The following is a 41,626-nucleotide window of genomic DNA, read 5'->3' on the forward strand; positions in this document are numbered from 1 at the left end:
CGGGAATGAGTGGGAGTTCGATCACAGCGGTTCAGGCAGGGACTTGTCGGGGTCAGGATGAGAGTGTCTGGTCGCCATGGTAACGCAGCAGCGACTCCCGGTTGCCATGACTTATTGAGAAGTTACTCATTGGGATTGCTTGTCTGCCAAAGGTATTTCGTAGCGCCTCCATTTTTGGGCTTGAATCCCAAGAACAGATCGTCGAGCCTCGATCAGCGCTTCGACTGATTGCAAATCCCGAATAGGTTGCTAACGCATCCCCATAAGCTGTCGCACCCTTTCCAAGTTGATCAATCCCCAAGCCATCATCCGCCATGCCAGCCGCTTCGGCATCGGAAATTGCTTTCTCGCGCGCCTCTTGCACGAGATCGGAGAAGGTCGTCAGGGCGACAAGCTGGCGTGGGGTGAAAAGATCGCCGTAGGTTGTTAGCCCATAGTCGACGGTCCAGAAATTTCGCGGATCATCCGGCAGAGCGGTCTCTGGCTTCCAGATTGGGTCTGGCAAGTCCGCGCAACCTTCCATGTCTTGCGTTGGCGAGAGATAAACCCTCCCTCTCTTCCCTTCAGCGACAACGGCCATCAACCGAGCCTGCATGCGACCCGCCTTACCTTCGGCCTTAATGTATTTACCCTCAAGCGGCGTACCTGAGAGCACGCAGCGAAAGTTCGCTCCGCGGGAGAGCTTCGTCCCGCTCTTCGCCCCATCCGGCGGCGTCCCAACCCGCACCTCAAACCGATAGCGATCCCCATCAACCACAGGCTCCACCCAAGCCTCTTTGCCCTTCTTGCTCGACAGCACAAAGCTCGAGGCCAACGGCACATCGACATGACTAAACGCCGGATTCGGGCTCTTCACCGTCCGCGCCCAGAGCCAGGCGATTACCGTCAACTCCTGCCCCTCGTAAGCCTTCAGGTCAGGCCGCTCGGCGACCATCTCCGGCGTGATCTCGACCTTGGGATAGAGATGCCCGATGCGCTTGAAGGCCTCCTCACGCATCCAGTGCCCATAGCGGCGCACGTCCTCGGCCAGCCCCGTTGCTCCAGGCCACTCGCGCGGAAAGCTCTGTTGCTTCTCGCCTTCGGGGATCGGCCCCACCGGCGCACGCCCGGCAAACTTGGGCGGGATCTCGATCATCGCCTTGTTGATCATCACCGCGACCGGGTTCAGGTCGCTGGCGTAGGCCTCCAGGCCGAGCCGCTGCGCCTCCAGCGGCAGCGCACCACCGCCGGCGAACGGATCATGGAAGGCGGGGAGCTTGTCTGGATTGAACAGCTCGGCGGCCTGCGGATGGTCGCGCGGGCGCGCTCGAGCACCGCCTCGTTGTTGGTGTTCTCCCACTTGACCAGGTCGCGGATGATGGCAAAGAGCTTCTCGCGCTTGATCTCCGCCTCTTGCTTGTTGACGCCGTATTTGAAGCCGCCGTCCTGCTGATAGCCGGGGTCGTTGACCATCTGCGCGAAGATCACCGCCCGTGCTGCTGCCAGCGGTCGCCTTGCCCACCATAGATGCAGGGTGCTCGGATGCCCGTGGCGGATCGACTTCTCGCGCGCCGAGGCGACGTTGATGTCGTCGAGCGGCAGGGCGACCTCGATCAGCTTTTTTGGCGATTTGATGGGCATGGATTGTGACGCTTGGGTTTCTAATGCGAGTGGTCAGTACGGGAGGGATTCATGGGCGCGGGAGATCGCGGTAGACCTCGCGCCGGTGGCCGATCTTGACCACCAGCACCAGCAGCGTTTGGTCCTGGATCTGTGCGATCAGGCGATAATCGCCGACGCGGTACCGATAGAGTTGACGCGGACCTTGCAGCACCCGGCCCAACTCGCGTGGGTCATCATGCTCGGTCAGTCGCGCCATGAATGACACCAACCGCTGTTGCACTGGGCGATCAAGCTTTGCCAGCTCACGCTTGGCGCGCGGCTTTAGGGCAATCTGCCAGGGCATCTCAAAGCTCCAGTTCGCGCTTCACCTGCTCCAGCGGAATCGGTGCTTCATCATCTGCCAGCGCCTCTAACGCATCGGCAAGATCCTCGGCGTCTTCCAAATAATGTTCCACGAGGGCTGCAATCAGTTGTTCTGGAGTCTGGCCACTCGATCTGGCTAATCCAGCCAGTGCAGTTGCAGCCTGATCAGGAATGTGCACGCTAAGATTTGTCATCAGTCTTGCGCGAGAAACCCCGCCCTTCAGGGCGGGGAGGGAAAGCGCACCGCGCGCAGCGCGGTTAGGCAACCCGTCTCGCTTCCTCCGTTAACGTTGGGTGAATAGCATAGCCATAACCGTCGGCGCGTTGCACCACGCGGCAATGGCGGTGTGAAATCCCTTGGACCACGCCGCGCGCGGTCTGGATGTTGAAGGAGCCTGTCTTGCGCACCGCGACCCGTCCCACATGGTTTCCGGCGTGCTTGCCACTCGGCACCTCGGCAACGACCCGATCCCCGGTCTGGACGCCGTGGATGCGCTTGCGCCGGGTGAGGTAGCCGCGCGGGAAGCCGAAGCGATCGAGTCGGGTACGCTGATAGCTTCCCCGCCACGTGGCCTTGATGGCCAGCGTCGGTCTGTTCCATCCATGCAGCGCCTCAAGCGGCCCGACACAGACGGCATCGAGCGCATGGGTCTTGGGAATCCCGAGGCGCTGGCGGTTGTACTTGGTCTGAGCGCCGGAGCTGCTTGCCACGGGTAAACCTGTGGCCTTGAGTCGCTCAAACAGCGCCCAGCGGGTGGCATTCACAGCAGCGGCATCCCTGAGTGGCGTCTTGGCCTGCGCCTGGATGCGGTGCAGCACCGTTGGTTTGTCCTTGAGAAAATGCTCGATTGGCTGGCTGCCCTTCCGTTCGTTACAGGGGGCACAAGCCAGGGTCAGGTTGCTGACCCGATTCGAGCCGCCCCGGCTCTTGGGCTGGATGTGTTCGATCTGGAGGGGGACGCCCTGGGCGCCGCAATAGGCGCAGGTGCGGTGCCATTTCTCCAACAGGTATTCGCGCACTTCGTAGCCAGCGAGTTCGCCTTGTTGGTAGTCGATGCCGCTGATTTCGGGATTCTGCATCGCTTGGGTGTCGAAGCGCACTAACTCTTGATGGAGGCTGGTGATCGGTGCGAGACGCTGTAAGCGCGCCACCCAGCTCAGGGTGGTGTCCAGGCGATGGCGCAGACTCGGCGCGAGCCAGCCTTGGGGCTTGGTGCGATTGAGGAAGCGCGGGGCGCGATGCCGCAAGTTCTGTGTGCGGCGGCGACGCCGAGAGGCGCGGCGCGATGCCAGCCTGTCACGAATCTGAGCGCCGCGATGGGTGAGTTCACCCAGCCACACCACATGCGCCTCACGGCGCACCTCGCCCGTGTCGGGGTCGAGGGTCTCGTCTTCGCGCACCAATGCTATGCCTGTGGTCCGGCTGCCCGGATCAAGCTGCAAGCGCAGCGGTTGGGTCTCGCCGCCGAGGCGGTCTTTCAGCCGGATGGTGAAGGGGTGCAGCCGCACCACCACAGCCCGCCCGCGTTCCAACAACAGCCGCGCCCGCTTCTCTGAGCAGGGCATCAGTGGGTGCTTTTTCTTGTCCAAAACAAAGACGGCCATACGGTTCTCCAAAATCAGCGCCCTTACGGGCCTGGTGACAGAGCCTTGCGACTCGCTCCCCTCGGGCATGTGCACCACCGGCTCCCGCCTCGCGGCAGCGATCAGCACATTCGGCGTTTTACCTTGCGCCAGCATGATCCTGATCTTCCAGGGTCCGGGACTGAGGAAGCATCCCGGAGTGGGTCTTCACGACCTGTGATGCACGGAGCGGGTTTTCACCGCTTGCCCTGGTCAACCGAGCTTGCTTTCACAAGCTCCGGCCTTTAGGCCGGGGTAGTTGACTTGCTCAAAAAGATTGGTGTTGTCCCGTCTCAAGGGTATTGAACGAGTCGCCAAGCTCAAAGCCCAAGCTGAGATCCTCGCGCGCGGTGTCGTCCTCAATTCGAAATCCGTAGCCGAAGTGCTCCTTGAGTCTGTAGTGGAATTCCTCATAGCCCAGACCGGACAAGGCCGCGGCTGTCCCAAAGCTCACCTTGCCGGCGTGATATAGGCTGGCGGCCAGGAAGAAGTCTTCCGCGCCATCGCCGAAAGGCTCCAAGATCGTTGCAAAATCAGGATGTGTCATCGGTGCAGACATCGGGCGTTGCTGACTGATTGGCGATCTGGTCATGCTAGCGCATCTGCGGCAACTGCCCGCGCCAGTAGCTCATCCAAACGGTAGTTGATACTGGCGACCCCAAAGTCAGGCTCACTACTGAACGGATTGCGCAGGTAGAACGGCCCCTCGGTCTGCTCGCCATCGACGATGACGATCGCAAGGATGAACTGCTCGGCCTGGTTCAGCCCGTAGAGGATCTCGTTGCGGCTGACGGTGATGGTGCTCTGGCCCTTGGCGCGACCCTTGACCTCGATGTGGCGATCGGGCGGTAACGAGCCATCCGGCTTTGGCGGCGGGCGGGCAGTGAGATCCCAACCGCATTTCTCGGCGCTGACGTCCTTGACCTGATGGCCGAGCGCGGTCTCCGCGGCGCTGACCGCTTGCATGGCGATCCGCTCGATGCGGGCGCGCGCCTCGGCATCGGCCTGGGCATCCGCTGCGGGCGGGGTCTCGCCTTTGCGCGCGGCGAGCAGCCCTTGCGGGATCACCAGCGCGCCAGCCATCACCACCGGGGTGCTGGAGACGACCGTCTTCATCGCGGTCAGCTCGGCGGCGCGCTGCTGCAGCCGCGCGCTCAGCTCATCGACCCGGCGCTTGGCCATCTCCGGCTGCATCCGCGGCTGCTTGCCGGCTTTGACGTCGTCGGTCAGCTTCATGTAGCGGTCGGACCAGTGGCTGATCTCCTTGATCAGGCGTTCATGCACCGCCTTCAGTTGCTTGTCGGCTTGGCGCTCGCGGCGGGCTTTGACCTCGGCGTAGTGTTTGGGCACCAGGTGCTGAGAGGCATGGCTGAGCGCAAGGGCCTCAAGGTTGGCGTTGAGCCAAGGGGCTTGCAGAATATCGCTGATCAGCGCCTGATCTGCCGGGTCGAGCGGCACGAGATCCAGATGCGGTGCCCAGCCGGCGCGGGTCGCTTGGCCTTGCGCGTCGAGTTGCACGAACTGCAAGCGGCGCGAGGCGAGGCGCTGCTGGCCCTGAGCATCGGCGCTGCTCTCGCGCAGGCCGTGCTCGATCATGAACAGCACCTTGGGCTCTAAGCTCTCATCGGTCGGATCGACCAGCACCGCGCCCTGCTTGAGCTTGGGCCGGTGGGCCTGCAGGATCAGGTCGATGCAGGCGTGCATCAGCGGGTGCGCGGGGTGGATCAGGTCCGCCATGGGTTTGCCCGGTTGGCGAACCTGCTGCTTCTCGAAGCCGATGCGCTCGTACTTCTTCAGCACCGGGGTGCGGGTCTCGCCGATGACGCGGTCCCGCTCGCGGATCAGCGCCGGCACATGCTTGACCTCGTAGCGGCCGGCCTCGCGGGGTCGTAGCTCACCACCGAGCTGGGCGAAGGCCTCGGTGAAGAAGGCGCGGATGAAGTAGGGCTGTAGCTTGCGCGCCTCGGCCTTTTCCATCTCCTCCTTGACCGCATAGAGGTCTTCCAGGCCCATCTGCTGCTCGACCAGGGCGTTGCGGCGCAGGATCGCCTTCAGATGCTCGGCGTCGAGTGCGCCCTCGATCACCTGATCCATACGCGCCTTGACCTCGGGGTCATCGCCGTAGCGGATGGCTTCGACCAGCAGGTCTTTCAGCGAGACGTTGTCGAAGGCCTCGCCGAGCACGTCGAAGACCTTGCCGCCGAGGGCGGCGCGCTCGACCTCGATCTTGTCGAACAGCTTCTGGAACACCTCGCCCTCGCGGGTGCCCTGGGCGACGATGTTCCACAGGTGGCAGACCTCGGTCTGACCGATGCGGTGGATGCGCCCGAAGCGCTGCTCGAGGCGGTTGGGGTTCCAGGGCAGGTCGTAGTTGACCATCAGGTTGGCGTTCTGCAGGTTGACGCCTTCGCCAGCGGCGTCGGTGGCGACCAGGACCGTCACCTCGGGGTCGTTGCGGAACTCCTCTTGGATCTTCCGGCGCTCATCGCGGTTGGTCGCGCCGGAGATGCTGCGCACCGCTTGCGGGTTGCCGAGCAGGTCTTGGATGCGGGCGATGGGGTAATTGAGCGTGTCCTTGTGCTCGGTGAACAGGATCAGCTTGCGGCGGCGGCCGTCGGCGGTGAACAGCTCCGGCTGGTCTTGCAGCAGGCTGGAGAGTTGTCCCCACTTCTTGTCGTTGCCGCAGTGCCCCATGCGTTGACGCCACTACACCCTGACCTTGCGCGTCTTGAGTCGTCAGAGCCACTGATACTACGCCGCGGCGCGACCGAGGCGATTTGATCTAGGGCAAGCGAAACCAGGGGCCTTGCGTCTGGCTTTTCATACGCTGGCTTTCCTGTCGCGAGCTTCTCAGTTGCGAGCTTATCAGTCGTCTTGGGCTAGAATGCAGCGTCATCCGCAACCAGACGCCGGCCGCCCCGTTCCGTGGCAAGAGCGCGGCAACAGCGCGGCAAGCCCCCAACGAGAACCGAATCCGCATGCAATGGGAACCCGTGATCGGGCTGGAGATCCATACCCAGCTCGCGACTGAATCGAAGATCTTTTCCGGCGCCTCGACCGCCTTTGGTGCGGAGCCGAATACCCAGGCCTGCGCGATCGATCTCGGCCTGCCGGGGGTGCTGCCGGTGCTGAACCTAGGCGCGGTGCAGCGGGCGGTGCAGTTCGGGCGCGCGATCGGGGCTGAGATCGCGCCGCGCTCGGTGTTTGCGCGCAAGAACTACTTCTACCCGGATCTGCCCAAGGGCTACCAGATCAGCCAGTACGAGCTGCCGATCGTCGGCAAAGGCAAACTCGAGATCGTTCTCGACGATGGTACGCAGCGGACCATCGGTGTCACCCGCGCGCATCTTGAAGAAGATGCCGGTAAGTCACTGCATGAAACCTTCTCGGGCGCCGGCGGCGGGCTCACGGGGATCGACCTCAACCGCGCCGGCACGCCGCTCTTGGAGATCGTCTCCGAACCCGATCTACGCTCGGCCGAAGAGGCCGTGGCCTACGCGCGCAAGATCCATCAGCTAGTGCGCTGGATCGGCATCAGCGACGGCAACATGCAGGAGGGCTCGTTTCGGGTCGATGCCAATGTCTCGGTGCATCGCCCCGGTGCCCCCTTCGGCACCCGTGCCGAGATCAAGAACATCAACTCGTTCCGCTTCCTACAGAAGGCGATCGAATTCGAGATCGAGCGTCAGATCGAGCTGCTCGAGGACGGCGGCAGCGTGGTACAAGAGACCCGGCTCTATGATGCCGACAAGGACGAGACGCGCTCGATGCGCAGCAAGGAGGAGGCCAACGACTACCGCTACTTCCCCGATCCAGACCTGTTGCCGGTCGAACTCGACGAGTCCTTTGTCGAGGCGGCCACCGCCGAGCTCCCCGAGCTGCCCGATGCGATGCGGCAACGCTTCCGCGACGCCTACGGCATCGGCGACGCGGATGCCGTGCAGCTCACCAGCAGCCGCGCCACGGCGGCCTACTTCGAGACGGTGGTCGCGCTCACCGGCGATGCCAAACTCACCGCGAACTGGATCAACGGCAGCCTCGCCGCGGCGCTGAACAAGGCCGGGCTCGAGATCAGCGACAGCCCAGTCAGCAGCGAGCAGCTCGCCGGGCTACTCAAACGCATTCAAGACAACACCCTCTCCGGCAAGATCGCCAAGCAGGTGTTCGAGGCGATCTGGGCCGGTGAAGGCGACGCCGACCAGGTGATCGAGGCCAAGGGCCTGAAGCAGATCACCGACAGTGGTGCCATCGAGCAGATGATCGATGCGATCATCGCCGCCAATCCCGCGCAGGTGGAGCAATATCGGGCTGGCAAGGAAAAGGTCTTCGGCTTCTTCGTCGGCCAGGTGATGAAGCAGAGCCAGGGCAAGGCGAATCCGCAGCAGGTCAACGACCTGCTCAAGGCCAAGCTCAAGGGCTGAGCCAGATCCCGCGCGGCGATGGACAGCGATTCGCTGAGCTTCAACGGGATGGAGCCCGGAGAACCGCCTTTGTAAGGCAGCCCCCGGTCTCCGGCTTAAGCCCAGTCAGCTCAGTGCCCGCCGCCCTTCAGCGCCGAGACAATGCCTTCGATCGTATCCTTGGCATCGCCAAAGATCAGCGAGGTGTTGTCTTGATAGAACAGCAGGTTATCAACACCTGAGTAGCCCGGACGCATGGAGCGCTTGAGGAAATAGACCTGCCGCGCCTTACCGGCATCAAGGATCGGCATGCCGTAGATCGGGCTGGTCTTGTCTTCCTTCGCGGCTGGGTTGACGACATCGTTCGCGCCCACCACCAGCACCACATCAGTGCTCGGGAAGTCCGGGTTGATCTCGTCCATCTCCAGGACCTGATCGTAGGGGATGTCGGCCTCGGCCAGCAGCACGTTCATGTGGCCCGGCATGCGCCCGGCGACCGGATGGATCGCGAACTTGACCTCCACATCACGCGCCTGTAGCAGCTCCATCATCTCCTTCAGCGCATGCTGCGCCTGGGCCACCGCCATGCCGTAACCGGGCACCACGATGACGCGGTTGGCATCCTCCATCCAATAGACCGCATCCTCGACCGAGGCCGACTTGACGCCCTTCTCGGCGGCCACTGAGCCTGCGCTCTCACCACCACTGCTGTCGGTGCCGAAGCCGCCGAAGATCACGTTGATGATGCTGCGGTTCATCGCCCGGCACATGATGAACGAGAGGATGGCACCGGAGAAGCCAACCAGCGCGCCGACGATGATCAGCAGGTTGTTATGCAGCGTGAAGCCGGTCGCCGCCGCCGCCCAGCCCGAGTAGCTGTTCAGCATCGAGATGATCACCGGCATGTCGGCGCCGCCGATCGGGATGATCAGGGTGCCGCCGAGGGCAAACGCCAGCAGCGTCATCAACACCAGCGAAACCCAGCTACCGGTATGGGCGAAATGCACCGCCAGGGCGATGGTGGTGATGGCGATCAGGGCATTCAGCGCATGCTGTCCGAAGAACTTGATCGGCGCCCCGGACATGATCCCCTGCAACTTGGCAAAGGCGATCACCGAGCCGGTGAAGGTGATCGCACCAATGACGATGCCGGCCGAGAGTTCGCCCATGAGCAGGGCATTCAGCGTGTCGGCCTGGGCGCGGTTGATGAAGGTGCCGATGGCGACCAGGACCGCGGCCATGCCGACAAAGCTATGCAACGCGGCGACCAATTGCGGCATCGCCGTCATCTGGATGCGCATGGCCACGACAATGCCGATCACCGCGCCAATGGCGCCAGCAAAACCGATCAACCAGTAGCCTTGCACCTCGGCACCCGCCAGGGTCGCGCCGATCGCGATCGCCATGCCGAGCATGCCGAACAGGTTGCCGCGACGCGCGGTGGACGGATGCGTCAGCCCCTTGAGGGCGAAGATGAAGAGGATCGCCGAGACCAGATAGGCCAGCGCTTGAGTGGTTGGAGAGAGTGGCAGTTCCATCGCTGATTAGCCCCGTTTCTTCTTCTTGAACATCGACAACATGCGATGCGTGACCAGAAACCCACCGAAGACGTTGATGCTAGCGAGCAGCACCGCGAGAAAGCCGAAGAAAGAGGCGGCGATACCGGCTTCTTCCAGCCCGGTGACCAGCAAGGCGCCGACCAGTACGATACCGGAGATAGCATTAGTCAGCGCCACCAGCGGCGTGTGCAGCGATGGCGTCACGCCCCAGACCACGTAGTAGCCGATGAAGCAGGCGAGCACGAAGACATAGAGCGCGAGGATGGATTCAGGCATCCGGTAGACTCCGATGTGAAAGGTGAATGGCAGCGGCGCGGTCCAGCAGCCGAGCACGTTTGGGCAACCTCGACGCCGAGGTCCGCGGCCTCGGTGATGCGGTGATGCGAACAGCGCTCAGCGCGCGATGAGCATTGCCGCGGTGATCTCGTCTTGGGTCAGATCCTTGAGCACCAGGCCCTTGTCGGTCGCGTCGACCATGATCTCAAGGAGGTTTGAGAGGTTCTTGGCATAAAAGGCGCTCGCGTCGGCCGGAACCATCGACGGATAGTTGGTATGACCAACGATGATCACGCCTTGATGGTCAATGACCTGATCAGGCTCCGAGAGCTTGCAGTTGCCACCATTGGCCGCCGCAAGGTCGACGATAACCGAGCCGGTTCGCATCCGCTCGACCACCTCGGTGGTGATCAGCTCTGGTGCCGGCCGGCAGGGGATCAGAGCGGTGGTGATGATGACATGCGCTTTGGCCAACTCCTCCCCGAGCAATTGCTGCTGGCGGGCCTTGGCCTCGTCTGACAACTCCTTCGCGTAGCCGCCCTCGCCCGCGCCACTCTCGCCAAGATCCAGCTCAATCGGCTTGGCACCCAGCGAGGCGATCTGCTCCTTGGTCTCTGGGCGCACGTCGTAGGCGAGCACGTCAGCGCCGAGCCGGCGTGCCGTCGCGATCGCCTGCAAGCCAGCCACACCAGCCCCGAGCACCACCAAGCGCGCCGGTTTGGCCGACCCGGCCGAGGTCATCATCATCGGGAAGAAGCGCCCGTAGTGAGACGCCGCTTCGATCACCGCGCGATAGCCGGCGATATTGCTCTGCGACGAGAGGGCGTCCATCGACTGCGCGCGTGAGATCCGCGGCATCCGCTCCATCGCCAGCACCTGCACGCCATGCTCAACCATGCGCGAGAGTAGCGGATCATCGCCGCAGCCCTCAACCAGGCTGATGTAGACAGCGCCAGAACCCACCGCTCGCGCCTCATCGTCACTCGGCCGTCGCACCTTGAGCACAATGTCAGCTGAGAAACAGGCATCGCGCTCGACGACCTGGGCCCCGGCCTCGGTGTAGGCCGCATCCGTGTAATGTGCAGCCACACCAGCGCCAGCCTCAACCAGCACTTCGAAGCCCTTGGCGACGAGTTTCTTCGCCACCTCGGGCGTGGTCGCGACGCGCCGTTCGCCGGCGAGCGTCTCTCTTGGAATACCGAGCTTCATACAGTCGCTTCCGGGTAATGTCGATTCAGGGGGCTCAGTGCAGGGCTTCTGCCAGTGCCCACTTATGCGCGCCGCTTAAGACCTGTCACGGACCCGCGCAAGTCGGCCAACCTGCCTCAGCTCCACATGCGCGTCTACGTCTCGGCGCCAGCGGTCAGCTGCTGAGCAAGGCTTCGATGAAAGCGCGGCATTATCGACGCTCGGCAGTCTGATCTCAATGGCCGCGTCAGTGCTGGCCAGCATTTCGCAGACCCCGCAGCACCTGCGCCGAGATCTCCTCGATCGACTGGCTAGTGGTATCCAGCACCGGCACCCCGAGCCGGCCCAGCATCTCATGCGCCAGACGGATATCGTTGCGACAGCGTGCCAGTGACGCATACTCGCTGCCCGGCCGGCGTTCCTCACGGATCAGATGTAACCGCCGCGCCTCGATAGTGAGGCCGAACACCTTGTCTTTCACGGCACAGACCTCGGGCGGTAGGGCCTCACGCTCGAAATCGTCCTCGGTGAGGGGATGATTGGCCGCGCGCAGACCGTAGTGGATCGCCAGATAGAGACAGGTCGGCGTCTTGCCAGAGCGCGAGACCCCGACCAAGACCACGTCCGCGTGGCGGAAGTTGTCCGGACGCATGCCGTCGTCGTTGCTCATGGCAAAGTTGATCGCCTCGATGCGCTTGGTATACATGCTGGGCTTGGTGATCGCATGGCTGCGCCCAGACTCGCGGCTGGGCGAAACACCCAGTTCCTGACTGAGCGGCTCGACAAACTGCTCGAATAGCTCCAAGTGAAAGCAATCTCCTTCTTTTAGGATCGCGGCGATCTTGGCATCGAGCATGGTCGAGAACACCAAAGGGCGGGCACCGTCGCGCTCCGCAGCCTCATGCAGTCGCTGCGTTAGGGCACGCGCGCGCGCCTCGGTGTTGATATACGGCATGTAGACCTGCTCGAAATCGACGTTGTCGAATTGCGAGAGGAGACTATGACCGAGGGTCTCGGCGGTGATGCCGGTGCTCTCGGAGACGAAGAAGACGGTTCGCTTCATGGGCTTGTGATTCACGTCAATGCGGTGTAGTTAGTCGAGGCAAGATAGTAGGCGATGGCAAGAACATTAGGAGACTGACCTCTCATGGCGACCATCAGTAACGACAAAGCGCTTCGTGATCTGCTCGAGCAGCTCTCCGTCGAGCAACAACGCCTGCTCGGCTTACGGTTTGCGCAGAGCCTTATCCACCTGAGCCGCGATGAACGGGTGAAGCGGGCTATCGAGATCGGACTGCGTACCGATGCCTCTGAGTCGGAACTCGAAGACGCCTATCGCGGCGCCAAGGCCTGGTCGACCAAGACCTATACCGACTGCGGCAAAGACACCGACTGGCTCGCTCAAGGCGATCATTTCGTTGCCGCTGCTGTTGCCGCTGCGCTGACACCAGACAGCATGCTCCCGGACAACAAGACCAACCGGGCCTGGAAGGCGGCCATGCATGCACGGATGGCCAACAACTGCGAGTTGGTCGAAGGCGAAGGCAACGCCCACCTCGATGAGGTCAAACGGCAGTACGAGATTGCCAGCGAGTTCGTCAGCGCGGATTGATCTCGCTAGCGGCTCTCACTGCCGTCACCGCTGCTCAGCCCCGGCGGCAGTGGCCTCGGCCGCAAGCATCTCGTCATACACCGACCAGGCGTCAGCGGCACGCTCCGCTGAGATCTTCTCGATCGCATGGCCAAGGTGGATGACGACGAAATCCCCGACCTCCAGCTCCTCCGGGTCGAGCATCAACAGGCTCACCTCGCGCTCGATCCCCTTGGCCTCACAGCGCGCGCCGAATCCATTGATCTCGAGAATCTGCATCGGAATACCCATGCACATGGAACCGCTCCCATCATCATGTCGCAATGCGTTGAGGCTAAGCCGCGGGCAGGGACCATCGCAAGCGGCTTACATCAATGCCCGAGCCGATCCCCGAGCCGATACGCCCATTTCACGCACTCGCTGACGACCGGAGTGCCCAACAGACCAACGACAGGAGCCGCCAACATGCCCGCCACAGGTACCTTGATCCTCGGACTTGGCAACATCCTGCTCACCGATGAAGCCGTCGGCGCGGTTGTCTTGCAGGCCTTGCAGCCGATCGCCGCAACCGACCCCGATCTCAACCTCTATGACGGCGGCACGCTCAGCTTCACCTTGGCAGGCCCGATTGGCGACGCGGCGCGGTTGATCGTGGTCGATGCCGCCGCGATGGGCGATCCAGCGGGCACCGTGCGCCTGTTCGAAGGCGAGGCCATGGACCGCCAGCTCAGCACACACGCAAAGAGCGTGCACGAGGTCAGCCTTGCCGATCTCTTCGATATCGCGCGACTCACGGACACGCTGCCCAGCCAACGCGCCTTGATCGGCATTGAGCCGCAAGAGGTCGATTGGGGGGATCAACTCACCCCGCCGGTGGCCGCAGCCGTGCCTCAGGCCATCGCCCTGATCCAGGATCTACTGCGACGCTGGCGCGAATCTGAAGATGAGGAGTGAGTCATGCTGGATTCCAGCCTCCCTCTTCACTCTCTCCTCACTCCTCTCCACTCACTTCTCTCCTCAAGGCCATGAGATTTCGCAGGAAACAACAGGGTTATTAGCCCTGTTGCGACAAAGGATGCCATAGGTCAAACACGGCCGAATAAGCTCTGCCTAACATAAGCATCAACCGATGGAGGAGCCTGATGGCGCAGCTCGCCAACATTCCCATACGCATCGAGCAGCCCGAAGCCGAGCCGCAGCAATTCGGCAACGCGCTGCCGATCCTCAATGAGATCCGTCATGCGCTGGCTCGGTTCGCTGAGAGCGCTGAGCCGACCCGCATTGATCTCGCCGCCATGCCCTTCGGCCCCGGCGACGAAGAGCACTTGATGGCACTGCTCGGCCGTGGCGAGGTCGAGGCCACCATCGACGCCCTCGGTCCCACCCGCGTCTGGGAGACTCGCTTCCCTGGGGTCTGGGTGCTCGACTACGCCAATGTCGAGGGCGAGCGCATCGCGCTGCAGATCGAGGTCGACGAGATCCCGCAGATGCTGCGCACCCAGCGCGCCGACATCACCGACTCATTGACCGCACTCGACGCCGCACTGGCGTCGGCAACCGCGGCCGATCCGGCGGCTGAGTCCCGCCACTGACCGCCGATCTTCCAGCAATGGCAGGAGCAACGATGGCCACATCGAAGACCTTAGGCGAGAGCCTGCGCCAGCACGGGGTGTCACGCCGTGGATTCCTCAAATTCTGCGCCGCAACAGCGTCGATGATGGCGTTGCCACCCAGCATGGCGCCAGCAATAGCACAGGCGCTCGAGAAAGCGCGCCGGCCGTCCGTCATCTGGCTCTCCTTTCAAGAATGCACCGGCTGCACGGAATCCCTGACCCGCAGCTTCTCACCCACGGTCGAGAACCTGATCTTCGATGTGATCTCGCTCGACTATCATCACACTCTGCAAGCAGCCGCTGGCGATGCCGCCGAGCACGCCCGCGAGCAGGCGATGAACAGCAACGCCGGCGAGTATCTGGTGGTGGTCGACGGCTCCCTGCCCGGCCCCAAGGCCAACCCTGGCTATTCGACCATCGCCGGCATCAGCAACTACGACATGCTGATGGATACCATCGATGGCGCCGCTGCGGTGGTTGCGGTCGGTACCTGTGCGGCCTTCGGCGGTCTGCCGAAGGCCGACCCCAACCCGACCGGCGCCGTCTCGGTGCAGGACCTGGTCAAGGACAAGCCAGTGATCAACGTCTCCGGCTGCCCGCCCGTGCCCATGGTCATCACCGGCGTGCTAGCGCAGTTCCTCACCTTCGGCACCATTCCCGAACTCGACGAATATGGCCGCCCGCGCGCCTTCTTCGGCCAGTCGATCCACGATCGCTGCTATCGTCGGCCGTTCTACGACAAGGGCAAGTTTGCCGAATCCTTCGACGACGAGGGAGCCAAGGCCGGCTGGTGCCTGTACCGGCTCGGCTGCAAGGGACCCATGACCTACAACGCCTGCGCGACCATGAAGTGGAACGGCGGCGCCAGCTGGCCGGTCGAGGCGGGCTATCCCTGCCTCGGCTGCTCCGAGCCAGATTTCTGGGATGCTGGCGGCTTCTACAAGGCGCTCTCGGTGCCGACCGGCTCACCCGGTGATGTCTTGCTCACCGCGGGCGCTGTCGGCGCCGCGGTCGGCGTCGGCGCGGGCCTGATGAGTCGTAACCAGGGTAAGCAGGCCGCCAAGCATCACGACAAGGTCACCGCCGATCAATTAGAGGAGAAACTCTGATGACGCCGATGGATTTCCTCCTCCTGACCAAGGGGCCGCTGTTCAGTCTTGCGATCGCAATCTTCGCGCTCGGCATCCTGATCCGGCTGTTCGAGATCTTCGCACTCGGCCGCGCCCATAACTATGCCGCGGCGCGCGGCAACGAGGTCATTCCGGGCCTGAAGACCATGTACCGGCGCTTCAACCCGGACCCGGGCACCTTCCAGCGCTCGACCTTCGATGTGGTGGTCGGTACCCTCTGGCACGTCGGCTTCGTCATCGCCTTGCTGCTGTTCATCCCACACATCGAGCTGATCAAGAGCACGCTCGGGGTCAGCTGGCCAGGGCTGCCGAACCCGGTGGTTGACGCGGTCACCGCCATCACGCTGCTCGGCCTGGTCGCCGTCCTCATTCATCGGCTGACCCATCCGGTGAAGCGCTTTCTGAGCACGCCGCAGGACTATCTGATCTGGGCGGTCACCTTCCTACCGGTGCTGACCGGCTATCTCGCCTATCACCGGCTGATCAATCCGTATCCACTGGCGTTGGGCATGCATATCCTGAGTGCTGAGATCTTTCTCATCGTGCTGCCCTTCACCAAGCTCACGCACATCTTCACCGCCTTTGTCGCGCGTTACTACAACGGCGCCATCTTCGGCCGCAAGGGGATTCAATCATGACCCATGGTGCCCACTCATTTTCCGTCGAGCGCGGACTCAATGCCTGGCGCGAGGAGATCGACGCACCGGTGGCGGCCTTCTTCTCGAGCTGCGTGCACTGCGGCCTCTGCGCCCAAGCCTGCCCATTCTTCGTCGAGACCGGCGACCCGAAGTACACGCCGATCCACAAACTGGAGCCGATGCGGCTGCTCTGGGAGCAGGAATTCACCCTCTGGGGCAAGCTGAAGAAGACCGTCAAAGATCGCCTCGACGCCAAGCTTGGGCGCGAGCCGAAGCCGCTGATCACCGACGCGATGCTTGAGGAATGGGAGCCGCTGCTCTATGACTCCTGCAGCATGTGCGGACGCTGCTCGATGGTCTGCCCGGTCGGCAACGATATCCATTACATGATCCGCAAGGCGCGCGAGGGCATGGTTGCCTCCGGCCATTCACCCGAGGGCCTGGTCGCTGCCTCAGTGCGCGCGGTGAACACCGGCAGCCCGATGGGCCTGCAGTGGAAGACACTGGATGTGCAGATCAAGCATGTCGAGACCTCCAGCGGACTCGAGGTGCCGATCGACAAGCAGGGCGCCGATTATCTGGTGCTGCTGTCGTCGATGGAGATCATCAACTTCCCCGAGTATCTCGAAGCCATCACCAAGATCTTCGACCACGCCGGCGTCAGCTGGACCCTGAGCCAGACCTGCTTCGAGGCCACCAACGCCGGTATCCAGATCGGCTCCAAGGACATCGCCGCCACCCTGGTGCAGCGCGTCGTCGATGCCGCTGAGCAGTTGCAGGTCAAGAACGTCATCAGCCCCGAGTGCGGCCATGCCTACACGGCGATCCGCTGGGAAGGCCCGAACGCGATCAAGCGCGCCTATCCGTTCAAGGTCTACCACATCATCGAGGTGCTCGATCAGCTGCGCGCCGACGGCCGCATCAAGACCGAGGGCAAGGAGATGGACCGCCTGTCGATGCACGACCCTTGCAACCTGGCCCGCAAGAGCGGCGTCGTCCAGCAGCAACGTAGCCTGATGGATCTGGTCGCAAGCAACTTCGTCGACCTCAAAGAGCACGGCGAATTCCAGTGGTGCTGTGGCGCCGGCGGTGGCGTCAGCTCCAACGAGCGTGCCGAGCCGCTGAAGCTGGCCGCGTTCAAGCGCAAGAAGGCACAGATCGAGGAGGTCGAGCCCGAGCGCATGGTGACCATGTGCGCCACCTGCCGCACCCAGCTCGAAGAGGGCCTAGAGGAGTTCAACATGGACATCCCCGTGGTCGGGCTGACCGAGATCATCGCCGATCATCTGGTCGAGAAAGAGGTCGAGAATAAGAAGGCTGAAGAATCATGAGCGAGCGCGTCGTCGTCGACCCCATTACCCGCATCGAGGGTCATCTGCGCATCGAGGCGGAGATGAACGGGCAGGATATTGCCAAGGCCTACTCGTCCGGCACCATGGTGCGCGGACTCGAGATCATCCTGCGCGGGCGCGACCCGCGGGACGCCTGGGCCTACGCACAGCGCATCTGTGGCGTCTGCACACTGGTGCACGGCATTGCCTCGGTACGCTCAGTCGAGGATGCGCTGAACTATCCGATCCCGCCGAACGCGCAGCTGATCCGCAACCTGATGATCGGCGCCCAGTACATCCATGACCATGTGATGCACTTCTATCATCTGCATGCGCTGGATTGGGTGGACGTGGTCTCGGCGCTCAGCGCCGACCCAGCCGCAACCTCGCAGCTGGCGCAGCAGATCAGCGCCAAGACCGCGGCGGATCTCGGCACCAGCAGTTGGGCAAAGTCCTCACCCGGCTACTTCAGCGACATCCAGAAGCGGCTCAAGACCTTCGTCGACGGTGGCCAGCTCGGCATCTTCGCCAACGGCTACTGGGGCCATCCGGCCTACAAGCTGCCGCCCGAGGCCAATCTGATGGCGGTCGCGCACTATCTGGAAGCGCTGGCCTGGCAGCGCGACGTGGCTCGTCTGCATGCCATCTTCGGCGGCAAGAACCCGCATCCGAACTTCATCGTCGGCGGCGTCGGCTCGCCGATCGATCTGAATTCAGACTCGGCGATCAACTCGAAGAAGCTGTCTCAGGTGCAGGACATCATCAAGTCCATGCAGGCCTTCGTCGAGCAGGTCTATATTCCGGATACCCTGGCCATCGCCGGCTTCTACAAGGATTGGGCGCAGAAGGGCGAGGGCCTCGGTAACTTCCTCTGCTACGGCGATCTGCCCTACAGCGGTTCCAGTGTCGACAGCAGCGACCTGTCGGACCTCCTATTCCCACGCGGCGCCATCCTCAACCGCGACCTCAGCAGCATCCATCCGGTCGATCTGCATGCCGAGGGCGAGATCCAAGAGTTCGTGGCCCACGCCTGGTACGACTACAAGGACGGCAAGCAGGCCGGCCTGCATCCCTACCAGGGCGAGACCAAGCTGGACTATGACGACCGTGGCGGCCCCAAGCCGCCGTACAAGCAGCTCAATGTCGACGACGGCTATTCTTGGCTCAAATCGCCGCGCTGGAATAACCACTCGGTCGAGGTCGGGCCGCTCGCGCGTATGTTGCTGCTCTATGCTGACAGCAGCGCACCCGCACACCCCCAGGCCAAGGAGCTGGTCGACTATTCACTCACCACCTTGGGCCTACCCGTCGAGGGGCTGTTCTCGACACTCGGGCGCACCGCCGCCCGCACGCTGGAATCGAAGATCGTCGCCGATGCGATGCAGACCTGGTATGACGCCTTAACCGTCAACATCCGCGCGGGCGACACCCAGACCTTCAATGACGCACTCTGGGAGCCTTCCAGCTGGCCGAAGCGGGCGCGCGGTGCCGGCTACATGGAGGCCCCACGCGGCGCGCTTGGGCACTGGATCGTGATCGAGAACGAGAAGATCGCCAACTATCAGGCCGTGGTGCCCTCGACCTGGAACGCCGGACCGCGCGATCCCGCTGGCATTCCGGGGGCTTATGAGGCCGCGCTGGCCGACAACACCCAGCTGCATGATGCGCATCAGCCACTCGAGATCTTGCGTACCATCCACTCGTTCGACCCCTGCATTGCCTGCGCCGTGCATCTCGCCGACCCGAAGACGGGCGAGCAGATCGAGATCAAAGTGAGCTGAGCCCGTTAACCTGAATCTCACGCGATTCATGTTCCATGGGTGGCGCCGCGCCATGAGTGTTAGGCCGAGCCCACTCCCCACGGGGAGTGGGTTCGGGCGACCCTCTCCACCTCAGCGTGATATTAAACACATCTCCTTCGGCTCAACTATAGAGGGCTAGCTTGCGACATCTTTCCTACCCTTGAAGCCGACGAAAAAGGGTTATCATGGTCCACCGCGGGCAGTGCTTCTATGCACTCCGGCGCTCATCTCACTCAGTAGTACACACCGTTCGGGCAGTTGACCTAAGAGGCTAACACATGGACTTGGCGACCATTATCGGGATGCTCGGCGCCACGATCATGATCGTAGCGGCAATATCGCTTGGAAGTTCGCCGCTGGTCTTCGTCAATCCAGTGAGCCTGCTCATCGTTATTGGCGGCAGCATCCTGATCGTGCTCTCGCAGATGAGCTTTTCGGAGGCACGCAATGCATTGAAAGCGGCCATCAAGGCGTTTAAGTCCAGCTTACCGGACGTTGAATCGACCATCGACGAGATGCTCGATATCGCCAAGGTCGCACGCAAGAGCGGCCTCCTTGCGCTCGAGGACCATGAAACCGACTCGACATTCCTCGCCCAAGGGCTGCAGATGCTGGCCGATGGATACGCACCGGACATGCTCAGGGAAGTGCTCGACAAAGAGCGCTTGCTGACCCTGGAGCGCAATCGCTCAGGTGCCCGTGCGTTCACGCTGCTTGCCGAGGTTGCACCCGCAATGGGCATGATCGGAACCCTGATCGGCCTGGTCGATATGCTCTCCAATATGGAGGACCCGTCATCGATCGGGCCAGCGATGGCAGTCGCCCTGCTGACCACCCTCTACGGCGTGCTGATTGCCAACGTGATTGCGACCCCGATTGCCGAGAAGCTAGAACTCCGAACCCTGCAGCAAGAACAATTGCAATCGCTCTGGACCGACGCCCTGCTCGCCATCCAACAGGGCCGCAACCCCCGGATTGTCGAGCAGATGCTGATGACCTACCTGTCCCAAGAGCGCAGGGAGAAGCGTGACGACGCCGATGCGTCTCAGGCGGCGGAGACAAGCGACGAGGCCGGTAATGCCTAAGAAGCGCGTCAAATGCACCAAGATACCACCCTGGATGGTGACCTATGCCGACCTGATGACGCTGCTGCTTTGCTTCTTCGTGCTCATGCTCACCTTCGCCGAGATCGATGCCATCCGCTTCAAACGTCTCGCCGGCGAACTCGCCAAGGCCTTTGGTGTGCAACGGGACGTCCCAGTAGAGGCGATCCCGATGGGCACCAGCCCAATCATGCGGGAGTTTACACCGGGTCGCGTTGAGCCGATCCCGTTCGAGGAGATTCGCCAAAAAACCAGTGTTGAAAAACCCACGCTCGCCTCAGGCGAGATCGACTCCCGTGTCGCTGAGCGGCTCGCCGAGCTTCAGGAACGACTCAACAGCACGATTCGCGAGGTGGAGACGGGCGGCAATGTGGCCGTCGAGCGCGATGGGCTGGATATCATCATCCGCATCGATGAGAAAGGGAGTTTTCCGTCGGGATCGGCCGAGATCAGCGGTTCCTTTGAGAGCTTGCTTGAGGCGCTCTCGAGCGAATTGAGTGAGATGCCGGGCTATATCGCAGTCGACGGCCATACCGATAATGTCCCGATCAACAGCCAGCGATTCGAAAGCAACTGGGATCTCTCGGCGATGCGCGCTGCCGCGGTGACGAATGTTCTCCTGAGGAACCCAAACCTTGAGCCGTGGCGCCTGATCGTCCTCGGGCATGCCGAAACCCGCCCTCTGGAGCCGAACGACACGGCCGAGCAACGGGCCCGCAACCGACGCGTCGAACTCAGTCTCCGTGCTGGTGAGGAGATCGAGCGCGAACTCGGCATCAGGGAGTGATCCCGGGGCCCGACCCAGCAACGGATTAGACCAGCGGATTAGCCCAGCGGGTTAGACCAACAAGCCAGATCATTGCCGCTGTATCCTTGTGCGCTGTTATGTAAGTGGCTGCCCATGTTCTACTTCCCGATGCTTACCTGACCCTGGCCCTCAAATCTGGCCCTCAAATCGGGAAGAAATTGATGGACAGTTGCTAAGGTTGTGCACGCTTTGCATCAACCAGGCTCCTCGACTTGCACAAGCCGCTGCACGCACAACCCAGCCAGGGTCAAGCCGAAGAGTCCAGGTAGATAGCTGATAGTGCCGTTGACAGCCCGCGCTCGACCTCGCGACATAGGCTCAGGCGCAAGTGGAGGACGCGGCGGCTCATCTGACCAGACTGCGGCGATGCCTCGGCCGTAACCGCGTCTACGCAGTTGCTGGCGCAGCTTACGCGCTAGCGGGCAGCCGTTGCTATCCATCAGGTCGCCGATGCGAATTCGGGCCGGGTCAAGTCGGCCGCCTGCCCCCATGCTGCTGACGACTGACGTGCTCGAATCAAGCGCGGCTCCAAGCAGCGCTAGCTTACTACTCAGACTGTCGATCGCATCGACGACCTGATCGTAGCCACCATCAGCAATCAGCGATGGCAGTTCATCGGCAGCGAGAAACGCTTGCATCAACGTCACCTTGCAGAGCGGATTGATATCGAGGATGCGCCCATGCATCACCTCGGTCTTGTGTGCCCCTAGCGTGCTGTGCAGCGCACAAAGCTGGCGGTTGATATTGGATGCAGCCACCGTATCGCAGTCGGCCAGGATCAGCTCGCCAACGCCGGCACGCGCCAGCGCCTCAGCCGCATAGGAGCCGACACCACCGAGCCCGGCGACCAACACCCGCGCGGCGCGCAGGCGCTCGACCCCCTGATCGCCGATCAGGATGCGCGTGCGCTCGGAGAGCCCTGCCGGTGCGCCAGTCGTCGCCAGCGTCTCATCCTCTGACATCAAATCAGCCGACTAGGAGTCGGCGCGCGTTGGCGGTCGTTTGCGCAGCAACCCGAATAGGCTCCTCAGCGCGCACCGCCGCCAAGGTCTGCGCGACCTCGGGCAGATAAGCCGGACTGTTACGTTGATATTGGTGCGAGGCGACCGTCAGATCAGGCGCATCGGTCTCGAGTACGATCGCCTCGAGCGGTAGCTCGGTGGCCAAACGGCGCAGGCGGCGCGAGCGCTCGAAGGTGAGCATGCCGCCGAAACCAATACAGAAGCCGAGGTCGATATAGCGCTGCGCCTGCTGCAGGCTGCCATTGAACGCATGCGCCGTGCCTCCAATCACCGGCGTCTCAGTCAGCAGCCGCAGCATCTCCTCATGCGCCTTGCGCACATGCAGGAGCACCGGCAGTCGTGCCTCACGAGCGATCCTGAGCTGGGCACGACAGAGCGCCAACTGCCGATCGCGATCGGCATCCTTAGCATGAAAATCGAGCCCGATCTCGCCGATCGCGACCGGCTTAGCGGTAGCCAGACGCTGCTCGAGTGCGGCGAGATCGCCCTCTGCGTGCCGCTCCAGATAGACCGGATGCAGCCCAAGCGCCGGATAGAGTTCAGCGTCGCTCGCGCAAAGCCCCAGCAGCTTATCCCAGCCCGCGGCATCGATCCCCGGGACGATGATCGACTTCACCCCAACCGCTCGCGCGGCGGCCAAGACCTCGGCACGATCGGCATCGAATGCGTCGACATCGAGATGGCAGTGGGTATCGATCAATATCATCAGCACGGAACCAAGAAACGGTCCATCAACTTCTTCCCGATTTGAGGACCACGCCAAAGCAATCATCGGCGAGTAGAAAGTGGACAGCCGCGAAGGGCAGCCAAGCCGGGCTGTCGCCTGCTCGAGTTATCGACCTTGGCCGATAACTGCTCAGGATGTCGATTGCTCGGATTTTCGACTGCTCGCGCCGACTCAATCGCCCTCGGCCGCGCGCGCGTCGCGGATATAGTAGTGCTTGCTCGGCCCGTCGCCGATCAGCCGCGCCTGCACCTCGAACAGCTTGGTTGCCTTGATCAGCTCGCTGAGCTTGGCGTAGCCGTAACTGCGCTGATCGAACTGCGGCGCGCGCTTGTTGATGGTATTGCCGACGCTCGAGAGTTCGGCCCAGCCATCATCGTCGGCCGTATCCTCAACCGCGCGCCGCATCAGCGTCACCAGCCGCGCATCGGCGCGCAGCTCCTTGGTACCGAGTCGCTTCGGCGACTTGGTCGCAGCACCCTCACCCTTGAGCAGTTCGGTGAAGATGAACTTATCGCAGGCAGCAACGAAGGCGTCTGGCGTCTTCTGCTCGCCAAACCCATAGACGCGCAGTCCTGACTCACGAATTCGGGCCGCCAGCGGCGTGAAGTCGCTGTCGCTCGAGACCAGACAAAAGCCGTCGAAACCGCCGCTATGCAACAGGTCCATCGCATCGATGACCATCGCCGCATCGGTCGCGTTCTTGCCCTTGGTGTAGGCGAACTGCTGGCGCGGCTGGATGCTGTGCCGCAACAGCACGTCTTTCCAGCCGCCGAGATTCGGGCGGGTCCAATCGCCGTAGATACGCTTGACCTGCGCGGTGCCGTAGTTCGCAACCTCCTCAAGCAGGCCATCGATGACCGATGCCTGCGCGTTGTCGGCATCGATCAGCAACGCGAGACGCTTCTCAGTCGTTTCCGCCATCGGGCTTTAGCTCCAGAAGGTGATGGGACCACCAAGACGGGATCAGCAAGATGCGATCACCACATCAAGTCATCAGGCACCTTGTAGTCGGCGTACTCGTCATCGCCGTCCTCGGACTCTGGCTGATTATGCACCAGCACCAATGCCGGCTCGGCGCTCGCGAGACGTTCGGCGACGGCCGCCGGAACCAGCTCGTAGAAATCGTCATGGCGCACGATGGCCAGGCCTCCGGCAACCAGATCGCGATGTTGAGCAGCGCTGACGTAGAGCCGCTTCAAGGCCTTGCCATCGGTGAAATTGTAGGCGGTATCGGCCCCCGAGCGTGCGATCCGATTGTCGCGCACCAGCTGCCACAGCGCGATCTGCTCAGCCTTGCGCTTCGCCTCCTCGTCGCGCTGGCGATTCAGCTCCTGGTCGCGCTTGCGCTTCTCAGCGGCTGCCTCAGCCGCCTGCTGGCGCTGAACGGCATCGGGAGGCTGGACTCCAGAGCGCTTCTGCTTACGCTTCTTCGACTTGGTGCTCCGGGCCTGCTGCTCGGTCGCCAGCCCGGCCTTGACCAGTTGATCCTGTAGGGAGCCCGCCATGCGTTCTAACCTCCGGCACCGCGAGCCCGGGGCCCGTCAGCAGCAAGATATCAAGTAACCTCGGATTGTAACGCCTACGACCGGTTTCCGCGCCATCCGGTCGCCGCTCGGCCAAATCCGGGCCGGATGGCTGCGCTGAGCGCGAGCGCCAGACTCATCCCTGAACGCAGGTCGAACGCAGGGCGAACGCAATGCAAAGCGTCGAAACACTCGTTGCGCGACAAGCGGTATACAATCACGCGCCACAGCCAGGGCTTCCAACATGCTACCAACATGATAGGAGGCCCAATCAGTCCAGCCCTGAGGAACTCAGCCATGAATCATCGTTTTGCCTTCTTCGCCCTGTTGATCGCACTGCCATTGGCGATATCCACCTCAACCTTGGCCAGCGAGATCGGCTATGTCGATATGCAGCGGGTCTTGGAAGAGAGCCAGCTCGGTAAGACGGCCCAGGCCAATCTGCAAGAGCGGTTCGGTGACGAGCAACGGGCCTTCGCCGAAGAAGAGGCGGCCATCCGTCAGCTGCAACAGAAGCTCGAGCGCGACAAACCCCTGATGAGCACCACTCAAGTGGAAAAGACCGAGGAAGAGATCATGTCGCGAATCAAGCAGTTCGAACAGGACTTCGCAAAGATCCAGCAGCAGCTTGCGCAGGCCCAGCAGCAGGAGGGCCAGAAGATCCTCAAGCCCGCCCGCGATGCGGTCATTAGCGTCGCCAAGAAACGCAAGATCGACGCGGTCTTCGAGGCGAACCAAGCCGGCATCGTCTATCTCGACGAAGATGGCGACCTCACCGACGCGGTAATCAAGGCGATGGATGCTGGCACAAACTAGCCTAGCAACCGATAACCTAGCGAAAGTCTCGCAAAACTTGACCAAAATTCCTGCTATTTTGCTAACTCAGATCAGGTTTTTCCGCCCCAGCCTAGGGCAGTTCATGACCGCTGGTTTACAATTCCACGGAGGGTCTTCAACGCGCAGGCAAACGCCGCGCGCTGGACCGTCCATCACCCATTTAATAAAGACATCCGCGCCGCTATCGAAGCGGTGCCGTTCCGGAGGTTCACAAGCCGATGCTTGGAGAAATTCACGATGTGATGCATGAGTTTCCGGAGCTCGAAGGCAAGATTGACGAGATGCGCGCCAGCAATTCTGCCTTTGCCGAGCTCATGGATTCTTATGACACCCTGGATGCGAAGGTTCGCAAGCTCGAGGAACTCGGCACGCCCGTTGCCGACGAGACCATCGAGGAGCTTAAGAAAGAACGTTTGCTGCTCAAGGATAGGCTCTACGATCTTCTCCGAACCTAATTCCGGGTCAGCGTTAGCGCAGGGGCCACGATTGCACGCTTAGCTCCCGCACCTCCGCAGTCTGACCTCGCCCGCCGCGTCCGATAATCAGCGCTAGCTAGAGGCCGCGGCGGCCTCCCTTGATCCGAGTGCATGGCTCGCGCCGACAGCGCAGGGCACTGCCTCGAGCCATAGATAGCACCTCATGCGATCCTCCTCATCGTCAGCCGACGCTCTCGATCGGCCGCGGAGTCGGCGTTTGCGACCACTCGTCCGCTTGCTTGGCTTCGGGCGTCCCTATCTCGGCCGTTTGCTGCTGGCCGTTGCCGCCCTGCTGTTCGCCGCTGGCGCGCTGTTGGCCTTTGGGCAGGTGATTCGCCATGTGGTCGATAGCGGCCTGGCCAATGGCTCACCGGCCTCACTGAACCGAGCCTTGCTGCTGTTCTTGCTGGTCGTGGTGCTGTTGAGCGGCGCCGTCGGGCTGCGTAGCTGGCTGCTGAATTGGCTCGGCGAGCGGATCGTCGCCGATGTGCGCCGAGCCGTGTTCGAGCGTGCCTTGGCGCTCAACGTCGGCTTCTTCGAGACCACCCGCACCGGCGAGGTCATCTCACGGCTGACGAGTGATACCGCGCTATTGCAGACCGTGGTCGGCTCGACCTTTGCCATGGGTCTGCGCAGTGCGCTGCTCACGGTCGGCAGCCTGATCATGCTCGCGATCACCAGCCCACAACTCACCAAGCTGGTCCTGCTCGGCGTTCCGCTGGTACTGATCCCAGCCTGGGTACTTGGCCATCGGGTGCGCCGGTTGTCGCGGCTCAGTCAGGATCGGATCGGCGATGTCGGCGCCTATGTCGACGAAAGCCTGCACGGGATTCGCACGGTACAGGCCTTCTGTCACGAGCCGATCGATCGCGCCCGCTACGCAGAGCGGGTCGAGGAGGCCTTCGGTACGGCGATGCAGCGCTCGCTGGCCAGCGCGCTGTTGAGCACCCTGGTGACCCTGCTGACCTTCGGCGCCATCGGCGTCGTGCTCTGGTTTGGCGGCCGCGAGGTGCTGGCTGGGCGGCTCACCGGCGGCGAACTCTCGGCCTTCCTGTTCTACGCCATCCTGGTCGCCGGCAACGTTGGCGCCTTATCGGATATCGCAGGCCAGCTGCTGCGTGGCGCGGGCGCCGCTGAGCGCTTGATGGAACTCCTCGAGACCGAGCCAGCGATCACCCCGCCCGCTCACCCGCAACCGCTGCCAATGCCGGTTCGGGGTCAGGTCAGCGCCGAGCGCCTGAGCTTTACCTATCCATCACGCCCCGAGCATCCCGCCCTCGCCGAGATTGATCTCGAGATCGCACCTGGCGAACAGGTCGCGCTGGTCGGTCCGTCCGGGGCCGGCAAGTCGACGCTGTTCCACCTCTTGCTGCGCTTTTATGATCCGCAGCAGGGGGTACTGCGGCTCGACGGTATCGATCTGCGCGCGATGGAGCCGGCCGACTTTCGCCGCCAGATCGTCATCGTCCCGCAAGACCCGGTGATCTTCGGCGCTGATGCCATCGAGAACATCCGCTATGGACTGGACGCCGATGAAGCGGCCGTTGAGGCCGCGGCCCGAGCCGCGCACGCGCATGAGTTCATCCAGCGGTTACCAGACGGCTATCGAACCTTCCTCGGTGAACGCGGCGTGCGCCTCTCCGGCGGCGAGCGCCAGCGCATCGCCATCACGCGGGCGATCCTTCGCGACCCCGCCGTGCTGCTGCTCGACGAGGCCACCAGCGCGCTCGACGCCGAGAGCGAGCGCCTGGTCCAGGACGCCCTTGAGCACTTGATGCAAGGACGCACCAGTATCGTCATCGCGCACCGATTGGCGACGGTCCGCAATGCCGACCGCATCCTGGTCTTGGATCAAGGCCGCATCGTCGCCAGCGGCCGACATGAGCAGCTCCTTGCCGACGGCGGCCTATACGCTCGGTTGGCAGCCTTACAGTTTCAGAATGCACACTGATCCTGCCGTAACTCAATCCCGCGATCGCCTCTAACGCAGGGCGCCTTGCCAATCCACCTTGCCTGGACTAGCCTCCAGCTTGCCCGGATGCTTTTCTACAATAAGCAGATAAGTATCTGCTAATTACAGGAAAAGCGACTGAAAACAGCAGGCGAGCTAAGTCATGCGCTCAGATGGGAACTGTCATTCGTCGCGGCTTCGAGTCCTCCTCGTTATCGGTCTCCTGTGTTGGCTGCTGCCGCTGATGGCTGCAGCACAACCGCTGCGCTTCGCGCCGCTTCCGCTCGAAGACCCAAAGATCATCCACGAGCAGATCGGCGGACTGATTGACTTCCTGACCGAACAGGCCGAGGTGTCGATTCAGTGGACCCATTTCCGTGACTATGGCGATTTGCTCACCGCCTTCCATGAAGGTGAGATCGACCTGGCCTACCTTGGCCCCTTGCCGCTCGCCATCCTGCAGCGCGATCACAGCCATGCCCAGCCCTTGGGCTGCTTCCGTGAAGCCGATGGCGCCCCACATTACACCTGCTCCTTGGTGGCCTACGCTGATGACAGTCTGTTTCCATCTGAAATCCAGGGCAAGCGCATCGGGCTCACGCAGCCCTACTCGACCTGCGGCTGGCTGGCGGTCTCGGAGATGCTGCGCGCTGCTGGCCGGCGCCTCGATGGCGATACCAATCAGTTCACCTATGCCGGAAACCACGCCAAAGCAGCGCTAGGCGTCGTTCGAGGCCGTTTTGATGTGGCGGGCGTCAAGACGGCAATCGCCCAGCGCTATGCACATCTGAATCTGGAACCGATCGCCGAGAGTCAACACTGGCCAGGTTTCTCGTTGGTCGCCAACACCGCCACCTTGTCGGCCGCGATGGTTGCGCGACTACAACAAGTGCTGGCAAGCCTAGAGGACTTGGAGCACAAGCCAGCCCTAGCGCAACTGACAGCCGCATGGGGGCCGCAGATCCGGCACGGGATTGTCGCGCCCAGAGAGTGTGACTACGCGGCGGTTACGGATGCGTTGAGCTACCTGCCTTGGCCGATTCCAGGTGCGCCAATTACAGGCGCACCAATTCCAGATGCGCCAATTTCAGGTGCACCGCTTCCGGAAACGCCCATGACACCTGAGAAGCGTATCACTTCGCTGCAGCAAGCATCGGGAAGACCAGCGGAAGTAGTGGCACCCATGCCGCCACGGGCAGAAGCGCAATCACAGGCTATTCAACGGCCATGAAGCTGTGGTCTCTGCGACGGATCAAGCGGGCGAGCGTCATCGCGCTGCTGGTCTTCTTGCTCGCGGAGTCCCTCCTTGCCTGGACGCTGTGGATGGTCTTTCGCAATGAGACGACCCACCTGCTGACGCTGTATCGGAGCGAGCTCCAACGCAGCTATGAGGATATCGTCAAAGATTATGCGCGGCTGATCAGGCTCCTGAACCTGCAGTCCGTCGACGTTCCGGCCGTGCGCACACTGCTTGCGCAAGCCGCCTCGGCCTCGGTTGAGGAGCGGCGCGCGCTACGTGGAAGCCTGTATCGCGCTCTAGCGCCGACCTATGACCTGCTGCGCTCACAGGACCTGCGGGTGCTGCAATTCGTCGAGCCAGACGGGCGCTCGTTCCTGCGCTTCAACCGTCCCGATCTCTATGATGATCGCATTGCCGCGCAACGCCCGATCCTGGCCGAAGTCATTGCCAATCAGCAGGCCGCACAAGGATTCGAGAACGGCCGCGTCTATCCCGGCTACCGGTATGCCTATCCATTATTCCAGGATGATCAGTTCATCGGCGTCGTCGACTACAGCCTCTCGTTCGATGCGCTGCGCAGGGCCGCTCAACGCTTGAGCGACACTGCGTCCGGCAGCGATCAGACCAGCCGGCAATCCGCCAACCGACTCCTGCTGAGGCGCGACCTCATGCAGAAAATCGCTCATCCCAGCGCGCTCGCACTGTTCGAGACGGTCCCGCTCCACCCGGATTACCTCGTCGAGGACGATACCAGCTCGCTCCGCGATGCAACCTTGGTCGAACCGAAGCAGCCATGGGTGGCCGACCTTGATCTCAAGCTGGCCTCAGATCAGGCTATCCAGCTGGCGATGGAACGCGGTGAGCCTTTCGCACGCAATACCTGCATTGGACTCAGCCCATGTTGGGCCGTGCTCGTACTCCCGGTCCGTGACAGCCAAGGCCAGATCGCGGCCTCATTCGTGTCCTATCTCGAAACGCCGGAATACGTCGGACAACGCGACTGGTTTATCGGTCTGTTCCTCATCGTCACGCTGGTGCTCGGCTTCTTGGTGCTGACATTAAGGCGCTGGATCAACTCGCGCCAGAGCCTTCGCACCATCGGCGATCACATGGCCGAGGGACTCTATGTGATGGATCGTGATGGCCGCATCCTGTATTCGAATCAGGCCGCATCCGAGCTACTCGGCTATTCGCAAGACCAGCTCAGCCGACAAAGCGCACATGAGTTGTTCCACCAGCACGGCGGGTCCGACGATATCTCAGCCTCAGAATGCCCAGTGCAGCAGACACCCTTGCGCGGCGAGGTATACCGCAGCGATAACGAGGTCTTTCGCCGTCGCGATGGGCAGCGACTGCCGGTGAGTGTCGTGGCTTCGCCGCTGCACGTCGAAGGTGAGCTCAGCGGCTCGGTGGTGCTATTCCGAGATCTGCGCGAAGAAAAAGCGGCGAAGGAAAAGCTGCAGACCGCCGACGTCGCCTTCCGTCATCTCGCCGAGGCGGTCTGCGTCACCGATCAGCGAGCCAGCATCCAGGCCGTCAACGCGGCCCTGACACGCATTACCGGTTATCGCGAAGAGGAGGTTCTCGGCAAGAATCCGAGCATCTTCGCCTCAGGCCGTCAGGACAAGGCGTTCTATCAAAGGCTGTGGCACGAGCTACTCACTCAGGGACATTGGGAGGGCGAACTCTGGAATCGGCGCAAAAACGGCAAGGAATTTCCTGAATGGCTCAAGATCAATGCAGTACGAGACCCGTCAGGAGAGATTGTCGGCTTTGTTGGCGTCTTCAACGACATCTCCGAGTTCCGCGCCAAAGAAGCGCGGCTGCATGAGCTGGCTTACTTCGACCAAATCACCGGTCTCTATAACCGCAATGCCTTTTTGGAGACACTCGAAGAAGAGCTCAGTCAAGCGCAGGCGTCTGCGAGCCAGTTTGCCTTGTTGCTCTGCAACATTGACCGTTTTAAGCGGATCAATGACTCACTCGGGCATGCCGCTGGCGACCAAGCGTTGAAGAAGATTGCTGTTCGTATACAACAGCTCCTCGGGCCAACCGACTGTGCAGCGCGCTGCGGAGGCGATGAATTTGGACTCATGATGCGCAGCTTGGAGCACCCGGCAGCCCCATCACACACAGCACATGCGCTGCTCGCCGCCTTTCGTCACCCCATCAAGATTGCGGGTAAGCGGATTAACGTCAGCGCCAGCATCGGCATTTCGCTGTTTCCCAAGGATGGGCAGGACAGCGCCACCTTGATCAAACGTGCGAATGCCGCCTTATTGCAGGCCAAAGAACAGGGGCGCAATGGCTATCGGTATTTCACCGCTGCCCTCGATGATGATGCCAATAGCCGCTTCGAACTGGAGTTAGCGTTGCGCAATGCGCTCAGGAAGCGCCAGTTCCGCGTGCATTATCAGCCCAAGGTCTCGTTGATTGACGGACGTGTTGTTGGCCTTGAGGCGCTGGTACGTTGGCAGCACCCCACCGACGGACTGCTCAGCCCTGGTCGCTTCTTGGCTGTTGCGCAAGAGACGGGGCTGATGCAGCCGATCACCGAATGGGTGCTCCAGGAGGCCTGCCGCCAGTGCAAGCAGTGGCAAGCCGAGGGGCTGAATATCGGGCGGATATCGATCAATCTTGATGTCGGCTTCTTCCAACCGTCATTGCTCGAGAAGATGTTGCTACAAACCGTGCGCGAGTCGGGAATCGACCCACACGACCTAGAGTTCGAGATCCTTGAGGCCGCGATGCGCGACGAGCCGGAGATCACCGAGTTTTGGCAACATCTGGTCGGTGCGGGCTTCGAACTCTCGATCGATGACTTCGGCACTGGTGAGTCTTCACTCTCGCGCCTCAAGCATCTGCCCTTCAGCACGCTGAAGATCGATCGCAAATTCGTACTCGACATCGTCGAGCACGAGCGTGATTGGGCGATGGTCCGCACCATCATCGGGATGGCCAAGAGCATGGGCAAAGAGGCCGTCGCCGAGGGCGTAGAGACCGAGCAGCAGGTGCTTTATCTGATCAACGCCGGCTGTGACATCGTACAGGGCTATTACTTCTGCAAGCCTTGTCCGGCAGCGGAGATCGTCGCGTTCGTCAAAGCGGGATCGAGCGTTGAGCGGGTGCAGAAGCTGCGCAATCAGCTGCGGCCCACCGATCAGGTCGTGCGATACCTGGAGGCGGCTCAGTACAAAGCCGCTGAGCTGAGGCTGAGCTGAATCGCTGCGCCCCAGCTAACGCTCATGGCCCGCTCATGGCCCGCTCATGGCCCGCTCATGGCCCGCTCATGGCCCGCTCATGGCCCGCTCATGGCGCGGCGCCATCCGGGCAATGAATCGCTCAAGATTCACGTCAATCAACGGCCCGTGGTCACATGCGAAACGGCTCAGGATCAGTCGCCAAACCCATAGATGAAATAGATGGTTTCGAGCAGTTGCGTCGGCGCCGAGTCCTCGCCAAACCAACGCTGGAAAATCTGATCGATCTCACCGCTGCGATAGACTTCAGCAAGCCCGCGGTTGACCTCCAGCCGGAAATCGGCATCGTTGCGCGGCAACGCAAACGCATAGGGCTCGACCGAAAAATTCGCATCCACGAACGCGAAGTCCTCGGCCTTGCCGGTATCCGCAACCTGGCCGATCAACAACAAGCGATCGCCGGCAACCGCGTCCAGCTCATCCGCCATCAGCCGATCACGCCCATCCTTAACATCGCGGATCGGCAGCAGTTCAAGCTCGATACCCTGCTCGCTCAGCGCTGGGCGCAAGCGGCGCTCAGTCGTCGTCTCCGGCACCACACCGACCTTACGACCGGCGAGGTCGGCAAGTCCGCGCAAACCGCGATCGCTCTTCACCAAGATCCCGCCAGACTCGACGAAGACGACATTGGAGAAATCGACCTGACGCTGCCGAGCCAGGCTCATGGTGGTCGTACCGCATTCAATGTCGGCCTCGCCATTGGCAACGGCGGCTACTCGGCGCGGCGTATTACCCTCGATCCAGGCGATCTCGAGTGCGTCGAGACCGAGCGCCTGCTGCACGCTGGTCACGATGTGCCGACAGAGATCCACTGAATAGCCGCGCGGAACCCCTTCGGTATCCTTGAACGAGATCGGATAGGCCGTTGGCGAGTAGGCAATGCGGATGGTCTGCGCGGCCTTGATCCGATCCAGCGCGCCGGTGTCAGCAAAGGCCGTGCCGAAGCTCAACAAGGCCAGGACAGCAGCGATGAGTCGCCACATTGGCCAGTCAGGTGGCAAGCCTAATCGGCAGCCATCGGCCGCGGGATGATGAGCGAGCCTCAGAAAAGCAATCGGCGCCATCACCAGGGCCATGAGAGCGTCTGAGTCTATCATGAGCGGCATCGTGGGGGCCGTAAGCAAAGCGCAAGGGGACTGCGACAGGCTATTCATCACCAGCGCTGTATCCCTTGATGTGCTGACGAATCTCCTGCGGCCGCGGCAGCCCGCGGATGGTCAGCTCTGGCTCATCACCAGCGGTAAAGATCTGCAGGTCGCCAGCACCAACGATACGCTGGAACAACGACTGCCCAATGCGCACCGTGCGCACCGAGCCCATGTTGATCTCGGTGTACTCCTTGCTCAGCAGACCATGAGTCCAGACCAGCTCGCGCTCATAGATCTCGAGCTGATCCATCAGCGTGGCCAGCCACCAGCGCAGCAGTTGGAAGCAGCCAATCGCCAGCAGACCATAACCCACCCAGCGCAGGTCGAAGCCCTCTGGCAATTGAATCGGCTGCGTCGGCTCAGGCAGGAAAGGGATCGCCCCGGTGAAGGCGATGACTGCCCCCAAGAGTATCAGCATCCAGGCAACGAGGGCGCCAAAGGGGTGCGAGCGCCAGATCGAAGGGTTTGCCTTATAGAGCAGCTCAGACATGATGATTGACCACTATGCTTGGTTGATCCTAGGGCTTGGCTGATCCTAGAAACTGCAGATGACAGAGATAAACTTAGATTGAAGCCATCAATAAACGCGGCCTTCGCAAGCAGACCAAGGACCAAGACCGAAGTCGCCACTCAATGCGCAGCCATGATGAGCCCCCAGGAATGAGCACTCGGCGCCGCCATGACAGCAAGGCTCGCAATCAGACTTGCGCGCTATCCATCTGCTGAAAAAAGAGTCGCGAATTGATATCGTCCAGATCAAGCTCATCGGGATCGAAATCGCCACCAATCCACTCCTTCAATTCATCGTGCTCGGGATGCTCGGGATTGGCCAAGGCATCGAGAAATGCGTAATAACCCCAGACCCCGCCAACATCCTCGGGCGGACAAGCCCCCTTGCCTTTGAGGCACTGCGGCAATCGTTGCGCCTGGTCGAAAGGCAGGATCTTCTCCAACGTGATCTTGTGATTCCAGCCATCGCCAAAATCATACTCGTAGATCATTGACGCCTTTTCCTTCTTTAGGAGTTGATCAAGCCGATATTGTCGCTCGTCCGCCATCTCCATAAAATCATCATAAGGGCTTGGTGCGCCATAGTATTGACCCTCTACGATGAATTGGTGCAGATGAGAATCCGTCCACCCCATCAGGGTCTGCAGGATCTCATGCAAGTCTGCAAGCGGGGTTCTGTTCAGCACGAGGACGCGTCGCCAGATCGGCGGCTTAGTCTGCTTGAGCGTGACCTTCAACTGATAGATTTTACGTGATTCTTGGACCATGGACGGCACCCTCATCTGCGCAATAGATCGCTAAAAATGCATCAAGATCAATCACAATCCCCGGCCCATCAGACGCGCTTAAATCTCGATAGGACCTCAGATCCCCCTTCGTATCCGTCCTTGTACTGGCCTTGGCATCAGCGCTGTCTCCAACCCCAATACAGGGCCAGGGCGGCGGTGGCTGGAGCCAGTGTCCAGCAGCGTCCCGCATGTGACGCCGATCACTGGAAAAATCCCGCAGATAGTCTGCACTGGGGACCAGCCGAAACAGAGGCCGCAGCGGGGCCGGCCATGCGGCCGCCTGAGGGAAGCTGCGCGCGATCCAGATACGCGCCGCCACCGGTTGCGGCAACTGAGTATCCAGATCCCAGATGCGCCGCTTCTGATCGAGCGCAATACAATGGTAATCCCACCAAGCAACGCCATCGGCCGCGCCAGCCTGCTGCTCCGCGATCGGGCAGATCCCAGAGAGACTCGCGACAAAGATCACCAGCTCGATATGGACGCCTAGCGGCGGTTCGGCGCAGAGCCACCAGATGTTCTCCTCGCAATAGAACGGCTGATAGCGCCGCTGCTGGCGGACCTGCTCCTGCTCGCGACCGCGGTGACGGTTCTGCTCATGCGGCTCCTGCAATCTTAGCTTGTGAGCCTGGTCAGCGTGAAACGAGCACATTGAGCAGAGCCATCAACCGGTGTTGCGCATGCCAGCGGCAATGGCGTTGATCGAACGCAACAACGGATCGAGCCACTCCTTGCGCGCCTCCTCGTTCGGCTCGTTGCGATAGCGCTCGAGCAGGGTGATCTGGATATGGTTCAAGGGGTCGAGATAGCTGTTGCGTCGCGCCAGCGAGAGCTGCAGCTCGGGCGTCTCCTCCATCACCGCATGCAGGCCGGCTACATTCAGCACTTGCGTCAAGGTGCGTTGATATTCATCGGCGATCGCCCGGTAGATCGACTCCGCGCGCGCCTGATCCGGCATCAACTGGGCGTATTCATGGGCGATCTGCATCTCGGCCTTGAACAGCGACATCTGGGTGTTGCTCAAGATGGCGCGGAAGAACGGCCATTCCTGATACATCCGCTGCAGCTTGGCTAAGCGCTCCAGATCCCCTTGTCGCCATTGCTCGATCGCGCTGCCGATGCCAAACCAAGCCGGTAGGGTATGTCGTGCTTGGGCCCAACCGAAGACCCAGGGGATGGCGCGGATCGAGCCCAGCGAGCGATCCGCCTTCTTCCGATGCGAGGGCCGCGAGCCGATGTTGAGCAGCGCGATCGCGTCGACTGGGGTCGCCTCATAGAAATAGTCCAGCAGCCCCGGTGTATCGCAGATTAGGCCCCGATAATGGGCCTCACCGAGCCGCGCCAGCTCTTCCATGATGCCGAGATAATCCTTGCGCGGCTTGATCGGCGGCTCGATCACGCAGCGGCTGGCCTTCATCAGGCCGCTGATCCCCATGGTCAACTCATAGAGAGCCGTTTCCGGGTTGGCATAGCGGTAGGAGAGCACCTCACCCTGCTCAGTGAATTTGATCTGCCCATGCACGGTGTCTTCCGGCTGCGACAGGATCGCCTCATGGGTCGGTCCACCACCGCGACCGATGGTCCCGCCGCGACCATGGAAGAGCCGGCACTTGACGCCGCGCCCCTCGGCCAGCGCAATGATCTTCTCCTGCGCCTCATAGAGGTTCCAGGCCGAGGCCAGGATGCCGCCGTCCTTACAGGAGTCCGAGTAGCCGAGCATCACCTCCTGCAGATTCCCGGAGGCCTTGAGCAGCGCCGCATAGGTCGGGTTGTCGAACAGCGCCGACATCACGGAGTCGATATGCGCCAGGTCTTCGATGGTCTCGAACAGCGGCGAGATGCGCAGATGGCAGAACCAACCATCCGGGGTCTGTCCGGCGAGCCCGGCCAGGCGCGCCAGCAGCATCACTTCCATCACATGGCTGGCACTGTGCGTCATCGAGATCACATAGGCGCCGAAGACCTGCTCGCTGATCTCAGCACGCATCCGCGCCATCGACTCGAACACCTCAAGCGTCTCGCGCGTTTCCGGCGTCAGTGTGCCCTTATCGACATGGAAGGGATGCGGATGGCCGATCGCCTCGGCCAAGGCCAGCAGCTTCTGCTCCTCGCTGAAGGCCTGATAGAGCGGTGCACCGGGCTGACGCGCAAACAGCTCGATCACCGCTTCGGTGTGGCGCGTCGACTCCTGGCGCACGTCGAGATGCACCAGATGGAAGCCAAAGGTCTCGACCAGGCGCAGCAGATCCTTCAGCTCGCCATCAGCGGCATTCGCATCGCCATGGCTGATTAGCGAGTCGCGGATCAGGTAGAGGTCGTCGAGCAGCTCGCCCTCGTGCGCATAGCCTTCGGGCAGGATCTCCGGGCTTTGGTCATCATCGATCCGCGCTCGCACCCGCGCCAGCGTCGTCTCCAGCCGATGGCGGACGATGAACAGCTTGCGTCGATAGGGCTCGTGGAAATAGCGCCGATGGGTCTGGCGCATGGTGTGCAGCCAGTAATCCTCATCATCGTCGAGGGCATCGAGGAACGGCGTCGAGGGCTGCACCAGCAGGCTCGAATGGCTGAGGATGCGGGTCAATCGTCGCACCCGCGCGATGTAATGCTCGAGCACCAGCTCGCAATGCATGCGCACCGCCAGCTCGGTGGTCTCGGGCTTCACGTAGGGATTGCCATCGCGATCACCGCCGATCCAGGAGCCAAAGCCGATGAAGCTCGGCACCAACACGCCGCTGTTGCTGCCGTACAGACGCCGAACCGCACGCTCCAGGTTGCGGTAGACCTGCGGCACGGTTTCGAACAGCGACTCGCGGAAGAAGTACAGCCCTTGGCGCACCTCATCGGTCACCTGTGGCTTGTGCACCCGCACCTCGTCGGTCTTCCAGAGCACCTGGATCTCACTCAGGATCTGGCCCAGGCGGTCTTGCTGTTCTTCTTCGTTGAGCTTGTGCCGGTGCAGGTCGAGGGCAGCCAAGAAGATGCGTCGATGCGTCTCCAGCGTGGTGCGCCGCTTGGCCTCGGTGGGGTGAGCAGTGAAGACCGGCAGATAGGCAAGCTCATTCAGCAACCGCTGCAGCCCTGCCGCATCGACGCCATCGGCATGGAACTGGCGCAGGGTGTGGTCGAACGAACCGCGCCAGAGCCGACCACCAGCGCTGATCAGCGAGCGCCGGTTCAGATAGGCATGCACATCCTCGACCAGATGTGCCAGGCTGAAATAGATGGTGTAGGCGCGGATCACCTCGGCCAAGGTCTGCGGGTCGAGGCCATTGATGCGTTTCATCAGCTTGGCGCGCAGTTCGGGGTCGTCCTGCTCGCGCAGCGCCAAAAAGCCCTCGCGCAAGCGCTCCACCACCACGAGCACGCGCTTGCGGCTGTGTTCGCGCAGCACCTCTCCAAGCAAGGTGGCGAAGAGTGCGATATCGCGCTCGGAACCGGATAAGAGCTGGGTGTCGTTCATCGCGATACTGCGTTCGGGATGGGGAAGTTGGAAGCCTAGTCGCGGTTTTGACTTGGGCCGCGCCGCGGCTCGCTCAAGCGGGCTGAGGTGCAGGCAGCGCACGGACGCTTCGATCTGCCGCCGATGGTTCTGCAGGATTCATCCGCTGCGGGAGCTTGAGTCTACCCTGCCACCACCCCAATGAAAACCGAGTTGAGCGCCTAACCCCCCACCCGCGCTCACCGCTTGTCGCCCAGTCGCTGATGCGTCTATGGTCGCAGCGACGGCGTCGGCAGCCAAACACTCGCCCTGGAGTTGGCTGCCCGCACGCATTCATTGCACCCCGAAACCACTCAGGAGATCCTGCATGCGCCCGAATCATCATCTCGCCCACCTGTTGCCTAGGCTCGCCGCCGGCCCTGTCCCGGGGCTTGCTGTCAGTCTTGCCATCAGCCTTGTTATCGGCCTCACTGCCGGCGCTGCTCAAGCCGAGGTGCAAACCAAGGCCATCAGCTACGAGGACGAAGGCATCCCGCTCACCGGCTATCTGTACTGGGACGATGCGATCCAAGGTGATCGCCCCGGCATCCTCGTCATCCATGAATGGTGGGGCCTCAACGATTACGCCAAACAGCGCGCACGCATGCTCGCTGAATTGGGCTATGTCGCCTTCGCGGCCGATATGTACGGCAACGATCAGGTCACCGACCAGCCTGCTCAGGCTAGGGAGTGGATGCAAGCGGTCACCGTCGACCCCGAACTCTGGCGTCAGCGTGCCAATGCGGGCCTGGCGCAGCTCAAGGCGGCTGCTGATGTGGATGCGGAGCAGATTGCTGCGATCGGCTACTGCTTTGGCGGCGGCACCGTCCTGCAGATGGCCTATGGCGGCGCTGATCTCGACGGCATCGTCAGTTTTCACGGCTCGTTTCCTGCCGCCCCTGAAGAAAGTATTGGCAAGATCAAGCCTGAGATCCTGATCCTGCACGGTCAGGCCGATAGCTTCGTCGCGCCCGAGGTCGTCAGCAACTTCCAGAACAAGCTTGAAGAAGCGGGCGCCAACTGGGAGATGGATATCTACGGCGGCGCGCGCCACGGCTTCACCAATCCGAACGCCGGCGACTATGGCCTCGAGAACCTGCAGCATGATCCGCAGGCCGATGCCCGCTCCTGGCAGCGGATGCAGCGCTTCTTCGATGAGATCTTCGCTGATTGAGGCGAGCCAGAACGAGCAAGGCGCGGTCTTGACCGCGCCTTGCTCCCTGATGGTTCAGCCAGCACCAGCCAGACTGAAGCTAGCCGACTCGCAAAAGCGCGCTAGGCGCTACTTTCGGCTGCTGCCGAATCGCGTTTGGCGCTGCGGCCTTCACCAAGCACGTAGCGCCGTTCATGGCTCAGTCCCATGTAGAGCGCGACACACATCGCCAACAGCACCAGCGTGAACGGCAGCCCCACGGTGATTGCCGCCGCTTGCAAGGCACCCAGCGCATCGGCGCCGCCCCCGAACAACAATGCACCCGCGATCAGCCCTTCCATCGTCGCCCAGAAGATACGCTGCGGCACCGGCGCATCGAGCTTACCGCCGGCGGTGATGCTATCGATCACCAGGGAGCCGGAGTCTGAAGAGGTGACAAAAAACACCAACACGAGCACGATCGCGAGAGACGACGTCCACATGGCCCAAGGCAGGTTAGCCAACATCTGGAATAACGCCAGCGAGACCTCGCCGACCCCATCAGCGAGTTCGCCGACGCCAGCCTGCATTTGATCGATTCCAGCACCGCCGAAAGCGCTCATCCAAACCACAGTCACGACGGTTGGAACCAGCAACACCGCGACCAGGAATTGACGCACCGTACGCCCCTTGGAGACGCGGGCGATGAACATGCCAACGAACGGCGACCAGGAGATCCACCAGGCCCAGTAGAACACCGTCCAGCCGTTGTAGAACTTCTCATCCTCACGCCCAATCCAGTTACTCAGCGGGATGATGTTCTCAGCATAGGCGCCAGCGGTGCGCGCCATCTCACTGAAGATGCCAAGCCCAGCGCCGACCGCAATCACGAAGAGCAGCAGCGCCAGTGCCAGCAACATGTTGATGTTGCTGAGCAGCTTGACGCCACCATCCAGCCCGCGCACCACTGAAATGATCGCAATCGAGGTCACGCCAATAATGATCGCGATCTGGGTATTGATACCGCCGTCGATCCCGAACAGATAGCTGAGCCCGCCAGCAGCCTGTTGCGCGCCGAAGCCTAAGGAGGTTGCCAGACCAAAGATGGTCGCCATCACCGCGACGACATCGATGACGTGCCCGAACCAGCCCCAGGAACGATCCTTGATGAACGGATAGAAGGCTGATCGGATGGTCAGCGGCAGCCCCTTGTTATAGCTGAAGAAGGCCAGCGAAAGCGCCACAACGGCGTAGATGGCCCAAGGATGTAGGCCCCAGTGGAACATGGTGGCGCCCATTGCCAGGTCAGCGCCTTCAGGCGTGCGCGGCGCAACCCCGAGCGGCGTCCCCCACCAATCGCTAAAGTAGGCGGCGGGCTCGGCCACGCTCCAGAACATCAGCCCGATGCCCATGCCAGCCGCGAACAGCATCGCGAACCAGGATAGCAGCGAGAACTCCGGTTTCGCATCAACCCCACCAAGGCGGATACTGCCCACCGGCAGCACGATCAGCAGCAGGCAAAAGAGCACGAAGCTGTTGCCGGCGACCAGGAACAGCCAATCGAAATTGTCGATCGACCAGCCCTTGGAGCCATCGAACGCCTGCTTGGCCTCGCTGGGGAAGATCAGGGTGCCGATCACGAACAGCAGCACCAAGATGCTGGAAATGATGAAGACTGGGTTGTGCATATCCATGCCCCAGGTTCTGATATTGTCTTGTCCGACCTCGTAGTCGGTCTTGTAAAGATCTCGCATTTTGTCCGCTCCGATAAGGATGGATTGCGGGCCTCAATCGAGTCTAAGGCCATGCAAAAACCTTCGTACCCTAACAGTCTCAGGCCTCGGTTTTCAAATCGCACCCTGAATTCCTGCCCCTGAAAAGGGGGCTTTTCGCGCACAAGATCGCTCGCTCCCGATGAAAAACTGGCTATGGCTCTCCGTTGTCGTGATCCTCTTGGACCAGGCCAGCAAGTGGCTGGTGCTCAGCATGCTCGCCCCCTACCAAGTGCTCGAACTGCTGCCCAACCTGAATCTGACCCTCATGTTCAACCGTGGCGCCGCCTTCAGCTTTCTCGCCGACGCCGGCGGCTGGCAACGCTGGCTGCTTGCTGGCTTCGCGCTCCTGGTCATAGTCGTCCTGGTGACTTGGTTGGTCAGGCTACAGTCCGGCACCTGGCTACTGGCCTCTGGCTTGGCGCTGATCATCGGAGGCGCCATCGGTAACCTGATCGATCGTATCGTCTTCGGACATGTGGTCGACTTCATTCAGGTCTATCTGCCCCTGATCCCCATGCGCCTCTTCAATCCCTGGCCAGCCTTCAACGTTGCTGACAGCGCGATCAGCGTCGGCGTCGTGATCCTATTGATCGAGACCTTTCGCGGCGAGCATCCAGGGCCCGGCGCTGCAGGCTCGAGCGCATAGGAGCGAAATCTGCGGAGCAGATCTCAGTGCACCAAAGATCGCGCATTAGACCAAGAGCAACCCCTTGGGGCTGGGGGCTGGGGGCT

General features: G+C 61.9%; 39 protein-coding genes. 17 read left to right on the plus strand and 22 right to left on the minus strand.

Annotation, left to right across the window (positions count from 1 at the left end):
- Positions 1 to 52 precede the first annotated feature (52 nt).
- The 7 genes from CCR96_RS23035 to CCR96_RS23060 all read right to left on the minus strand — a co-directional run bounded on the left by CCR96_RS23035 (position 53) and on the right by CCR96_RS23060 (position 6,282).
- On the minus strand, positions 53 to 1,273 hold the full coding sequence (locus tag CCR96_RS23035; RefSeq protein WP_242519322.1) for a DNA adenine methylase: 1,221 nt from the start codon (positions 1,271 to 1,273) through the stop codon (positions 53 to 55).
- Entirely contained in the window at positions 1,165 to 1,620 is a 456-nt protein-coding gene (locus CCR96_RS24905; protein ID WP_242519320.1) for a DUF1156 domain-containing protein, read from the minus strand. The genes CCR96_RS23035 and CCR96_RS24905 overlap by 109 nt, the downstream gene beginning before the upstream one ends.
- Positions 1,621 to 1,669: 49 nt before the next feature.
- Complete coding sequence (locus CCR96_RS23040; RefSeq protein WP_201224206.1) at positions 1,670 to 1,945, minus strand: type II toxin-antitoxin system RelE family toxin; 276 nt, start codon at positions 1,943 to 1,945, stop codon at positions 1,670 to 1,672.
- A gap of 1 nt (position 1,946) precedes the next feature.
- Positions 1,947 to 2,159 carry a hypothetical protein gene (locus tag CCR96_RS23045; RefSeq protein WP_201224208.1) on the minus strand — a complete coding sequence of 71 codons (213 nt, stop codon included), beginning with the start codon at positions 2,157 to 2,159 and terminating at the stop codon, positions 1,947 to 1,949.
- Positions 2,160 to 2,223: 64 nt separating this feature from the next.
- Positions 2,224 to 3,570: an RNA-guided endonuclease IscB gene (gene iscB, locus CCR96_RS23050; RefSeq protein WP_201224210.1), complete on the minus strand. Its 1,347-nt coding sequence runs from the start codon at positions 3,568 to 3,570 to the stop codon at positions 2,224 to 2,226.
- Between the two features lie 286 nt (positions 3,571 to 3,856).
- The gene (locus CCR96_RS23055; protein WP_242519321.1) at positions 3,857 to 4,135 is read right to left on the minus strand and encodes a UPF0175 family protein; all 279 of its coding nucleotides are present in this window, start codon (positions 4,133 to 4,135) and stop codon (positions 3,857 to 3,859) included.
- A gap of 41 nt (positions 4,136 to 4,176) precedes the next feature.
- Positions 4,177 to 6,282 carry a helicase-related protein gene (locus tag CCR96_RS23060; RefSeq protein ID WP_201224212.1) on the minus strand — a complete coding sequence of 702 codons (2,106 nt, stop codon included), beginning with the start codon at positions 6,280 to 6,282 and terminating at the stop codon, positions 4,177 to 4,179.
- A 284-nt stretch (positions 6,283 to 6,566) separates the two neighbouring features.
- On the opposite strand from CCR96_RS23060, the gene gatB reads away from it, so the two are divergent.
- A complete protein-coding gene (gatB, locus tag CCR96_RS23065; RefSeq protein WP_201224214.1) occupies positions 6,567 to 8,009 on the plus strand; it encodes an Asp-tRNA(Asn)/Glu-tRNA(Gln) amidotransferase subunit GatB in 1,443 nt (480 codons plus the stop codon).
- Between the two features lie 110 nt (positions 8,010 to 8,119).
- Here the strand turns inward: gatB and CCR96_RS23070 are convergent, their stop codons facing one another.
- The 4 genes from CCR96_RS23070 to ppsR all read right to left on the minus strand — a co-directional run bounded on the left by CCR96_RS23070 (position 8,120) and on the right by ppsR (position 12,074).
- Complete coding sequence (locus CCR96_RS23070) at positions 8,120 to 9,526, minus strand: NAD(P)(+) transhydrogenase (Re/Si-specific) subunit beta (RefSeq protein WP_201224216.1); 1,407 nt, start codon at positions 9,524 to 9,526, stop codon at positions 8,120 to 8,122.
- 6 nt (positions 9,527 to 9,532) lie between these two features.
- Positions 9,533 to 9,823: a proton-translocating transhydrogenase family protein gene (locus CCR96_RS23075; RefSeq protein ID WP_201224218.1), complete on the minus strand. Its 291-nt coding sequence runs from the start codon at positions 9,821 to 9,823 to the stop codon at positions 9,533 to 9,535.
- 117 nt (positions 9,824 to 9,940) lie between these two features.
- Positions 9,941 to 11,032 carry a Re/Si-specific NAD(P)(+) transhydrogenase subunit alpha gene (locus CCR96_RS23080; RefSeq protein ID WP_201224226.1) on the minus strand — a complete coding sequence of 364 codons (1,092 nt, stop codon included), beginning with the start codon at positions 11,030 to 11,032 and terminating at the stop codon, positions 9,941 to 9,943.
- Between the two features lie 226 nt (positions 11,033 to 11,258).
- A complete protein-coding gene (gene ppsR / locus CCR96_RS23085; protein ID WP_201224227.1) occupies positions 11,259 to 12,074 on the minus strand; it encodes a posphoenolpyruvate synthetase regulatory kinase/phosphorylase PpsR in 816 nt (271 codons plus the stop codon).
- An 84-nt stretch (positions 12,075 to 12,158) separates the two neighbouring features.
- Here ppsR and CCR96_RS23090 point away from each other — a divergent pair, with 84 nt between their 5' ends.
- Positions 12,159 to 12,623, plus strand: coding sequence for a hypothetical protein (locus CCR96_RS23090; protein ID WP_201224228.1), 465 nt, complete (start codon positions 12,159 to 12,161; stop codon positions 12,621 to 12,623).
- 24 nt (positions 12,624 to 12,647) lie between these two features.
- On the opposite strand, the gene CCR96_RS23095 is transcribed toward CCR96_RS23090, so the two are convergent.
- On the minus strand, positions 12,648 to 12,899 hold the full coding sequence (locus tag CCR96_RS23095; RefSeq protein WP_201224229.1) for a HypC/HybG/HupF family hydrogenase formation chaperone: 252 nt from the start codon (positions 12,897 to 12,899) through the stop codon (positions 12,648 to 12,650).
- Positions 12,900 to 13,067: 168 nt separating this feature from the next.
- On the opposite strand from CCR96_RS23095, the gene CCR96_RS23100 reads away from it, so the two are divergent.
- The 8 genes from CCR96_RS23100 to CCR96_RS23135 all read left to right on the plus strand — a co-directional run bounded on the left by CCR96_RS23100 (position 13,068) and on the right by CCR96_RS23135 (position 21,006).
- On the plus strand, positions 13,068 to 13,556 hold the full coding sequence (locus CCR96_RS23100) for a HyaD/HybD family hydrogenase maturation endopeptidase (RefSeq protein ID WP_201224230.1): 489 nt from the start codon (positions 13,068 to 13,070) through the stop codon (positions 13,554 to 13,556).
- A 188-nt stretch (positions 13,557 to 13,744) separates the two neighbouring features.
- Positions 13,745 to 14,194, plus strand: a complete 450-nt coding sequence (locus CCR96_RS23105; protein WP_201224231.1) for a hydrogenase expression/formation C-terminal domain-containing protein — start codon at positions 13,745 to 13,747, stop codon at positions 14,192 to 14,194.
- A 32-nt stretch (positions 14,195 to 14,226) separates the two neighbouring features.
- Positions 14,227 to 15,324 (plus strand): hydrogenase small subunit, encoded by a 1,098-nt coding sequence (locus tag CCR96_RS23110; RefSeq protein ID WP_201224232.1) that lies wholly within the window; start codon positions 14,227 to 14,229, stop codon positions 15,322 to 15,324.
- Positions 15,325 to 15,332: 8 nt separating this feature from the next.
- Positions 15,333 to 15,983, plus strand: coding sequence for a hypothetical protein (locus CCR96_RS23115; RefSeq protein WP_420827294.1), 651 nt, complete (start codon positions 15,333 to 15,335; stop codon positions 15,981 to 15,983).
- A complete protein-coding gene (locus CCR96_RS23120) occupies positions 15,980 to 17,314 on the plus strand; it encodes a (Fe-S)-binding protein (protein WP_201224233.1) in 1,335 nt (444 codons plus the stop codon). The genes CCR96_RS23115 and CCR96_RS23120 overlap by 4 nt, the downstream gene beginning before the upstream one ends.
- Complete coding sequence (locus CCR96_RS23125; protein WP_201224234.1) at positions 17,311 to 19,095, plus strand: nickel-dependent hydrogenase large subunit; 1,785 nt, start codon at positions 17,311 to 17,313, stop codon at positions 19,093 to 19,095. Before CCR96_RS23120 ends, CCR96_RS23125 begins: the two co-directional genes overlap by 4 nt.
- 299 nt (positions 19,096 to 19,394) lie before the next feature.
- Positions 19,395 to 20,201 carry a MotA/TolQ/ExbB proton channel family protein gene (locus CCR96_RS23130; RefSeq protein WP_201224236.1) on the plus strand — a complete coding sequence of 269 codons (807 nt, stop codon included), beginning with the start codon at positions 19,395 to 19,397 and terminating at the stop codon, positions 20,199 to 20,201.
- Positions 20,194 to 21,006 carry a flagellar motor protein MotB gene (locus tag CCR96_RS23135; RefSeq protein ID WP_201224238.1) on the plus strand — a complete coding sequence of 271 codons (813 nt, stop codon included), beginning with the start codon at positions 20,194 to 20,196 and terminating at the stop codon, positions 21,004 to 21,006. Before CCR96_RS23130 ends, CCR96_RS23135 begins: the two co-directional genes overlap by 8 nt.
- Before the next feature lie 215 nt (positions 21,007 to 21,221).
- Here the strand turns inward: CCR96_RS23135 and CCR96_RS23140 are convergent, their stop codons facing one another.
- From CCR96_RS23140 to CCR96_RS23155, 4 genes are all read right to left on the minus strand, one after another.
- Complete coding sequence (locus CCR96_RS23140; RefSeq protein WP_201224240.1) at positions 21,222 to 21,989, minus strand: tRNA threonylcarbamoyladenosine dehydratase; 768 nt, start codon at positions 21,987 to 21,989, stop codon at positions 21,222 to 21,224.
- Positions 21,990 to 21,993: 4 nt separating this feature from the next.
- On the minus strand, positions 21,994 to 22,755 hold the full coding sequence (locus CCR96_RS23145; protein ID WP_201224242.1) for a TatD family hydrolase: 762 nt from the start codon (positions 22,753 to 22,755) through the stop codon (positions 21,994 to 21,996).
- 192 nt (positions 22,756 to 22,947) lie between these two features.
- Entirely contained in the window at positions 22,948 to 23,697 is a 750-nt protein-coding gene (locus CCR96_RS23150; protein WP_201224244.1) for an NYN domain-containing protein, read from the minus strand.
- A gap of 56 nt (positions 23,698 to 23,753) precedes the next feature.
- Entirely contained in the window at positions 23,754 to 24,281 is a 528-nt protein-coding gene (locus CCR96_RS23155) for a DUF2058 domain-containing protein (protein WP_201224246.1), read from the minus strand.
- 315 nt (positions 24,282 to 24,596) lie between these two features.
- Between CCR96_RS23155 and CCR96_RS23160 the strand changes: the two genes are divergently transcribed.
- The 5 genes from CCR96_RS23160 to CCR96_RS23180 all read left to right on the plus strand — a co-directional run bounded on the left by CCR96_RS23160 (position 24,597) and on the right by CCR96_RS23180 (position 32,024).
- A complete protein-coding gene (locus CCR96_RS23160) occupies positions 24,597 to 25,115 on the plus strand; it encodes an OmpH/Skp family outer membrane protein (protein WP_201224248.1) in 519 nt (172 codons plus the stop codon).
- Positions 25,116 to 25,354: 239 nt separating this feature from the next.
- Positions 25,355 to 25,591 carry an HP1242/YdcH family protein gene (locus CCR96_RS23165; RefSeq protein WP_201224250.1) on the plus strand — a complete coding sequence of 79 codons (237 nt, stop codon included), beginning with the start codon at positions 25,355 to 25,357 and terminating at the stop codon, positions 25,589 to 25,591.
- A 184-nt stretch (positions 25,592 to 25,775) separates the two neighbouring features.
- A complete protein-coding gene (locus CCR96_RS23170; protein ID WP_201224259.1) occupies positions 25,776 to 27,563 on the plus strand; it encodes an ABC transporter transmembrane domain-containing protein in 1,788 nt (595 codons plus the stop codon).
- A gap of 244 nt (positions 27,564 to 27,807) precedes the next feature.
- Positions 27,808 to 28,794: a PhnD/SsuA/transferrin family substrate-binding protein gene (locus CCR96_RS23175; protein WP_201224261.1), complete on the plus strand. Its 987-nt coding sequence runs from the start codon at positions 27,808 to 27,810 to the stop codon at positions 28,792 to 28,794.
- Entirely contained in the window at positions 28,791 to 32,024 is a 3,234-nt protein-coding gene (locus CCR96_RS23180) for a bifunctional diguanylate cyclase/phosphodiesterase (protein ID WP_201224263.1), read from the plus strand. Before CCR96_RS23175 ends, CCR96_RS23180 begins: the two co-directional genes overlap by 4 nt.
- A 173-nt stretch (positions 32,025 to 32,197) precedes the next feature.
- Here CCR96_RS23180 and CCR96_RS23185 read toward each other — a convergent pair whose 3' ends face one another.
- The 5 genes from CCR96_RS23185 to ppc form a co-directional block, all read right to left on the minus strand.
- The gene (locus CCR96_RS23185) at positions 32,198 to 33,046 is read right to left on the minus strand and encodes an amino acid ABC transporter substrate-binding protein (protein ID WP_201224265.1); all 849 of its coding nucleotides are present in this window, start codon (positions 33,044 to 33,046) and stop codon (positions 32,198 to 32,200) included.
- A 163-nt stretch (positions 33,047 to 33,209) separates the two neighbouring features.
- A complete protein-coding gene (locus CCR96_RS23190; protein WP_201224274.1) occupies positions 33,210 to 33,701 on the minus strand; it encodes a PH domain-containing protein in 492 nt (163 codons plus the stop codon).
- Positions 33,702 to 33,909: 208 nt separating this feature from the next.
- A complete protein-coding gene (locus CCR96_RS23195) occupies positions 33,910 to 34,488 on the minus strand; it encodes a plasmid pRiA4b ORF-3 family protein (RefSeq protein ID WP_201224276.1) in 579 nt (192 codons plus the stop codon).
- Positions 34,469 to 35,122: a protein N-terminal glutamine amidohydrolase gene (locus CCR96_RS23200; RefSeq protein WP_201224278.1), complete on the minus strand. Its 654-nt coding sequence runs from the start codon at positions 35,120 to 35,122 to the stop codon at positions 34,469 to 34,471. Before CCR96_RS23200 ends, CCR96_RS23195 begins: the two co-directional genes overlap by 20 nt.
- Before the next feature lie 51 nt (positions 35,123 to 35,173).
- A complete protein-coding gene (ppc, locus tag CCR96_RS23205; RefSeq protein ID WP_201224279.1) occupies positions 35,174 to 37,969 on the minus strand; it encodes a phosphoenolpyruvate carboxylase in 2,796 nt (931 codons plus the stop codon).
- A gap of 346 nt (positions 37,970 to 38,315) precedes the next feature.
- Here ppc and CCR96_RS23210 point away from each other — a divergent pair, with 346 nt between their 5' ends.
- Positions 38,316 to 39,161 carry a dienelactone hydrolase family protein gene (locus CCR96_RS23210; RefSeq protein WP_201224280.1) on the plus strand — a complete coding sequence of 282 codons (846 nt, stop codon included), beginning with the start codon at positions 38,316 to 38,318 and terminating at the stop codon, positions 39,159 to 39,161.
- Positions 39,162 to 39,262: 101 nt separating this feature from the next.
- Here CCR96_RS23210 and CCR96_RS23215 read toward each other — a convergent pair whose 3' ends face one another.
- On the minus strand, positions 39,263 to 40,873 hold the full coding sequence (locus tag CCR96_RS23215) for a BCCT family transporter (RefSeq protein WP_201224281.1): 1,611 nt from the start codon (positions 40,871 to 40,873) through the stop codon (positions 39,263 to 39,265).
- A gap of 160 nt (positions 40,874 to 41,033) precedes the next feature.
- Here CCR96_RS23215 and lspA point away from each other — a divergent pair, with 160 nt between their 5' ends.
- Positions 41,034 to 41,540, plus strand: coding sequence for a signal peptidase II (gene lspA / locus CCR96_RS23220; protein ID WP_201224282.1), 507 nt, complete (start codon positions 41,034 to 41,036; stop codon positions 41,538 to 41,540).
- Positions 41,541 to 41,626: the final 86 nt, after the last annotated feature.

The sequence above is a fragment of the Halochromatium roseum genome (genome assembly GCF_016653315.1).
GTDB classification, from domain to species: Bacteria; Pseudomonadota; Gammaproteobacteria; order Chromatiales; family Chromatiaceae; genus Lamprobacter; species Lamprobacter roseus.

Excerpts from the sequence above, each read along its gene's own strand:
- CCR96_RS23135 (WP_201224238.1), top strand. The coding sequence starts at position 20,194 with ATGCCTAAGAAGCGCGTCAAATGCACCAAGATACCACCCTGGATGGTG.
- CCR96_RS23165 (WP_201224250.1), top strand. The coding sequence starts at position 25,355 with ATGCTTGGAGAAATTCACGATGTGATGCATGAGTTTCCGGAGCTCGAA.
- CCR96_RS23210 (WP_201224280.1), top strand. The coding sequence starts at position 38,316 with ATGCGCCCGAATCATCATCTCGCCCACCTGTTGCCTAGGCTCGCCGCC.
- CCR96_RS23110 (WP_201224232.1), top strand. The coding sequence starts at position 14,227 with ATGGCCACATCGAAGACCTTAGGCGAGAGCCTGCGCCAGCACGGGGTG.
- CCR96_RS23140 (WP_201224240.1), bottom strand. The coding sequence starts at position 21,989 with ATGTCAGAGGATGAGACGCTGGCGACGACTGGCGCACCGGCAGGGCTC.
- ppsR (WP_201224227.1), bottom strand. The coding sequence starts at position 12,074 with ATGAAGCGAACCGTCTTCTTCGTCTCCGAGAGCACCGGCATCACCGCC.
- lspA (WP_201224282.1), top strand. The coding sequence starts at position 41,034 with ATGAAAAACTGGCTATGGCTCTCCGTTGTCGTGATCCTCTTGGACCAG.
- CCR96_RS24905 (WP_242519320.1), bottom strand. The coding sequence starts at position 1,620 with ATGCCCATCAAATCGCCAAAAAAGCTGATCGAGGTCGCCCTGCCGCTC.
- CCR96_RS23125 (WP_201224234.1), top strand. The coding sequence starts at position 17,311 with ATGAGCGAGCGCGTCGTCGTCGACCCCATTACCCGCATCGAGGGTCAT.
- CCR96_RS23185 (WP_201224265.1), bottom strand. The coding sequence starts at position 33,046 with ATGTGGCGACTCATCGCTGCTGTCCTGGCCTTGTTGAGCTTCGGCACG.
- iscB (WP_201224210.1), bottom strand. The coding sequence starts at position 3,570 with ATGGCCGTCTTTGTTTTGGACAAGAAAAAGCACCCACTGATGCCCTGC.
- gatB (WP_201224214.1), top strand. The coding sequence starts at position 6,567 with ATGCAATGGGAACCCGTGATCGGGCTGGAGATCCATACCCAGCTCGCG.
- ppc (WP_201224279.1), bottom strand. The coding sequence starts at position 37,969 with ATGAACGACACCCAGCTCTTATCCGGTTCCGAGCGCGATATCGCACTC.
- CCR96_RS23175 (WP_201224261.1), top strand. The coding sequence starts at position 27,808 with ATGGCTGCAGCACAACCGCTGCGCTTCGCGCCGCTTCCGCTCGAAGAC.
- CCR96_RS23120 (WP_201224233.1), top strand. The coding sequence starts at position 15,980 with ATGACCCATGGTGCCCACTCATTTTCCGTCGAGCGCGGACTCAATGCC.
- CCR96_RS23055 (WP_242519321.1), bottom strand. The coding sequence starts at position 4,135 with ATGACACATCCTGATTTTGCAACGATCTTGGAGCCTTTCGGCGATGGC.
- CCR96_RS23105 (WP_201224231.1), top strand. The coding sequence starts at position 13,745 with ATGGCGCAGCTCGCCAACATTCCCATACGCATCGAGCAGCCCGAAGCC.
- CCR96_RS23045 (WP_201224208.1), bottom strand. The coding sequence starts at position 2,159 with ATGACAAATCTTAGCGTGCACATTCCTGATCAGGCTGCAACTGCACTG.
- CCR96_RS23100 (WP_201224230.1), top strand. The coding sequence starts at position 13,068 with ATGCCCGCCACAGGTACCTTGATCCTCGGACTTGGCAACATCCTGCTC.
- CCR96_RS23190 (WP_201224274.1), bottom strand. The coding sequence starts at position 33,701 with ATGTCTGAGCTGCTCTATAAGGCAAACCCTTCGATCTGGCGCTCGCAC.
- CCR96_RS23155 (WP_201224246.1), bottom strand. The coding sequence starts at position 24,281 with ATGGCGGGCTCCCTACAGGATCAACTGGTCAAGGCCGGGCTGGCGACC.
- CCR96_RS23195 (WP_201224276.1), bottom strand. The coding sequence starts at position 34,488 with ATGGTCCAAGAATCACGTAAAATCTATCAGTTGAAGGTCACGCTCAAG.
- CCR96_RS23040 (WP_201224206.1), bottom strand. The coding sequence starts at position 1,945 with ATGCCCTGGCAGATTGCCCTAAAGCCGCGCGCCAAGCGTGAGCTGGCA.
- CCR96_RS23115 (WP_420827294.1), top strand. The coding sequence starts at position 15,333 with ATGGATTTCCTCCTCCTGACCAAGGGGCCGCTGTTCAGTCTTGCGATC.
- CCR96_RS23075 (WP_201224218.1), bottom strand. The coding sequence starts at position 9,823 with ATGCCTGAATCCATCCTCGCGCTCTATGTCTTCGTGCTCGCCTGCTTC.
- CCR96_RS23060 (WP_201224212.1), bottom strand. The coding sequence starts at position 6,282 with ATGGGGCACTGCGGCAACGACAAGAAGTGGGGACAACTCTCCAGCCTG.
- CCR96_RS23170 (WP_201224259.1), top strand. The coding sequence starts at position 25,776 with ATGCGATCCTCCTCATCGTCAGCCGACGCTCTCGATCGGCCGCGGAGT.
- CCR96_RS23095 (WP_201224229.1), bottom strand. The coding sequence starts at position 12,899 with ATGTGCATGGGTATTCCGATGCAGATTCTCGAGATCAATGGATTCGGC.
- CCR96_RS23130 (WP_201224236.1), top strand. The coding sequence starts at position 19,395 with ATGGACTTGGCGACCATTATCGGGATGCTCGGCGCCACGATCATGATC.
- CCR96_RS23145 (WP_201224242.1), bottom strand. The coding sequence starts at position 22,755 with ATGATATTGATCGATACCCACTGCCATCTCGATGTCGACGCATTCGAT.
- CCR96_RS23150 (WP_201224244.1), bottom strand. The coding sequence starts at position 23,697 with ATGGCGGAAACGACTGAGAAGCGTCTCGCGTTGCTGATCGATGCCGAC.
- CCR96_RS23090 (WP_201224228.1), top strand. The coding sequence starts at position 12,159 with ATGGCGACCATCAGTAACGACAAAGCGCTTCGTGATCTGCTCGAGCAG.
- CCR96_RS23160 (WP_201224248.1), top strand. The coding sequence starts at position 24,597 with ATGAATCATCGTTTTGCCTTCTTCGCCCTGTTGATCGCACTGCCATTG.
- CCR96_RS23215 (WP_201224281.1), bottom strand. The coding sequence starts at position 40,873 with ATGCGAGATCTTTACAAGACCGACTACGAGGTCGGACAAGACAATATC.
- CCR96_RS23080 (WP_201224226.1), bottom strand. The coding sequence starts at position 11,032 with ATGAAGCTCGGTATTCCAAGAGAGACGCTCGCCGGCGAACGGCGCGTC.
- CCR96_RS23180 (WP_201224263.1), top strand. The coding sequence starts at position 28,791 with ATGAAGCTGTGGTCTCTGCGACGGATCAAGCGGGCGAGCGTCATCGCG.
- CCR96_RS23070 (WP_201224216.1), bottom strand. The coding sequence starts at position 9,526 with ATGGAACTGCCACTCTCTCCAACCACTCAAGCGCTGGCCTATCTGGTC.